This window comes from Serratia sp. Z4 (genome assembly GCF_009900725.1).
GTDB classification, from domain to species: Bacteria; Pseudomonadota; Gammaproteobacteria; order Enterobacterales; family Enterobacteriaceae; genus Serratia; species Serratia nematodiphila.
Genome location: NZ_JAAABD010000006.1, coordinates 114032 through 170894, shown reverse-complemented (window position 1 = coordinate 170894; position 56863 = coordinate 114032). Strand labels below are relative to the sequence as shown.

The following is a 56863-nucleotide window of genomic DNA, read 5'->3' as shown; positions in this document are numbered from 1 at the left end:
AAGTAACTTTGTGCAGTATACCAGAAGTTTACCTCGATAAGCCAGCGGCTTAACGATTGGCGTGCTTCATGATACGGGCTTTCGCCGTCTGCCATTCGCGATCTTTGATGTCATCGCGTTTGTCGTGCTCTTTCTTGCCTTTGGCTACGCCGATCTTGATCTTGCTCCAGGCATTTTTCCAATACAGGGACAAGGCCACCACGGTGTAACCCTCGCGGTTGACGCGGCCGAGCAGGGTGTCCAGCTCGCGTCGGTTCAGCAGCAGTTTACGGGTACGCGTCGGATCGCACACCACATGCGACGAAGCCACGTTGAGCGGGGTGATGGTGGCGCCAAACAGGTAGGCTTCACCGTCACGGAACGTCACGTAGCTGTCGCTGAGGTTGGCTTTGCCTGCACGCAGCGATTTAACTTCCCACCCTTGCAGCGACAGGCCCGCCTCGAACTCTTCTTCAATGAAGTATTCGAAACGTGCGCGCTTGTTTTGGGCAATGGTGGCGGAACCGGGTTTGTGTGCTTTTTTCTTTGTCATAGTGCGTTCATTATACTGGATGCTTCAGCGAAAGAAATCCTTTCCCGTTCAGCACCTGCGCAATTTTTCGCATTTTTGGTTCCCTCATCCCTTAGCAGATTTTTTGTTTGCCGCCAGATAAATGGTATTATCTGTACGTTTTATGTCTTACAGGAAATGATATGCCCCAGATCAGTCGGTCTGCATTAGTGCCGTTCAGCGCCGAGCAGATGTATCAGTTGGTTAACGATGTTCATTCTTATCCCGATTTTCTGCCAGGCTGCACCGGCAGCCGGGTGCTTAACGCTACCTCCAACGAGATGACCGCCGCGGTGGACGTCGCCAAGGCCGGTATCAGCAAGACCTTCACCACGCGCAATACGCTGCTGGATAACCAGAGCATCAATATGCAGCTGGTTGATGGCCCGTTCCGCAAGCTGATGGGCGGCTGGCAGTTCACGCCGCTGAGCGAAGAGGCCTGCAAGGTGGAGCTGCACCTGGACTTCGAGTTCACCAACAAACTGATTGAGCTGGCGTTCGGCAAGGTGTTCAAAGAGCTGGCGGGCAGCATGGTGCAGGCATTCACCCAGCGGGCGAAAGAGGTCTACAGTGTCTGACATCCAGGTCGAGGTGGTGTACGCCTTGCCGGAGCGGCAGTACCTGCGCAAGGTGAAGCTGGCCGAGGGCAGCAGCGTCGAGCAGGCGATCCAGGCTTCGGGCCTGCTGGAGCTGCGCCAGGATATCGATCTCAAGAGCAACAAAATCGGCATCTACAGCCGCCCGGCCAAGCTGGGCGATACGCTGAACGACGGCGACCGGGTGGAGATCTACCGGCCCTTGATAGCCGATCCGAAAGAGCTGCGCCGGCAACGGGCAGAAAAGGCAAAAAAATAAGGCGCTTATAGCGCCTTATTTTTTTATCTGAAGCTGACTTTTTCTTCCGCGTTGCAGCCTGCGACTGTCATGAGGAACATCATGCCCCCTCATGGGCCGGAAGAGCGGGCGGCACCGATTACTTGGTCAGCGCCGGTTTGTTCTGGATGTCGGTCAACACGCCTGCGCTGTCGAAGGTCAGCGTCAGCGTCTGCTGGGTGATGTCTTCATGGCCAGGCTGCTGGCGGAACACATAGAACCACGTTTGCGTTCCGAACGGGTCTTGCAGCATTGGGGTACCCAATGTGTAAGCGACCTGTTGTTGGGTCATCCCTTTCTGGATTTTCGCCACGTCGGTCGACGTCAGGTAGTTCCCCTGGTTGATGTCAGGACGATAAACCACCTTTTCAAAAGTAGAACAGCCTGCAGTCAGCATCACAAGAACTACAGCGGCGGCAGTCAGCGTTTTACAGCGCATAGTAATCACATTCCTTTAGGGCATAGGATGCCGATGATAATAGACCTTGCGGCAGTTGGAAACCTTTATACCCTTCATCTTTCACGTTGCGACGCATTGGCTTTCCTTTAGCACCTCAAGCGCTTGGCCTTTTTCAGGCCGTTGAGATGGCTTTGGATCACCGCCGCGCCGCACTTTAGATATTTCTCGGGCCAACAGCGTCACTGTCAGACCGCAGGAAAGTGAAAAAGTTGAGCTTTTTTATGCGGCCAGCAGTTCTTTGGCGTTGGCCAGCGTATTGCGGGTGACTTCGCTGCCGCCGAGCAGGCGCGCCAGCTCCTGCAGCCGGGCGCGTTTATCCAGCGGCGCCATCTGGGTTTCGGTAACCGTGCCGTCGGTCTGCTTGCTGACGAACAGGTGCTGATGCCCGCATCCGGCCACCTGCGGCAGGTGGGTGACGCACATCACCTGGGTGGATTCGCCGAGCTGGCGCAGCAGGCGGCCGACGATGGCGGCGGTCGGGCCGCTGATACCCACGTCCACCTCATCGAAGATCAGCGCCGGGGTTTCCATCTTGCGGGCGGTGATCACCTGAATGGCCAGCGCGATGCGCGACAGCTCGCCGCCGGAGGCGACCTTCGCCAGCGGTTGCAGCGGTTGCCCCGGGTTGGTGGAGACGCAGAACTCGGTACGGCTGGCCCCTTCGGCGCTCAGATGCTGCGGTTCGAAGCGCACATCGATGTTGAACTTGCCGTGCGGCATGGAGAGCGCCTGCATGCTGTCGGTAATGAGCGTGGTCAGCTCGGCGGCGTAGTGCAGGCGTTTCTGGTGCAGCTCTTCCGCCAGCGCCAGCGCCTGCTGGTGATGCAGGGTGACCGCCTCGTTCAGGTGTTCATGATCGCTTTCCTGTTGAGACAGCAACTGCTGTTCATCCAGCAACTGCTGATGCAGCTGCGGCAGCTCCTCCGGCGCGACCTGATGTTTGCGCGCCAGGCTGATTTGGCGCGACAGGCGTTGTTCCAGCTCGTGCAGGCGGTTGGGATCGAGATCCATGCGATCGGCGTAATGGCGCAGCTCGTCGCTGGCTTCGCTGATCTGGATAGAGGCCTCTTCCAGCATGTCCAGCAGGCCGCTGAGCTTATCGTCCAACCCGGCCAGCTCAAGCAGCAGGTGTTTGGCGCTGTAAAGCTGGCTGAGCATGTTGTTCTCGTCGCTGTCGGCCAGCAGCTGCAGCGTCTGCTGGCTGAGGGTCAGCAGCTGGCCGCTGTTGGCCAGGCGCTTGTACTCGGCGTCGGTCTGCTCGAATTCGCCGGCCTGCGGCGCGAATTCGTTCAGCTCTTTCAATTGGTATTGCAGCAGCTGCTTGCGCGCTTCGCGCTCGATGGACTGCTGCTGATGGTGCGCCAGCTCGCGGCAGCTCTGGTGCCAGCGTTGGTAGGCCTGGCTCATCGCCGCCAGCAGGGCGGGTTCGTCGGCGTAGGCGTCGAGCAGCGCTTTTTGGTGCTCCGGCTTGAGCAGCAACTGATGGGCGTGTTGACCGTGGATTTGAATCAGGCGTTGCCCCAGCTCGCGCAGCTGCGACAGCGGCACGGCGGTGCCGTTGATAAAGCCGCGCGAACGGCCGTCGGCGTTGATCACCCGCCGCAGCAGGCATTCGTTGCTGTCGTCCAGCTGGTTCTGCTCCAGCCATTCGCGCGCGGACGGGGTGTCCGCCAGCGAGAAGCGGGCGCAGATATCGGCGCGGGCGGCTCCCAGGCGCACCACGTTGCCGTCGGCGCGGTTGCCGAGGCACAGCCCCAGCGCATCGATAGCGATGGATTTGCCGGCGCCGGTTTCACCGGTGATCGCCGTCATGCCCGGTTGAAAATCGATTTCCAACTCACGAACGATAGCAAAGTTGCTGATGGTTAATTGCGCCAGCATGGGAACCTTCCTGTGTATAAACACATAACTGTAGTTTCATACAGTATAAACTGGTTTTATATACAGTAAAGTGGCCGGCGCAGATTTTAGAACAATTTTTTCGACCAGCCCAACTTGGTGCTTAACGTGTTGAAATAGCTGTAGTCCTTCGGATGGATCAGATTCAGGTGGAAATCGCTGCGGCGGATCAGCACTTCTTCGCCTTCCTGGATCGGCAGCGCGATCTGGCTGTCGCAGCTGATCTCCAGATCGCTGCCGATCTGCGAGAATTTCAGGCGGATGGTGCTGTCGCCGTTGATCACCAGCGGCCGGGCGGAAAGGGTGTGCGGGAACATCGGCACCAGCGCGATCGCCTCCAGCGACGGGGTGAGGATCGGCCCGCCGGCGGAGAGCGAGTAGGCGGTGGAGCCGGTCGGGGTGGCGATGATCAGGCCGTCGGAGCGCTGCGAGAAGGCGAAGCGATCGTCGATGTACACCTCGAATTCGATCATGTGCGCCACTTTGCCGGGGTGCAGCACCACTTCGTTGATGGCGGTGCTGATGCGGCACTGCTGGTGCTCTTTATGCACGATGGTTTCCAACAGGAAACGCTGTTCGTCAATGTACTCGCCTTCCAGCACGTCCGCCAGCTGCTGCAGGGCGTTGTCGGGATCGAGATCGGTGAGGAAGCCGAGGTTGCCGCGGTTGACTCCGATCACCTTGATGTCGTAGCGCGCCAGCACGCGCGCGGCGCCGAGCATGTTACCGTCGCCGCCGACCACCACCGCCAGGTCGGCCCGCTGGCCGATATCCGCCAGGCTGCCGGTCACGGCGTCTTTCAGCCCCAAATCATGGGCGATTTGGCGTTCGACCATCACCGAATAGCCGCGGGCGACCAGCCAGTGGAACAGCATCTCGTGGGTTGCCAGCGCTGAAGGGTGACGCGGGTGGCCAACAATGCCAATACAGGTGAATTTTTTATTCATTTGCTGTGATTTTCCTCACCGGGATTCGTTTATGCCCCACATTGTGACCGGTTGACTTGAAACCCCGGTTTTGATCCCCATAATAAGCCAAGTTGCGAGATTAATGCTAAAACGCGGAGATATTCATGAGTAGTAAAGAACAGAAGACGCCAAACGAGCAAGTCTCGGAAGAAATGGAACAACACGCTCATCACGAGGATACGCTGCCGGAAGCGGCGGAAGGCGTCGATCTGCGCGATGCGCGTATCGCCGAACTGGAAGCCCAACTGGCGGAAGCTCAGCAGCACGAGCGCGACAGCCTGCTGCGCGCCAAAGCGGAAGCGGAAAACATCCGTCGCCGCGCCGAACTGGACGTTGAGAAAGCGCACAAGTTCGCCCTGGAGAAATTCTCCGGCGATCTGCTGCCGGTGATCGACAACCTGGAGCGCGCGCTGGATCTGGCGGATAAAAACAATCCGGAACTGGCCGCGATGATTGAAGGCATCGAGCTGACGCTGAAATCGCTGCTGGACGTGGTGCGCAAGTATGGCATCGAAATCGTCGGTGACGTCAACGTGCCGTTCAACCCGGAAGTGCATCAGGCGATGAGCATGATGGAATCCGCCGATCACCAGCCGAACCACGTGATGATGGTGATGCAAAAAGGCTACACGCTGAATGGCCGCCTGTTGCGTCCGGCGATGGTCGCGGTCTCCAAGGCCAAGGCGTAATCGCCCCGGCAACGATGTAAAGAAAGGCACCCAAGGGTGCCTTTTTTGTCTCTGGGCTACGCCTGCGGCAGACGCGGCATCCAGTCGATCGGCGTGAGCCCTTGCTGCTCCAGCAGCTGATTGGCCTGCGAGAAGTGGCGGCAGCCGAGGAAACCGCGGTGGGCGGAAAGCGGCGACGGGTGTGGCGCTTTCAGCACATGGTGGCGGTTGCGGTCGATAAAGTTGCCTTTCTTCTGCGCGTGCGAGCCCCACAGCAGGAACACCACGCCTTCGCGGTTCTCGTTCAGGGCGGCGATCACTTTATCGGTAAAGGTTTCCCAGCCCAGGTTGGCGTGCGAGTGCGCGCGGCCGCCTTCCACCGTCAGCACGGTGTTGAGCAGCAGCACCCCCTGTTCAGCCCAGCTTTGCAGGTAGCCGTGATCCGGGCGTTCGAAACCGGGAATGTCTGTTGCCAGCTCTTTATACATGTTCACCAGCGACGGCGGCGCCGGCACGCCGGGGCGCACCGAGAAAGAGAGACCGTGCGCCTGATTGGGGCCGTGGTAGGGATCCTGGCCGAGGATGACGACTTTGACGTCCGCCAGCTCGGTAAAGCGGAACGCGTTAAACACGTCTTTCTGCGGTGGATAAATGGTCTTACCGGCCTGGCGCTCAGCGGCAACAAAGGCGAGCGTTTCAACAAAATAGGGCTGCTCTTTCTCTTTGCCGATCACGTCATGCCAGGTGAGGGAGGTGGCCATAAACGCTCTCCTTTGTTTTCTTTAGCAATTCATGGGCTATAGCTTACCGTGTCGGCCCGCGCAGCGAAACCCGCTTTTCATTTCTCGCCGCCGTTTGTAATGCAATTATTTTTGAAAATTTACAAAAATAATTGTTTTTTAGCGCGACGGGAAAATTGATATAAAACATAAATTTGCCCCTTCACGCCCTGTGCCTACCCGGCAAAAATTGACTTTAATCAAAGAACTGGCCCGGTCAGGCTGGTATACAGAACAACAAGACAACAATGGTTTTACCAAATGGCCGAAACCAGGATTGGGTTTTCTCACGATGTGAATTTTTACGCCCTTGTACGGAGGCAACATAATGATTACCGGTATTCAAATTACCAAAGCGAACGACCAGGCGCTGGTGAATTCTTTCTGGCTGCTGGACGATGAAAAAGCGGAAGCTCGCTGCGTGTGCGCCAAGGCCAACTACGCGGAAGATCAGGTTGTCGCGGTCAGCGACCTGGGCCAGATCGAATACCGTGAAGTGCCGCTGGAAATGCAGCCGACCGTGCGTGTGGAAGGCGGCCAGCACCTGAACGTCAACGTGCTGCGCCGTGAAACCCTGGAAGACGCGGTCAAGCATCCGGAAAAATACCCGCAGCTGACCATCCGCGTGTCCGGCTATGCGGTGCGTTTCAATTCTCTGACGCCGGAACAGCAGCGCGACGTTATCGCTCGCACCTTTACCGAAAGCCTGTAATTTGCGGCGCAGTCAATCAGGGAGCTTCGGCTCCCTTTATGCGTTTGGCGGCCGAAAACCAAACGTGGATCACAATTTGCACAAAGTTAAGCATTCCTGATACAGAACTCATCCGACCTGCCGATAGCTAAGTCAGTACCTATTCAGGTGCTCAATAAAAAGTCTATCGACAAGGAGTCGGCATGAGTATGCCTTTAAGTTTTACCTCTGCAGTATCCCCGGTGGCCGCGATCCCTACACCTCGCGCCATCGCCGAGACGGCACCGGCGGCGCAGCCCGCAGCCGCGCCGGCAAGTCCCGCGCCGGTGGCCACCCCCTCTCAGAACACGCTCAATGCGCAGAATCTGTTGAATACGTTGGTCGGCGATCTCTCCGCAGCGGCGCCGACGGCGGCGGCGGCAGTGCCGGGCGTGACCCGGGGGCAGCAATCGCAAGAGGGCGATTATGCGTTGGCGCTGTTGGCCAAGGACGTTTACTCGCTGAACGGCCAGGGCGCCGCCGGGTTCAACCGTCTGAGCGACAGCGCGCTGCTCGGTTTCGGCATCGATCCCGCCAGCCTGCACGACGCGGGCAGCGGTTTCCAGGCCGGGGTTTACAGCAACGACAAGCAGTATGTGTTGGCGTTCGCCGGCACCAACGACTGGCGCGACTGGCTGAGCAACGTGCGGCAGGCGACGGGTTATGATGATGTGCAGTACAATCAGGCAGTTGCCGCCGCCAAAAGCGCCAAGGCGGCCTTCGGCGATGCGCTGGTGATCGCCGGCCATTCGCTCGGCGGCGGTCTGGCGGCTACGGCGGCGCTGGCGACCGGCACCGTCGCGGTCACCTTCAATGCGGCCGGGGTGTCGGATTACACCCTGAATCGCCTGGGTATCGATCCGACGGCGGCGAAGAAAGATGCCGAAGCCGGCGGCATCCGTCGTTACAGCGAGCAATATGACATGCTGACCAGCACCCAGGAGTCGACTTCGCTGATCCCGGACGCCATTGGCCACAACATCACCCTGGCCAACAGCGATACCCTGACCGGTATCGATGACTGGCGGCCAAGCAAACATCTCGATCGCAGCCTGACGGCGCACGGCATCGACAAGGTGATAAGCTCGATGGCGGAACAAAAGCCGTGGGAGGCGAAGGCCAATGCCTGAAGGGCGTCGCTTGCGGCGGGCGCTGGCGATAGCCTTACTGGCGCTGGTCGCGGTGACCGGTTTACTGATGATGGCTAAGGAGCAACAGATGGGGCAGGAGATTTCACCGTTTGACGGCCGCAGCAACCAGGCGCTGGCTCAGGCGGTGGCGCGCGGCGATACGCAGGGCATCGGTGCGCAGGCCACACAGGAGCGCTTGCGCGAACGGGGCGATCGGCAGGTCACGCTGTTGCAGTGGGCGGTGCTTTCGCAACAGCCGGCCAGCGTGCAGACGTTGCTGGATCTCGGCGCCGATGCGGCGGCGGCGGGGCTGGACGGCAACAGTGCGCTGCACACCGCAGCGATATTGCACGATGCGCAGTACTTGCGGTTGCTGCTGGCCAAGGTTAAGCAGGTGAACGTGCGCAATGCCGTTACCGGCGCCACACCGCTTGCGGCGGCGGTGCTGGCCGGGCGTGAGGAGCAACTGCGGCTGCTGCTGGCGGCCGGGGCGGACACCACCCTGAGCGATCGGCTGGGGGATACCCCGCTGCATCTGGCGGCGAAGATCAACGCGCCGCATCTGGCGCTGTTGCTGTTGCAGGCCGGGGCCGATGCCCGGGCGCGCAATCAGCAGGGTTTTGCGTTCCAGTTTTATTTCTCGCAAACGCCGGCGCATTTGCAGAATGACGAGCTGAAGGCGCAGTTCCGCGAGCTGGATAAATGGCTGCAGGGGCACCGCCTGGCCACGCATTACGCGCAGCAGTAAACGCCCATAAAAAAACCGCCTGTAAAGGCGGTTTTTTCTTGAACAGTGGCGGTTATTGCGCGTCGCCGGCCGGTTTGGCCTTCGCCTGACGGCGTTTGCCGACGTTTTTGGCGTCGCGATGGCGCACTTTCACCTTGTTGGCTTTTTCTTTGCTTTTCGCTTTTTCTTCCGCGCGTTTGGCCAGCACTTTCTTCGACGGTTTACCGTTGCTCTTCTCGTTTGGCACCTTGGTTTTCGGCCGCAGTTCGTCGATCACGCGCGCTTTCAGCGGCTCGTTCAGGTAACGGCCCACTTTGCCCAGCAGCAGATGGTCGTGCGCTTCCACCAGTGAAATGGCGGTGCCTTTGCGCCCGGCGCGGCCGGTACGGCCGATGCGGTGCAGGTAGGTATCCGCCGTGCGCGGCATGTCGAAGTTGAATACGTGGGTGATATCGAGGATATCCAGGCCGCGCGCGGCAACGTCGGTGGCCACCAGCACGTTAACCCGGCCATCCATCATGCGTTTGACCGCTTCGTTGCGTTTGGCCTGCACCATTTCGCCTTCGAGATAGCAGGTATTGATGCCCGCTTCGCGCAGCCAGGTGGCCAGCTCGTGCACGCGCTCGCGCTTGCGCACGAAGATCACCGATTTTTGCACGTCCGGCTGTTTCAGCAGGTGGATCAGCAGCGCGGTTTTGTGCTGCACGTCATCGGCGCGGTAGTACCACTGCAGGATTTTTTTGCGTTCGCGGCGCGACGGGTCGGCTTCCACTTCCACCGGCTCTTTCAGGATGCGCTCGGCGAATTCGCGGATCGCTTCGCCTTCCAGCGTGGCGGAGAACAGCAGCGTCTGGTTGCGCCAGCGGGTTTCGGCGGAGATGGTTTCGATGTCCTGCGCGAAGCCCATGTCGAGCATGCGGTCGGCTTCGTCGAGGATCAGGGTTTCCACCGCGCGGCAGTCGAAGTTCTCTTCTTTAATGTATTGCAGCAAGCGGCCGGTGGTGGCGACCACCACGTCCTGGTTTTCGCTGAACACTTCCGCGTGGTTCATGTAAGCGACGCCGCCGGTGATGGTGGCGATATCCAGCGAGGTATGAGCAGCCAATTCACGCGCCTGGTCGGCGACCTGCATCGCCAGTTCACGCGTTGGCGTCAGGATCAGCACGCGCGGCGGGCCGGATTTCTTGCGTGGAAAGTCCAGCAGGTGCTGCAACACGGGCAGCAGGAAGGCGGCGGTTTTGCCGGTGCCGGTCGGAGCCGAACCTAAGACGTCGCGCCCGTCCATCGCCGGCGGGATCGCAGCGGCCTGAATGGCAGTGGGGCGATCGTAGCCTTTGTCGCGCAGCGCGTCGATCAGGCGATCATCGAGTTCGAGTTCGGAAAAAGTGGTTGCTGTCATGGTCTACCTCTACTTGGGGCGCCGATTATAGACGGGTTGGCCGCGATCTTCACCTATTTAAGCGGAAAGCCGCTCTTTTCCCGCCGATCAGATTGCCTTATGCTACGCCAGTTTTATAGCCAGGTGGTGAGTGTGAGCAAGCGATCGAAAGCCGATTTTACCCCGCGCCGCGGGGGGTTTACCTTTAAACAATTCTTTGTCGCCCACGATCGTTGCGCCATGAAAGTGGGCACCGACGGGGTGTTGCTCGGCGCTTGGGCGCCGCTGGGGCAGGCGCGCCGGGTGCTGGACATCGGCAGCGGCAGCGGGCTGATCGCGCTGATGCTGGCGCAGCGCAGCGACGACAAAGTGACCATCGACGCGGTGGAGCTGGATGAAGCCGCCGCCGGCCAGGCGCGCGAAAACGCGGCGGAATCGCCGTGGCCGCAGCGCATCCGCGTGCATGCGCAGGATATTCACCATTATGCGCAGCAGCATGCCGCTGAGTATGATCTGATCGTCAGCAATCCGCCTTATTTTGAGCCGGCGGTGGCCTGCCGCGATCGGGCGCGCCACAACGCGCGCTACACCGAAACCCTGACGCACGAGGCGCTGTTAGCCTGTGCAGTACAGCTGCTGGCGGAACAGGGTACGTTCTGCGTGGTGCTGCCGCACGACATCGGCACCGAATTCGAACGCCTGGCGCAGCAAAGCGGTTGGCACACGGCGGCGAAAGTGAACGTCAGCGATCGGGCCGATACGCCGCGGCACCGGGTGTTGCTGGCGCTGACGCGTAAGGAAACGCCGCTGCGGGAGCAGGCGCTGGCGATCAAACAGGCCGACGGCAGCTATACCGACGATTTCCGCCGGTTGATCACCGACTTCTACCTGTTCTACTAAAAAGAAAAGGGCGCCGATAAGGCGCCCTGTCGCAGAGTTTAAGGCTGCAAAATGGTCGGCAGCGCTTCCGGCAGCAAATCCGGGTAGTCCAGCGTGTAGTGCAGGCCGCGGCTCTCTTTGCGCGCCATGGCGCTGCGCACGATAAGCTCGGCCACCTGCACCAGATTGCGCAGCTCCAGCAGGTTGTTGGAGATGCGGAAGTGAGCGTAGTACTCGTCGATTTCCGCCTGCAGCGTATTGATGCGGCGCAGGGCGCGCTCAAGGCGCTTGGTGGTGCGCACGATGCCGACGTAATCCCACATGAACAGCCGCAGCTCGTGCCAGTTGTGCTGGATCACCACCCGTTCGTCCGCATCGTCCACCCGGCTTTCATCCCAGTGCGGCACCTGTTTGGCCTGCTGGATGAACGGCAGGCGCTGCAGAATGTCTTCCGCCGCCGACCAACCGTAAACCAGGCACTCCAGCAGCGAATTCGACGCCATGCGATTGGCGCCGTGCAGGCCGGTGTAGCTGACCTCGCCGATGGCGTACAGCCCGTCGAGATCGGTGCGGCCGTGCTGATCGACCATCACGCCGCCGCAGGTGTAGTGCGCCGCCGGGACGATAGGGATCGGTTGCCGAGTCAGATCGAAGCCCAGCGTCAGCAGCTTTTCGTAGATCATCGGGAAGTGCTGGGTGATGAATTCCGCTGGCTTGTGGCTGATGTCCAGGTACATGCAGTCGGCGCCCAGGCGCTTCATTTCATGGTCGATGGCGCGGGCGACGATATCGCGCGGGGCCAGTTCGCCGCGCGGGTCGAAATCCGGCATAAAGCGGCTGCCGTCCGGGCGTTTCAGGTAGGCGCCTTCGCCGCGCAGCGCTTCGGTCAGCAGGAAGTTGCGCGCCTGCGGGTGGAACAGGCAGGTCGGGTGGAACTGGTTGAACTCCAGGTTGGCGACCCGGCAGCCGGCGCGCCAGGCCATGGCGATGCCGTCGCCGGAGGAGATGTCCGGGTTGGTGGTGTATTGGTACACCTTGGCCGCGCCGCCGGTGGCCAGCACCACCGTTTTGGCGCGATAGGTTTCCACTCGCTCCAGCTCGCGGTTCCAGACGTAAGCGCCCACCACTCGGCGGGTGCCCGGCAGGCCGATTTTGTTCGAGGTGATAAGGTCGACCGCGTTGCGGCGTTCCATCACGTAAATATTGGGGTGAGCGCTTGCTTTCCCTACCAGCGTGGTCTCTACTTCCTTACCGGTAGCGTCTGCGGCGTGCAGGATGCGGCGATGGCTGTGGCCGCCTTCGCGCGTGAGGTGATAATGCTCCTCGCCCTGCGCGTTGACCTCGGTGTCGAACAGCACGCCCTGATCGATCAGCCATTGCACGCAGTGGCGCGCGTTGCCGGCGATGAATTCGACGGCCTCTTTGTCGCACAGGCCGGCGCCGGCAATCAAAGTGTCATCAACGTGTGAGGCAATGCTGTCCGTCTCATCGAACACCGCGGCGATCCCGCCCTGGGCGTAAAAGGTGGCTCCCTCGCTGAGCGGCCCCTTGCTGAGAACGGTAACCTTGCAATGCTGCGCCAGGCGCAGCGCCAGTGACAGGCCCGCAGCGCCGCTGCCGACGATCAGTACATCGCTAACATGTTCAGATGATGGTTGCATAACGTATGATGTGTGCAGAAGAAGAGTGAATTTCATGTTAGCCTAACTGTCCGGGCAAAAGCCACGGATAGGGTGACATCAACAGAAAAAACAATGGCGATATGGAACTTCGTGTTCTATATGAACTCCAAGCGAGTGCTTGCTCAGGAAAATAATGTATGGCTGGCAGTACAATTTTACGCGTGGAGACGGATTTGGGGAGAGTTTACCTCGGATGAGCGAGCAGTTAACGGATCAAGTTCTGGTCGAGCGGGTCCAAAAGGGCGACCAGAAGTCGTTTAACCTACTGGTAGTGCGCTATCAGCATAAGGTGGCGAGTCTCGTTTCCCGCTATGTGCCGCAGGGCGATGTGCCCGATGTGGTGCAGGAGTCGTTTATCAAGGCCTATCGCGCACTGGAATCGTTCCGTGGCGACAGCGCTTTTTATACCTGGTTGTATCGAATCGCCGTGAACACGGCAAAGAATTATCTGGTTGCTCAGGGGCGCCGTCCGCCATCCAGTGATGTGGACGCCAACGATGCGGAAAATTACGAAAGTGCGGGCGCACTGAAAGAAATTTCGAACCCTGAGAACTTAATGTTGTCAGAAGAGCTGAGACAGATAGTTTTCCGTACCATTGAGTCTCTCCCTGAGGATCTTCGCATGGCGATTACCCTGCGGGAGTTGGATGGTCTAAGCTACGAAGAAATAGCCGCCATCATGGATTGCCCGGTCGGAACCGTACGTTCGCGTATTTTCCGCGCCCGGGAAGCTATCGATAATAAAGTTCAACCGCTGATCCAGCGTTAGCAATGGCGGGCACAGGAAGGGTACTTAGGCATGCAGAAAGAAAAGCTTTCCGCTCTGATGGATGGTGAATCGTTCGACAGCGAGCTGTTGAGTTCTCTGTCGCAAGATCGAACGCTTCAACAAAGCTGGCAGAGCTATCACCTGATACGTGACACACTGCGAGGTGATGTCGGACAAGTGATGCATCTCGACATCGCCGATCGCGTCGCCGCTGCACTTGAGAAAGAACCCGCCCGGCTGGTGCCTTCCGCCGTTCAGGAATCTCAGCCGCAGCCTCACACCTGGCAGAAAATGCCGTTCTGGGACAAAGTGCGTCCTTGGGCGAGCCAGATTACGCAAATCGGCATGGCGGCCTGCGTGTCGCTGGCGGTGATCGTCGGCGTGCAGCACTACAACCAGCCTTCTGCGACATCGAACGCGTCCGAATCGCCGGCCTTCACCACGCTGCCGATCATGGGGCAGGCCTCGCCGGTCAGCCTGGGCGTTCCTGCCGACAGTTTCTCCACCGGCAGCGGCCAACAGCAGCAGGTGCAGGAACAGCGCAAGCGTATCAACGCCATGCTGCAGGACTATGAACTGCAACGTCGCCTGCATTCGGATCAGCTGCAGCTTGAGCAAGGCAACCCGCAACAGGCTGCCATTCAGGTTCCCGGAACTCAGTCTTTAGGAATGCAACAGCAGTAATGAAGCAAATCTGGTTCTCCGTTTGTTTATTGACGGGCAGCCTGCTCTATTCCAGCATCGCCCCGGCGCAGCCAACTGCGTCCGGGGCGTTATTGCAACAGATGAGCAGCGCCAGCCGTTCTCTCAATTACGAGCTCGCCTACATCAGCGTCAGCAAGCAGGGAATCGAGTCGTTGCGCTATCGCCATGCGGTGATCGGCAACGTGCCGCTCGGCCAGCTGCTGCATATGGATGGCCCGCGCCGCGAAGTGTTGCAGCGCGGCGGCGGGATCAGCTACTTCGAACCCGGTCTGGAGCCGTTCACGCTCACTGGCGATCACATCGTCGACGCGCTGCCGGCGATCGTTTATGCCGATTTCACCCGTCTGGCGAAGTATTACGACTTCATCTCCGTGGGCAGCACCCGCATCGCCGATCGGCCGTGTGAAGTGCTGCGCGTGGTGGCGCGCGACGGTTCCCGCTACAGCTACATCGTCTGGATGGACGAAGACACCAAGCTGCCGCTGCGGGTGGATTTGCTCGATCGCGACGGCGAAACGCTGGAGCAATATCGGGTGATCTCCTTCGCGGTCGGCGCCGAGGTGCAGGGCGCGATGCAAGGACTGCTCAAGGCCAACCTGCCGCCGCTGCTGTCGCTGCCGGCGGTGGAAAATGTCCAGCTCAGCTGGAGCACCGGCTGGCTGCCGGCCGGCGTGGACGAGGTGGCGCGCAATCGCCGCAAATTGCCGAACGTCGCCGTGCCGGTGGAATCCCGGCTCTACAGCGACGGCCTGTTCAGCTTCTCGGTCAACGTCAGCCCGGCGGGCAGCGGAGCCGGGCAGCAGTACTACCGTCAGGGGCGCCGCACCATTCAGACCGAAGTGCGCGCGGGCAACGAAATCACGATTGTGGGCGAATTGCCGCCGGCGACGGCCAAGCGCATCGCCGACAGCATTTCTTTCAAGGTATCGCCGTAATGATGAAAGAGTGGGCCACGGTGGTTTCGTGGCAACAGGGCGTAGCGCTGCTGCGTTGTGAACCCAAGGCCGGCTGCGGCAGTTGCACCGCGCGCTCCGGCTGTGGCGCGCGTGCGCTGAACGAGCTGGTGCCGGAAACCGAGCATCAGCTGCAGGTACATATCGATCAGCCGCTCGAACCTGGGCAGCGCGTCGAGGTCGGCATCGCGGAAGGCAGCCTGCTGCGCTCCGCCATGCTGGTTTACCTGACGCCGCTGCTGGGTATGATGCTGGGCGGCACGCTGCTGCAATATTGTTTCGGCAGCGACGCCTCGGCGGCAGTCGGCGCCGTGTTGGGCGGCGGTGCGGCCTTTATGCTGGCTCGCCGCTTGGCCCGACGTCTGGGCGAACAGGCCGATTACCAGCCGGTGGTGCTGCAAATTGGGTTGCCGCCTACCGCGATGCGCATGCAGGCGGAAAACTCCCCGCTGATTTAAACCGATGGCCGCGTCATCGCCGGGTTGTGATAGGCGGGGATGCGGTTGTGGATCATATGCTCCAACAGCGCGATGAATAGATCGGCGCTGAGCAGCGAATCGTAGTTAATCGCGAACAGCACATTTCCCTGGCCGTCGAATAAGCGGATGCCGCGCTGCGGATGATTTTCCAACGCGCGGATCTGTTCGATAGGCACGTTTCCCCGTTCCGTCGTCAGCAGGGTGGCGCTCAGCCGCAGCGTTTCGGTCGGCGTGCCTTGCTGCTTGCCGAGCAGCAACTGCCACAGCCAGCGCGCGTCGCCCTCTATGGTGTGAAACGACACCGTTCCCCCCTGATAGAGCGCATTCAGCGCCAGCGGCCCGCGCTGCTGCAGCTGTTGGTCGACGATCACGTCCGCCAATCGCCACGAGTGGGCGACGTTGCTGAAAACCGTGCACCAGGGCTGATCTGCACCGGCGCGGAACGCCGTAACGTCAAACAGCCCGCCAAAAGCCTGGCCGCCGCGAAAGCGATAGATGTCGCCGATCTTCTCAAACGGGATGAAACGCTCTTTGTGATGGTGGCTGTCAAAGACCCGCACGCCGTGCTCGTACAGACGATAGGTCAGCGTCGGACGCAGATAATGCCGCAGCGCCAGCAGCGTACAGCCGAGTAAAATCGTGCCCGCGCCGGCTTGCAACAGCGTGATGACCTGGCTCTCGTCAATGTTGCTCAGCAGCGGCAGCACCAACAGCGCCGCCCCCACGCTAAACAGCAGCGCCGCCGCCGCCAGTATGCCCCAGTTGACCTTTGAAAAATCGTGCCGGCTCAGCATTTGCCCTTTATCGATCATAATGCACCTTCCAATCAACGTACGCAGATATGCTGGTGAACCCCGGTGGGCTGCCGATGTAGTGCCCTGAATAATGTTTTGTCGCGGAGCTCATGCCCTTTCTATCCGAGGGACGGTGGTGGCGTATATGGGGTTTTTCCTAAAGGAAGTGGGGCAAAATGGAATTCTAAGAGGTTGATCCAAATATTCTTTTTTTATAATTTCGGAGAGGGTTTATTGCGCTGTGGCCGGTTATGTATTAGCGCCGCAATTTGACGGCCACGAAGCACCGGCAAGCCTTGGGTTCAGGCCGCATCGTCCGCGTTAACATCTGTTTTCACCCGCCGGGGCGCCCTGTAACATTTAGCGGCGCATAATAGAATGCCTTCACTGCACCGATCGCTAGGTTTTCAGTGGTGTGGCATGTAGAATGCAGCGATTCAGGTGCAAGACGGCCTCACCCATTCACTGTCGCTTTAGGTCCATGCGGGTTTCTATAGGCGAGTAATTCAGAAATACCAAGGCAGAAAAACTTTTATAATGAAGCATATACGAAATTTCTCCATTATTGCCCATATTGACCACGGTAAGTCGACGCTGTCTGACCGCATTATCCAAATCTGCGGTGGCTTGACCGACCGTGAAATGGCTGCGCAGGTGCTCGATTCCATGGATCTGGAGCGCGAGCGCGGCATCACCATCAAGGCGCAGAGCGTGACGCTGGATTATAAAGCGCAGGATGGGCAGACCTATCAGCTTAACTTTATCGACACCCCTGGCCACGTGGACTTCTCCTATGAAGTGTCCCGCTCGCTGGCGGCCTGCGAAGGCGCGCTGCTGGTGGTGGACGCCGGCCAGGGCGTAGAAGCCCAGACGCTGGCCAACTGCTACACCGCGATCGAAATGGATCTGGAAGTGGTACCGGTGTTGAATAAAATCGACCTGCCGGCCGCCGATCCGGATCGCGCCGCGCAGGAAATCGAAGACATCGTCGGCATCGACGCCACCGATGCCGTGCGCTGCTCGGCCAAAACCGGCGTCGGCGTGCCCGACGTGCTGGAGCGCCTGGTGCGCGACATTCCGCCGCCGCAGGGCGATCCGGATGCGCCGCTGCAGGCGCTGATCATCGACTCCTGGTTCGATAATTACCTGGGCGTCGTGTCGCTGGTGCGCGTCAAGAACGGCACGCTGCGCAAGGGCGACAAGATCAAGGTCATGAGCACCGGCCAGGTGTATAACGCCGATCGCTTGGGCATCTTCACGCCGAAGCAGGTCGATCGCGACGTGCTGAACTGCGGCGAAGTGGGCTGGCTGGTCTGTGCGATCAAAGACATCCTCGGCGCGCCGGTGGGCGATACCCTGACGCAGGCGCGTCAGCCGGCGGATAAAGCGTTGCCGGGCTTCAAGAAAGTGAAGCCGCAGGTGTACGCCGGTCTGTTCCCGATCAGCTCCGACGACTATGAGTCTTTCCGCGATGCGCTGGGCAAGCTGAGCCTTAACGACGCCTCCCTGTTCTACGAACCGGAAAGCTCCACCGCGTTGGGCTTCGGCTTCCGCTGCGGCTTCCTCGGTCTGCTGCACATGGAGATCATTCAGGAGCGTCTGGAGCGTGAATACGATCTGGATCTGATCACCACCGCGCCGACGGTAGTCTATGAAGTGGAAACCACCGGCAAGGAAGTGATCTACGTCGACAGCCCATCCAAGCTGCCGCCGTTGAACAACATCCAGGAACTGCGCGAGCCGATCGCCGAATGTCACATGCTGATGCCGCAGGAATACCTGGGCAACGTCATCACCCTGTGCGTTGAGAAGCGCGGCGTGCAGACCAACATGGTCTACCACGGCAACCAGGTGGCGCTGACTTATGAAATCCCGATGGCGGAAGTGGTGCTCGACTTCTTCGACCGCCTGAAGTCCACGTCGCGCGGTTATGCGTCGCTGGATTACAACTTCAAGCGCTTCCAGGCCTCCGACATGGTGCGCGTGGACGTGCTGATCAACAACGAGCGCGTGGATGCGCTGGCGTTGATCACTCACCGCGACAACTCGCAGTACCGCGGCCGTGAATTGGTGGAGAAGATGAAAGATCTGATCCCGCGTCAGCAGTTCGACATCGCGATTCAGGCGGCGATCGGCACGCACATCATCGCGCGCTCCACCGTGAAGCAGCTGCGTAAAAACGTGCTGGCGAAATGCTACGGCGGTGACGTCAGCCGTAAGAAAAAGCTGCTGCAGAAGCAGAAAGACGGTAAGAAGCGCATGAAGCAGGTCGGCAACGTCGAGCTGCCGCAGGAAGCGTTCCTGGCCATTCTGCACGTCGGTAAAGACGGCAAGTAACCGCGACGAGTTCGCGAAACGAGGGAGTTTGCATGGCGAATATGTTTGCCCTGATCCTGGCGTTGGCCACCCTGGTCACCGGGATCATCTGGTGCTTCGAGCGCTTTAAATGGGCGCCGGCCCGCCGCGCGAAGATTGCGGCGGTCAACGAGCAGACCGCGGGCGCCGTAGACGATAAAACGCTGGCGAAAGTGGCGAAGCAGCCAGGCTGGGTGGAGACCGGCGCATCGGTCTTCCCGGTGTTGCTGCTGGTGTTTGTGGTGCGTTCGTTTATTTACGAACCGTTCCAGATCCCGTCCGGCTCAATGATGCCGACGCTGTTGATTGGCGATTTCATTCTGGTGGAGAAATATGCCTACGGCATTAAAGATCCGATTACCCAGACGACGCTCATTGAAACCGGCCATCCGAAGCGTGGTGATATTGCGGTATTTAAATATCCGCTGGATCCGAAACTGGATTATATCAAGCGCGTGATTGGCCTGCCGGGCGACCGTATTACTTACGATCCGGTGAATAAGCGCGTCACGGTGCAGCCGTCCTGCAACAGCGGGCAGTCCTGTGATACCGCGCTGGCCGTGACCTACGCCGATGCGCAGCCGAGCGACTTCGTGCAGCTGTTCAGCCGCAGCGGCATGGGCGAGGCCAGCAACGGCTTCTACCAGATCCCGCTGAACGATAGCGTGCCGTCGGGCGGCATTCGCATGCGTGAGCGCCAGGAAAGCCTCGGCAACGTCACGCACCGCATCCTGACCGTGCCGGACGCGCAGGATCGGGTGGGCGCTTACTACCAACAGCCGGGCAAACCGTTGGCGGAGTGGGTGGTGCCGGCCGGGCATTACTTCATGATGGGCGACAACCGTGACAACAGCGCGGACAGCCGTTACTGGGGCTTTGTGCCGGAGAAGAATCTGGTGGGCAAAGCCACGGCCATCTGGATGAGCTTTGAAAAACAGGAAGGCGAGTGGCCTACCGGCGTGCGTTTCAGCCGGATCGGCGGCATTCATTAATCGCTGATTTATTCCCTGTCAATTTCACGCCGCAGCCTACTGCGGCGTGAAAGATTAAGAGGATATAAACACAGCATTATGTTTCCACTCGTTGTAGAATACCTTCTCGAGCGATAAAAGTTGGCTCCTGCTGGGAGCCACTGCAAACGAAACAGCTTTGGATCGGCTTTCGGCGAAGCAGGCCTGTTCCGTGTGCTGCAAGTTTTTGACGCATTCTTGATCTATTGGTAACTCATGAACCCCATCGTAATAAACAGGCTGCAGCGGAAGCTGGGCTACACTTTTCAACAGCAGGAGCTTTTACTGCAGGCTTTGACTCACCGCAGCGCCAGCAGTAAACACAATGAACGTCTTGAGTTTCTGGGTGACTCGATTCTGAGCTTTGTCATCGCCAATGCGCTCTATCACCGTTTTCCTCGCGTAGACGAGGGCGACATGAGCCGCATGCGCGCCACGCTGGTGCGCGGCAACACGCTGGCGGAGATGGCGCGCGAGTTTGACCTGGGCGAATGTCTGCGGCTTGGGCCGGGCGAATTGAAAAGTGGTGGGTTCCGCCGCGAGTCAATCCTGGCGGATACGGTGGAGGCATTGATCGGCGGCGTGTTCCTGGACAGCGACATCCAGACCGTCGAGCGTCTGATTTTGGACTGGTATCGCAGCCGGTTGGACGAAATCAGCCCCGGTGATAAGCAGAAAGACCCGAAAACCCGCTTGCAGGAATTTTTGCAGGGGCGTCATCTGCCGTTGCCTTCTTATTTGGTGGTGCAGGTTCGCGGTGAAGCGCACGACCAGGAGTTTACCATCCACTGCCAGGTGAGTGGTTTGAGCGAGCCCGTGGTGGGCACCGGCTCGAGCCGCCGTAAAGCCGAGCAGGCGGCAGCGGAACAAGCGCTGAAAAAGCTGGAGCTTGAATGAGCGAAGTAAAACAACACTGCGGGTTTATCGCCATCGTCGGCCGCCCGAACGTGGGCAAATCGACGTTGCTGAACCAACTGCTGGGGCAGAAGGTTTCCATTACGTCGCGTAAGCCGCAGACGACCCGTCACCGCATCATGGGCATCGACACCGATGGCGCCTATCAGGCGATCTACGTCGATACCCCAGGGCTGCACATCGAAGAAAAACGCGCCATCAACCGTTTGATGAACCGCGCGGCCAGCAGCTCGATCGGTGACGTTGAGCTGGTGATCTTCGTGGTCGAAGGCACCAACTGGACCGCCGACGACGAAATGGTGGTCAACAAGCTGCGCAGCCTGCGCTGCCCGGTATTGCTGGCGATCAACAAGGTCGATAACGTTACCGACAAATCCAAGCTGTTGCCGCACATCGCGTTCCTCAGCCAGCAGATGAACTTCCTCGACGTGGTGCCTATCTCCGCCGAGAAAGGGATGAACGTCGACACCATCGCCGGCATCGTGCGCAAGCTGCTGCCGGAAGCGGAACACCACTTCCCGGAAGATTACATCACCGATCGCTCCCAGCGCTTTATGGCATCCGAGATCATCCGCGAGAAGCTGATGCGTTTCCTGGGCGAAGAGCTGCCGTACTCAGTGACGGTGGAAATCGAACAGTTCGTGGCTAACGATCGCGGCGGCTACGATGTGCACGGCCTGATCCTGGTTGAGCGCGAAGGCCAGAAGAAAATGGTCATCGGCAACAAGGGCGCCAAGATCAAAACCATCGGTATTGAAGCGCGCCAGGACATGGAACAGATGTTCGACGCCAAAGTGCATCTCGAGCTGTGGGTGAAAGTGAAATCCGGTTGGGCGGACGACGAACGTGCGCTGCGCAGCCTGGGCTATGTTGACGATCTGAAGTAACGATCCGTGGACGGCTGGGAGCGCGCTTTCGTCCTGCATGGGCGGCCGTACAGTGAAACCAGTCTGATGCTGGATCTGTTTACCGAAGGTCATGGGCGGGTGCGCTTGCTGGCGAAAGGCGCGCGCAGCCGCCGCTCCAATCTAAAGGGTTGCCTACAACCCTTTACCCCCCTGTTAGTGCGCTGGGGCGGCCGCGGCGAAGTGAAAACGCTGCGCAACGCCGAAGCGGTCTCTCTCGGTTTACCCCTCAGCGGCATGATGCTTTACAGCGGCCTGTACGTGAACGAACTGCTGGCGCGCGTGCTGGAGCAGGAAACCAACTACTCGGTGCTGTTCTTCGACTACCTGCAATGCCTGCAGGCGCTGGCGGCGGAAGACAGCTCGCCGGAACAGGCGCTGCGTCAGTTCGAGCTGGCCTTGTTGCAGCACCTGGGTTACGGCCTCGATTTCCTGCACTGCGCCGGCAGCGGCCTGCCGGTGGATGACGCTATGACCTACCGTTACCGCGAAGAGAAAGGCTTTATCGCCAGCCTGGTGGTGGATCACTACAGCTTCACCGGGCGCGAACTGCGCGCGCTGGCGGAGCGGCAGTTTCCCGATGCCGAGACGCTGCGCGCCGCCAAGCGTTTCACCCGCATGGCGCTGAAACCCTACCTCGGCGGCAAACCGTTGAAGAGCCGCGAACTGTTTCGTCAATTCGTGCGCAAGCAGCCGAATACGCCGGTCGACGACGCCTGACCTTTTCCCCTTTTGCCGTTCTGCACCCGAGTGTAAACTGCTGGCACTGAAAATCGTATTTAGAGGTTGTCATGGCTGATTTACTGCTGGGCGTCAATATTGATCACATCGCCACGTTACGTAACGCGCGCGGAACCCAATATCCGGATCCGGTTCAGGCGGCATTCATTGCCGAACAGGCGGGGGCCGACGGCATTACCGTGCATCTGCGCGAAGATCGCCGCCACATCACCGACCGCGACGTGCGCTTGCTGCGCCAGACCATCCAGACGCGCATGAACCTGGAGATGGCGGTGACCGACGAGATGCTGGACATCGCCATTGAGCTGCAGCCGCATTTCTGCTGCCTGGTGCCGGAAAAACGCGAGGAAGTGACCACCGAAGGCGGCCTGGACGTCGCCGGCCAGCTGGACAAAATGAGCGTGGCGGTCGAGCGTCTGGCGCAGGCGGGTATTTTGGTCTCGCTGTTCATCGATCCCGATCATCGCCAAATCGACGCGGCGGTGGCGGTGGGCGCCCCTTATATCGAAATCCACACCGGTGCCTACGCGGAAGCGCAGGGCGAGCTGGCGGTACAGGCCGAGCTGCACCGCATCGCGGTCGCCGCCGCCTACGCGGCCGAGAAGGGGCTGAAGGTCAACGCCGGCCACGGCCTGACCTACCATAACGTGCAGCCGATCGCCGCGCTGCCGGAAATGCACGAGCTGAACATCGGCCATGCGATTATCGGCCAGGCGGTGATGAGCGGGCTGCCGGCCGCGGTTGCCGACATGAAAGTGCTGATGCGGGAAGCGCGCCGGTAATGGCGGTGCTCGGGCTGGGTACCGACATCGTCGAGATGGCGCGTATCGAAGCGGTGGTGGAGCGCAGCGGCGATCGTCTGGCGCGCCGGGTGCTGAGCGACGCCGAATGGGCGCTGTATCAGCAGCACCAGCAGCCGATTCGCTTTCTGGCCAAACGTTTCGCGGTGAAAGAGGCCGCCGCCAAGGCGTTCGGCACCGGCATTCGCAACGGCCTGGCGTTCAACCAGTTTGAGGTGTTCAACGATGCATTGGGCAAGCCGAATATTCGTTTGCACGGCCGCGCCGCCGAGCTGGCGGGGGAGATGGGGGTCACCGCGATCCACGTTTCGCTGGCCGACGAACGGCGCTATGCCTGTGCGACGGTGATCGTCGAAAGCTGAAAATAGAAAGGGCGCCTATGGCGCCCTTGTCAGTCCTGCGGCGGATTAAATGCGATCGGCGTGGTGCAACACCACGAACTTGTCCCACAGCTGTTCGTTGGTCTCACGATGCTGCGGATCGGTGATGATAGTGTTGTCGATAGGGCAAACCTGCTGACAGGTCGGCGTATCGTAATGGCCAACGCACTCGGTGCAGCGCTCGGTATCGATCTGGTAGATCTCATCGCCCATCGAAATTGCCTGGTTCGGGCATTCCGGCTCGCACATGTCGCAGTTGATGCATTTGCGTGTGATTAGCAGGGCCATGACGTATCTCTCATTATTAACAGGGGTATTTTTCGCAGCGGCGATTATACCGGTTAAACCAACTTTTTCATCAATTGTTCGCTGTGTTTGATGCGATCGCGGGCATGATCAAGGTCGTGCTGGATCAGCGCCATAAACAGCAGGTCGGTAAGGGCGAACTGGGCCGTGCTGGAGGAGATGGCCGCGCTGCGGGTGTGGGGTTCTTCGGCGATGGTATAGAGGCAGTGGTCCGCGCGTTGCTGCAGGCCGTTGGGCGAGAAGCTGGTCAGCGCCAGCACCCTGGCGCCGGCCTGGCGCGCTTCTTCCGCCGCCAGATTGATTTCACGCCGCTCGCCGCTGAAGGAGATAGCCAGCAGCAGATCGCGTTTGTCCAGCGCCTGCACCGCCGCCAGCTGGACGTGCATATCCGCTTCGGCCACCGCCATCACGCCAATTTTCAGCAGCTTGAAGGAAAAATCCTTGGCCACCAGCCCGGAGGCGCCGATGCCGATCAGCATCACCCGGCGCGCCTGGCGCAGCATGTCCAGCGCCTGATGCAGCCGCTCTTCGCTGTTGATGTCGAGCGTCGCGCGCAGCGCCGCCTGCTTTTCCGCCAGCAGCTTTTCACCGACGGTTTTCAGCGTATCGCTGCTGAGGATGTGGTTGTGAACGGTCACCACCGGCTCGGCCTGCGGTTGGGCCAGCGTCTCGCTCAGCGCCAGCTTCAGCGCCGGGAAACCTTTATAGCCCAGCTTTTGGGCGAACTTCACCACGCTCGACTGGCTGATGCCGGCCAACTGAGCCAGCTTTTGCGAGCTGAGATGGCGCGCCTGCTCGGCGTTATTCAGCAGAAAGTCCGCCAGCTTGCGGTCGTTTTGCGCCAGTGTCGGATACATCTGGCGAATGCGCAGAAGGGTACTCATTGTTCTTTCCCTGGAAACCAGCGGCCATTTTGCCATGCAGAGGGCGAAAACGCGCGGTGAAAATTTTTGTGAGCTCACCGTTAAAATAGCAAATAGCGCTCGCTTTGTTGAATAAAATATTCAAATATTGATTTAATTTTGTGAATTAAAAATTCAAAGGTGAACAGATGAACTTAGGCGCACTGGTATCGGAAACCCGTAACCCGGCCACCATGGGGCTGGATGAAATGTCGACGCTGGACATGGTCCGTTGCTTTAACCAGGAAGACCGCAAGGTGCCGGAGGCGATTGAACAGGTGTTGCCGGCGATCGCGCAGGCGGTCGATTTGGCCGCGGCGGCGCTGAAGGCCGGTGGGCGGTTGATTTATTTGGGCGCCGGCACCAGCGGCCGCCTGGGCGTATTGGACGCCTCCGAGTGTCCGCCGACCTTCGGCGTGCCGCACGGCGTGGTGGTGGGGCTAATCGCCGGCGGGCCGGGTGCGCTGCTCAAAGCGGTGGAGGGGGCGGAAGATGACGAGGCCCTGGGTGAAGCCGATCTCCGGGCGCTGAACCTCACCGCCGTTGATATGGTGGTAGGGCTGGCGGCCTCGGGGCGTACGCCCTACGTGATCGGCGCACTGCGCTATGCGCGCGGGATGGGCTGCCCGACGGCGGCCATCTCCTGTAACCCGGATTCGCCGATTGCGCACGAAGCACAGGTGGCGATTTCGCCGGTGGTGGGGCCGGAGGCGCTGACCGGCTCAACGCGCCTGAAATCCGGCACCGCGCAGAAACTGGTACTCAACATGCTGTCGACCGGTGCGATGGTCAAACTGGGCAAGGTCTACCAGAACCTGATGGTGGACGTGAAGGCCACCAACGTCAAACTGGTGGATCGCGCCTGCCGCATCGTGATGGAGGCCACCGGCGCCGAACGCGCTCAGGCGGAGGCGGCGTTGGCGCAGACCGGCTTTGAGGTCAAACCGGCGATCCTGATGTTTTTAGCCGGCGTCAGCGCCGAAGAGGCGCAGCAGCGGCTGCAGCGGCACGATGGCTACCTGCGCGCGGCGCTGGCGCGTTAATTTACGGTGGGGGCGGCGATGGACAAGACAACGGCATTGGCGACACAGATCCTGGCGGGCGTGGGGGGCGAGGGCAATATCCTCAAACTGGAAAACTGCATGACGCGGGTGCGCGTCGAGGTCAGCGATGAGCAGCGCCTGGATCTGGCCGCCCTCAAGCAGCTGCCGGGGGTGAAGGGCTATATCAAGCAGGGTGAACAGCATCAGTTTATCGTCGGCCCGGGCGCCGCCGCCAAGGTGGTGGACGCCATGCGCGGGCTGTTGAGCGGTGATGCGCAGCCCGTTGCCGCCGTCGGTGACGCCGCCCGCACCAAGGCGCAGGCCAAGCAAAAATACGCTGCGCCGATGAGCGGCGCGCTGAAAAAGCTGGCCGACGTTTTTATTCCGCTGATCCCGGCGTTTATCGCCTCGGGGCTGATCACCGGCATCATCAACCTGCTGAAGCGGCCCGACATCGCCGGACAGCTGGCGTTGGACTACCCGAACGCGCTGGGGCTGCTGGCGATCTTCGGCAGCGCGGTATTCGCCATTATGAACATTCTGGTCGGGGTGAACGCCGCGCGGGTATTCGGCGGCTCACAGGCGATGGGCGGCGTGATGGCCGGCATTCTTTCCAGTCCGGCGCTGGCGCAGATCACCCTGTTCGGCGAGGCGCTGCAGCCGGGGCGCGGCGGGGTGATCGCCGTGCTGCTGGTGGTGGCGTTGATGTGCTGGGTGGAGAAACGCCTGCGCACGCTGCTGCCGGAGTCGGTCGAACTGATCCTCAATCCGCTGCTGACCACGCTGGTCACCGCCTCGTTGGCGATCCTGATCCTGCAGCCGATCGGTGGCGCCATTTCCGATGCCATCGCCCACGGCGCCAATCTGGCGATCGACAAGGGCGGGCTGCTGGTGGGGGCGCTGCTCTCCGGGCTGTTCCTGCCGCTGGTGCTCTCCGGCTTGCACCAGGGGCTGGTGCCGATCCACGTCGAGCTGGTGCAGGCGCACGGTTCCAATCCGCTGTTGCCGATCCTGGCGATGGCCGGCGTCGGTCAGGTGGGGGCGGCGCTGGCGGTGCTGCTGAAAACCCGCAACGCGCGGCTGAAGAAGGTGATCAAAGGGGCGTTGCCGGTCGGCATTCTCGGCATCGGCGAGCCGCTGATCTTCGGGGTGACGCTGCCGCTGGGCCGGCCGTTTATCGGCGCCTGCCTCGGCGGCGCGGTAGGCGGCGCGCTGATCAGCTACTGGAAGGTGGCGACGGTCATCACCTTCGGCATTTCGGGGCTGCCTTTGGCGTTGACCATCGTCTCAGGTAAGGTGATGTTGTATCTGGCGGGGATGCTGATTACGATTATCGCCGGTTTTCTCTTCACCTGGATGATGGGGTTCGACGATCCCGAGGAGTAGCGTTTGAACGACAAGCAGCAACCGTCGGCCGCAGCAGGGCGCCGCGTGGTCTTTTTCGATCTGGACGGCACTCTGCATCAGGAGGATATGTTCGGCAGTTTCTTGCGCTTTCTGCTGCGCCGCCTACCGCTGAACCTGCTGCTGGTAATACCGCTGCTGCCGCCGATCGGGTTGGCGCTGCTGCTGCTGGGGCGCGCCGCGCGCTGGCCGATGAGCCAGCTGCTGTGGGCGATTACTTTCGGGCGTTCTGAAGCGACGCTGAAGGCGCTGGAGCGGCAGTTTATCGAGGCTTTCCGCCAGAAGGTGACCGCGTTTCCGGTGGTGCAAATGCGGCTGCGGCAGTATCTGGAGGAGCACGATGCCGAAGTGTGGCTGATTACCGGCTCGCCGGAGCAACTGGTGGAGCAGGTGTATCGGGATTCGGCGTTTCTGCCGCGGGTGCGGTTGATCGGCAGCCGCATCACGCGCCGCTGCGGCGGTTGGGTCTTGACCCTGCGCTGCCTGGGGGCGCAGAAAGTGGTGCAGCTGGAACAGCGGCTCGGCGCGCCGCTGAAGCTGTACAGCGGTTACAGCGATAGCAAGCAGGATAATCCGCTGCTGTTCTTTTGCGAGCACCGCTGGCGGGTGAGCAAGCAGGGCGAGCTGCAGCAGCTGGAATAAGCCAAGGGCGGAGAATTCCGCCCTTGGTTGCTTTTATCGGTACCGCGATCAGTCGTCGCTCACGTCGTGTGGTTTGCGCCCGAGCTGCCAAATCTTTTCCGCATAATGCCCCAACGCCCACAGGCTCAGGCCGAGCAGCGCGAAGAAAATCGTTTTCGGCATGCTGTCCCAGAAAAACTCGAACAGGCGGGTATAGAGGTTGATGCCGAGGAAGGTCAGCCCGAAACCGCGCAGCATGGCGTCGTCATGCTTCAACCCCAGCCAGATGGCGACGAGGGCGGCCAGCCCGAACAGCAGGCTCCAGTGGAACAGCTCAATCTGGCGCGCGCGGTACCAGCTGTCGAGATCGCCGTAGTTGCCGAAGATGGACAGCAGCCACAGCGCGATGAACAGGTACAGCAGGCCCATCGCCAGCGACACCCGCTGCAGGCCGCGCTGCGCCAAGAGCGGCCGCAGCAGCAATGCGGCGGCGATCAGCACCCCGCCGAAGGCGATAAAGCGAATCGGGTAGCTCATGCCGAGCCAGTAGGCGCCCCAGCCGGACAGGTAGCCGGTCTCGGCGCCGAAGGCATTGCCGAGCGACAGCAGGGCGAACCACCATACCAGCCCGGAGCGGCTGAACCAGCCGATCGCGCCGTACAGCAGCGCGGCGACCAGCAGCAGCACGGAAACCCGCCCGCTGCCGTTATCCAGCCAGACGCCCAGTTGCCATAAGGCGCAGGCGGTGAGCAACACGGCGACAAACAGCGCCGCCTCATTGCCGTAGCGTTTTTCCGGATGGCGTTGACGACGACGCAGCGCCCAAACGTAGGCCAGCGCCGCCAGTACGCCGGCGATCGCCATGCGCACCGGCGCGTCGAAGCGGAACAGTTCGCTCAGCCATGCAAGCAGTTCGCTGTCGGCGAACAGGCTGGTGACGGCGATCAGCAGCGAGGCCAGCGCGGCGAGAAACGCATAGCGCGCCAGTCGCCGCCAGTCGAAAGGTTGCACGTCCACATGCTGCAGCAGTTGCTGCCGTTGTTCGGGCGTCATGGCGCCTTCCCCAACCCAACCGTCCAGCGCCTTGCGCACCACGACGGCGTTCTTTTTACTGAGTTTCATGCTTCTTGTCCCTGAATCATCGGCCGATTCGGCCAGTATAGCCATTGGCGGGCGGCTACGACAAAGGGAGGCTAGTGTGTATAATGCCCGCCGCAAAAGCGCACGAGGAATTATGCGATGACTGAATATAACGATGAGTACTGGATGCGTCAGGCATTGCAGCTGGCCCTGCGCGCGCAGGAAGAGGGCGAGGTGCCGGTGGGTGCGCTGCTGGTGCTGGACAATCAGGTCATCGGCGAGGGCTGGAACCGGCCGATCGGCCGCCACGATCCTACCGCACACGCCGAGATCATGGCGCTGCGCCAGGGCGGCGCGGTGCTGCAAAACTATCGCCTGCTGAACGCCACGCTGTACGTCACGCTGGAGCCCTGCGTGATGTGCGCCGGCGCGATGGTGCACAGCCGCATCCGCCGGTTGGTGTACGGCGCCGCCGACGAGAAAACCGGCGCGGCCGGCTCGCTGGTGGACATTTTGCGCCATCCGGGCATGAACCATCAGGTGGAGATCGTCTCGGGCGTGCTGGCGGACGAATGCGCCGCCACCCTGAGCAATTTCTTCCGCCTGCGCCGCGAACAGAAAAAAGCGCTCAGGCTGGCGCAGCGGGCGGCGGATAAGCCGGAATAATCAGTAGTTGAGCGCCAGTTCCGGCATCACCGTCGGGTAGCCTTTCCCCAACGCTTCCTGCTCGGCGGCCGCTTGCGCCGCCTTTCTCTCTTTTTCCTGCAGATAGCCCACCAGGCTGACCTGATAGCGGCGGATGTTTTCTACATAGTTGTAGGCTTCACGCCCGCGCGCATAGCCGTAGGTCAGCTGCGGGTAGTAGCGCTTTTGGCTGAGCATCGGCAGGCGCTGTTTGACGTCGACCCAGCTGTCCGGGTTGCCTTTTTGCGTCTTGGTCAGCTTGCGCGCGTCCAGCATATGGCCCCACCCCATGTTGTAGGCCGCCAGCGAGAACCAGATGCGCTCGTCTTCCGGCACGCTGTCCGGCACCTTGGCCATCAGCCGCTGCAGGTACAGGGCGCCGCCCTGAATGCTCTCTTCCGGATCGAGGCGATCGTTGACCCCCAGGCCGTCGGCGGTGGCGCGGGTCAGCATCATCAGGCCGCGCACGCCGGTGGGGGAAGTGGCCTGCGGATTCCAGTGCGATTCCTGATAGGCGATGGCCGCCAGCAGCTTCCAGTCGATCTCGTTGGCGTGCTTCTCGAACAACGGGCGGAAGTTGGGCAGCACCGAATCGATGGCCGACAGGAAGGTTTTGGTGTCCACATAGTCGAAGCTGCCGACGTGGCCGAGGTATTTCTCTTCCAGCCGCGCCAGGGTGCCGTCGTCCACCATCTGACTGTAGAAATCCAGCATCGCCGCGTACAGGCTGTCGTCGCCGTCGCGTTTGAGGTACCAGGTGACCGGCTCTTCGTCGGTGACGTCGAACGCCACCGCCAGCTGCGGATGGATGCGCTGCAGCAGCGCGATGGTCACCGAATCGCCGAGGGTATAGTCCAGCTTGCCGTCGGCCACCCGCTCCAGCAGTTCTTTGGAGGTGAGATCGCTGGAGGACTCCCAGGCGAGATCCGGGTATTTATCCTGTTTGAGCTGCTTTAGCGTGCTGACGTGCGCGGAACCGGAGGCGACCGCCAGCTTGCCTTTGATGTCGGCGAAGCTTTTCGGCCGCGGGGTGCCCAGCCGGTACACCAGCTGTTGGGAAACGGAGTAGTAGGCCGGGCCGGTGCGCGCGCGGCTGAGGCGCTCCTGGTTGTAGATCAGGCCCGCCGCCAGCAGGTCGGCGTCGTCGTCGTCCAGATCGTCGAACAGGTCATTGATGTTCTGATGGGGGATCACCACCAGTTTTACCCCGAGGTAGTTGGCGAAGCGCTTGGCCAGTTCGTAGTCGAGCCCACCCGGCCCTTGCTTGGTGTTGAAATAGGTCAGCGGTGAATTCAGCGTGCTGATACGCAACTCGCCGCGGGAAATGATCTCCTGGAGTTGCCCGCCCTGGCCGCTGCGCCAGGTGATGTTGGGCCACAGCGCGAGAGCCAGAAGCAGAGTGACAACGCCGATGAGGATGTAGTTTATTTTAAGACGTTTCAAATAGTTATCCAGTGGTGGCACAGGTACGCCGGCGACGACAACCGCGACTTTTCTCATGGTTAAATCACCAGTGCGGGGGGCATTTTGCGCAACAAAACGCCAGTGTGCAACTTTATTGACACGTTATGACAATTCGACGGTGCGGCACGCTTTTATCAATAATCCCTACGCAAACGGTTTCGTCGGCGCCGAGGATTCTCTATAATGACGCGCGTTTTCCCCTGTTGCGCCCAATGAAGCGTCTTATCCTTCGCTTCGAAGACGAGAGAACTTTGATTATGGAAATTCTGCGTGGTTCGCCCGCTTTATCGGCTTTTCGCATTACCAAACTGCTGTCCCGCTGCCAGGACGCTCACCTGCCCGTCAGTGATATCTACGCCGAGTACGTCCACTTTGCCGATGTCAGCGCACCGCTAAGTGCCGAAGAACACGCCAAGCTTCAGCGTCTGCTCAAGTACGGTCCTTCTCTCGCCGAACACGCCCCTGAAGGCCGGCTGCTGCTGGTTACGCCGCGTCCGGGCACCATTTCTCCCTGGTCTTCCAAAGCCACCGACATCGCCCACAACTGCGGTCTGCAACAGGTGCTGCGGCTGGAGCGCGGTCTGGCGTTCTACGTCAAGGCGCCCGAGCTGACGGAAGCCCAGTGGCGGCAGCTCGCTGCGCTGCTGCACGACCGCATGATGGAAACCGTCTTCAGCGAGCTGCAACAGGCCGAACAGCTGTTCGCGCACCATCAGCCGGCGCCGTATCAGTCGGTCGACGTGCTGGGCGCAGGGCGCGCCGCGCTGGAGCAGGCCAACGTTCGGCTCGGCCTGGCGCTGGCGCAGGATGAGATCGACTACCTGCTGAATGCCTTTACCGGTTTGGGGCGCAACCCGACGGATATCGAACTTTATATGTTCGCGCAGGCTAACTCCGAGCACTGCCGCCACAAGATTTTCAACGCCGACTGGATCATCGACGGCGAGCAGCAGCCCAAGTCGCTGTTCAAAATGATCAAGAATACCTACGAGCAGACGCCGGACTACGTGCTGTCGGCGTATAAAGACAACGCCGCCGTGATGGAAGGTTCGCAGGTCGGCCGCTTCTTCGCCGCGCCGGAGAACGGCACGTACGATTACCATCAGGAAGACGCGCACATCCTGATGAAGGTGGAAACTCACAACCACCCGACGGCGATTTCGCCGTGGCCGGGCGCCGCGACCGGCTCCGGCGGCGAGATCCGCGACGAGGGCGCCACCGGCCGCGGCGCCAAGCCGAAGGCCGGCCTGGTGGGCTTCTCGGTGTCCAACCTGCGCATTCCCGGCTTTGAACAGCCGTGGGAGCAGGACTTCGGCAAGCCGGAACGCATCGTCACCGCACTGGACATCATGACCGAAGGCCCGCTGGGCGGCGCGGCGTTCAACAACGAATTCGGTCGCCCGGCGCTGCTGGGCTACTTCCGCACCTATGAAGAGCGCGTCAACAGCCATAACGGCGTCGAGCTGCGCGGCTACCACAAACCGATCATGCTGGCGGGCGGCATCGGCAACATCCGCGCCGATCACGTGCAGAAAGGGGAAATCACCGTCGGCGCCAAGCTGGTGGTGCTGGGCGGCCCGGCGATGAATATCGGCCTGGGCGGCGGCGCGGCGTCCTCGATGGCGTCCGGCCAGTCCGATGCCGATCTGGACTTCGCTTCGGTGCAGCGCGACAACCCGGAAATGGAACGCCGCTGTCAGGAAGTGATCGACCGCTGCTGGCAGCTGGGCGACCAGAACCCGATCCTGTTTATCCATGACGTCGGCGCCGGCGGCCTGTCCAACGCCATGCCGGAGCTGGTGAGCGACGGCGGCCGCGGTGGGCGCTTCGAGCTGCGCGATATCCTCAACGACGAGCCGGGCATGAGCCCGCTGGAAGTGTGGTGCAACGAATCGCAGGAACGTTACGTGATGGCGATCGCCCCGGCGCAGATGGCGCAGTTCGACGAGATCTGCCGCCGCGAGCGCGCGCCTTATGCGGTGATCGGTGAAGCGACCGAAGAACAGCACCTGACGCTGAACGACCGCCACTTCGACAACCAACCGATCGACATGCCGCTGGACGTGCTGCTCGGCAAAACGCCGAAGATGACCCGCGATGTCACCCGTCTGCAGGCGCAGGGCCAGGCGGTGCAGCGTGGGGACATCACGCTGGCCGACGCGGTGAAGCGCGTGCTGCATCTGCCGGCCGTCGCGGAGAAAACCTTCCTGATCACCATCGGCGACCGCACCGTCACCGGCATGGTGGCGCGTGACCAAATGGTCGGCCCGTGGCAGATCCCGGTGGCCGACTGCGCGGTCACCACCGCCAGCCTGGACAGCTATTACGGCGAGGCGATGTCGATCGGCGAACGCGCGCCGGTGGCGCTGCTGGACTTCGCCGCTTCCGGCCGCCTGGCGGTCGGGGAAGCGCTGACCAACCTGGCTGCCACGGAAATCGGCAGCCTGAAGCGCGTGAAGCTGTCCGCCAACTGGATGGCCGCCGCCGGCCACCCGGGTGAAGACGCCGGCCTGTACGAAGCGGTGAAAGCGGTGGGCGAAGAGCTGTGCCCGGCGCTGGGCATCACCATCCCGGTGGGCAAAGACTCCATGTCGATGAAAACCCGCTGGCAGGAAGGCGACGAACAGCGCGAAATGACCTCGCCGCTGTCGCTGGTCATCACCGCCTTTGCCCGTGTGGAAGACGTGCGCGACACCGTGACGCCGCAATTGCGCACCGATAAGGGCGACAGCGCGCTGCTGTTGATCGATCTGGGCAACGGCCATAACGCGCTGGGCGCTACCGCGCTGGCGCAGGTTTATCGCCAACTGGGCGACAAACCGGCCGATGTGCGCGATGTCGCGCAACTGGCGGGCTTCTTCAACGCCATGCAGCAGTTGGTGGCCGATCGCGCGCTGCTGGCTTATCACGACCGCGCCGACGGCGGCCTGCTGGTGACGCTGGCGGAGATGGCCTTCGCCGGTCACTGCGGCGTAGAGGTTAACCTCGATGGCCTCGACGACGATGCGCTGGCGGTGCTGTTCAACGAAGAGCTGGGCGCGGTGATCCAGGTGAGCGCCGAACGTCTCGACGAAGTGAAGCAGGCGTTCGCGCAGCACGGTTTGACCGACAACGTGCATCAGATCGGCAGCGCGCAGGCCGGCGATCGTTTCGTCATCAACCAACATGGCAAGGCGTTGTACAGTGAAAGCCGCAATACGCTGCGCACCTGGTGGGCGGAAACCACCTGGCAGATGCAGCGCCTGCGCGACAACCCGGCGTGCGCCGATCAGGAACATCAGGCCAAGCAGGATGAACAAGATCCCGGCCTGAACGTGAAGCTGACCTTTGCACCCGAGGAAGACATCGCCGCGCCGTACATCGCCAAGGGCGCTCGCCCGAAAGTGGCGGTGTTGCGCGAGCAGGGGGTGAACTCCCACGTTGAAATGGCGGCGGCGTTCCACCGCGCCGGCTTTGACGCCGTGGACGTGCACATGAGCGATCTGCTGGCCGGGCGCCGCGATCTGCAGGACTTCCACACGCTGGTGGCCTGCGGCGGCTTCTCTTACGGCGACGTCCTGGGCGCCGGTGAAGGCTGGGCGAAGTCTATCCTGTTCAACGAGCGGGTGCGAGACGAGTTTGAAGCGTTCTTCCACCGTCCGCAGACGCTGGCGCTGGGCGTATGCAACGGCTGCCAGATGATGTCCAACCTGCGTGAGCTGATCCCGGGGGCCGAACACTGGCCGCGCTTCGTGCGCAACCTGTCGGATCGCTTCGAGGCGCGCTTCAGCCTGGTGGAAGTGGCGGCCAGCCCGTCGCTGTTCCTGCAGGGCATGACCGGTTCGCGCATGCCGATCGCTGTTTCCCACGGTGAAGGGCACGTCGAAGTGCGCGATGCGGCGCATCTGGCGGCGCTGGAAAGCCATGGTCTGGTGGCGCTGCGTTTCGTCAACAACGCCGGTCAGGTGACGGAAGCTTACCCGGCTAACCCGAACGGTTCGCCGAATGGCATCACCGCCGTGACCAGCGCCAACGGGCGCGCCACGGTGATGATGCCGCACCCGGAACGCGTGTTCCGCACCGTCAGTAACTCCTGGCACCCGGAAGAGTGGGGCGAGGACAGCCCGTGGATGCGTATGTTCCGCAACGCCCGTAAGCAGCTGGGCTAAAAACGGCCACCACCGTACAGAGGGCGCAAGCAATTGCGCCCTTTTTTATGGCCGGCGTTCGCCGTCTGGCGGCAGTGTCTGCATTTTGCGACAAGCGCTATTTTCCCTGTCGCCAAATGGAGACGTTTAACTTATTGATTTTATTGTAGGTAAGCAGGTTTGACTTTAGTTGTCTGCATTTGGCGACAGCGCGGCGTTTTTTTCATCGCTCATCAGTACGTAATGGGTGGGGGAATTTGCTGATGTAATTTTATTTTTAAATAAAATCATTGTGTTATGATTTTTATTGCAAAGCTGGCATGCAACGTGCATTATTCTCGGCGGCTGCTCATTCACCTTTTTATGACGGCGCCGTAATTAGACGGCAAATCGCCTCATAAGCCTCCGAATGATGCCAAAGAAATGGTGCCTATCGTCCAACCAAACCGATAACAGACCGCGCAAGCGGCTTTATCAAGCATCGGGCGACACGTGGAGTGAGGCACCGCCTGTATCCAACTGTGATGAAGGGTTCATCAATCCTGGATACTTACGGATGCTATTCGTCCTGTTCGATGCCAGCCGCTGCGCTACATCACCCTGGGGACGAGGTTTAAGGGCATCCACACTTTCCTTGCGTTGGGGCAAGTTTCTTGCCCCGATGTCAATTCTCAACGCTGCGCTATGCCCGTTTCGTTGCCTATGCCCTCGAACGCAGACGCTATCCCCACACTCTCGTTTTCGCGCCGGTTGATGTTACCGGGGCCGCATGCCGTCGGCAGGCCAGGCCCATGGGCGCGCTTCGCCGATCCCGCGGCTTTTTCCTTGCGCGTTCAGGATTCTCCCCTGCCGGGCTTTTCTCTTTCCGGCGAGTCAGTTAGCATCGTGACAGAGCTGAGAGAATGAGATGATTTCGTTGAAAAAATGGCGTTTATTCCCCCGTTCGCTGCGGCAATTGGTGCTGCTGGCCTTCCTGTTGGTGCTGCTGCCGCTGTTGGTGCTGGCCTATCAAGCCTACCAGAGCCTGGATCACCTCAGCGCGCAGGCGGCGGACATCAACCGCACCACGCTGGTGGACGCGCGGCGCAGCGAGGCGATGACCAGCGTGGCGCTGGAGATGGAGCGCAGCTATCGTCAGTACTGCGTGCTGGTCGATCCTACGCTGCAGAAGCTGTACCAGAACCAGCGCAAACAGTATTCGCAGATGCTGGACGCCCACGCGCCGATCCTGCCGGACGAGCGCTACTACCAAACGCTGCGTCAGTTGCTGACCCAGCTGGCGGCGATCAAATGCCATAACAGCGGGCCGGACCAAGAGGCTTCGGCCCTGCTCGAATCGTTCTCCCGTTCCAACGCCGAAATGGTGCAGGCCACGCGCGCGGTGGTGTTCTCGCGCGGCCAGCAGCTGCAGCAAGCCATCGCCGAGCGCGGCCAGTTCTTCGGCTGGCAGGCGCTGCTGTTGTTCCTGGTCAGCGTGCTGCTGGTGGTGCTGTTCACCCGCATGATCATCGGGCCGGTCAAGGCCGTGGAACGGATGATCAATCGCCTGGGGGAAGGGCGCGCGCTGGGCAGCACCGCGTCGTTCAAAGGGCCGCGCGAGCTGCGTTCGCTGGCGCAGCGCATCATTTGGCTGAGCGAGCGGCTGGCGTGGCTGGAATCGCAGCGCCACGAGTTCTTGCGCCATATCTCGCACGAGTTGAAAACGCCGCTGGCCAGCATGCGTGAAGGCACCGAACTGCTGGCCGACGAAGTGGCGGGGCCGCTGACCTCCGATCAAAAAGAGGTGGTGGCGATCCTCGACAACAGCAGTCGCCACCTGCAGCAGCTGATTGAACAACTGCTGGATTACAACCGCAAACTGGCCGACGGCCCGGCGGAACACGAGAACGTCGAGCTGCGCGAGATGGTCGATTTGGTGGTCGCCGCGCACAGTTTGCCGGCGCGGGCGAAGATGATTTCCACCGAAATCGCGCTGGAGGCGGAAATCTGCTGGGCAGAGCCTACGCTATTAATGCGCGTGCTGGATAATCTCTACTCCAATGCGGTGCACTACGGCAAGGAATCCGGTAACATTTGGATCCGCAGCCGTCAGGTTGGACAACGGGTGCAAATCGACGTCGCCAATACCGGCACGCCGATCCCCGAGGCTGAAAGAGCCATGATTTTCGAGCCTTTTTTCCAGGGTAGTCACCAGCGAAAAGGGGCGGTAAAAGGAAGCGGACTGGGGTTGAGCATCGCTCAGGACTGTATCCGTCGCATGCGCGGTGAGCTGCAACTGGCGACGGTCGCCGGTGCAGACGTCTGCTTCCGCATTGAACTGCCGTTAACCGCCGAGAATGAATAAATAATGTACACATGGTCTAAGCGCCTTCGTCTTTCGCAGACCGAACGTTCACCGCGTGCCACGCACAGAGCGCCGCTCGGCAAACGCCCGATCAGCTGGTTGGGCGCCGTTTTCTTTATGCCGCTGTTGCTGGCGGGCTGCGTCGATCGCGCGGTCAGCGGCGGCCTGAGCGCTCAGCAGCAAGAAGCGATCCCGGATACCAAGGTGATCGATTACCGCACAGCGGCTTGCGATACCCTGTGGCAGTTGGACGACAAGGACGCGCTGGATAACGCGCTCTACTGGCTGCGTGCGATGGACTGCGCCGATCGCATCGGCTCAACCCAGGCGCGCGCGCTGGCGAAAACGGTGCCTGGCGACAGCTGGTCCGGCGTTTTCAAACAGAGCATCCTGCTGGGGAGCGCACAGCCGACCTCCGGCGAACGCCGCCAGATGATCGACAGGATCAACAGCTACCGGATGGAGTTTCCCGGTTCGCTGCGTCCACTGACGCAGCTGTGGCGCCAGCAGCAGATGCTGCAGATCACGCTGTTCGATGAGAAAGCGCGTTATCAGCATCTGCAGGAAAGCAGCGACAGCCAGATCGATTCGCTGCGCCAGAGCCAGGCGCGCTTGCAATCGCAGCTGCAGGACACCTCGCGCAAGCTGGAAAACCTGACCGACATCGAGCGACAGCTCTCATCGCGCAAGCAGCTGCAAGGGGAAATACCGGACAACGGCACAGGCTCGCAAAAGGGCGAAGCCGCCGGTAAAAACGGCGCGGCCGCGAAAGGGGCTGAGCCGCAGGACGAACCGGAAAAGGGCACTGCGCTGCCGGTTGAACCGGAAGACACCTATACGCCGCACCCTGCCAATAAGGAGTCCCACGCGCAATGACCGCACGCAAACCGGCCAACCTGTTATTGGTTGACGACGATCCCAGCCTGCTGAAGCTGCTGGGCATGCGCCTGACCAGCGAAGGTTTTCACGTCACCACCGCCGAAAGCGGCCAGGAAGCGCTGCGCCTGCTGGCGCGCGAACAGATCGATCTGGTGATCAGCGATCTGCGCATGGATGAGATGGACGGCATGGCGCTGTTCGCCGAGATCCAAAAACATCAGCCGGGCATGCCGGTGATCATTCTCACCGCGCACGGTTCGATTCCCGATGCGGTGGCCGCCACCCAGCAGGGGGTGTTCAGCTTTCTCACCAAGCCGGTGGATCGCGATGCGCTGTACAAGGCCATCGACGAGGCGCTCGCGCTGTCGGCCAGCCCGGCCGGCGACGATGCCTGGCGGGAAGACATCGTCACCCGCAGCCCGTTGATGCTGCGCCTGCTGGAGCAGGTGAAAATGGTGGCGCAGTCGGACGTCAGCGTATTGATCAACGGCCAGAGCGGCACCGGTAAAGAGGTGGTGGCGCAGGCGATCCACGCGGCCAGCCCGCGCGCCAGCAAGGCGTTCATCGCCATCAACTGCGGCGCGCTGCCGGAGCAGCTGCTGGAGTCCGAACTGTTCGGCCACGCCAAGGGCGCCTTTACCGGTGCGGTCAGCAGCCGCGAAGGGCTGTTCCAGGCGGCGGCGGGCGGCACGCTGTTCCTCGACGAGATCGGCGATATGCCGCTGTCGCTGCAGGTGAAGCTGCTGCGCGTGCTGCAGGAGCGCAAGGTGCGGCCGCTCGGCAGCAATCGCGATCTGGACATTGACGTACGCATCATCTCCGCCACCCACCGCGATCTGCAAAAGGCGATGGCGAAGAACGAGTTCCGCGAGGATCTCTACTACCGCCTCAACGTGGTGAACCTCAAGATCCCGGCGCTCAACGAGCGCGCCGAAGATATCCCGCTGCTGGCCAATCACCTGTTGCGCGAAGCGGCTCAGCGGCACAAGCCGTTCGTGCGCAGCTTCTCGACCGACGCCATGAAGCGGCTGATGACCGCCAGCTGGCCGGGCAACGTGCGTCAGTTGGTCAACGTCATCGAGCAGTGCGTGGCGCTGACCTCTGCGCCGGTGATCAGCGAAGCGTTGGTGGAGCAGGCGCTGGAAGGGGAAAATACCGCGCTGCCGACCTTTGCCGAAGCGCGCAACCAGTTCGAGTTGCATTACCTGCGCAAGCTGCTGCAGATCACCAAGGGCAACGTGACCCAGGCCGCGCGCATGGCGGGCCGCAACCGCACCGAGTTTTACAAATTGCTGTCGCGCCACGAGCTGGACGCCAACGATTTTAAAGAATGACAGTTTCCCGCCGGCGCCTGCCACGCAGGTTCTCAACAAATCCGGCGGAATGATTTACACTCCGTTCTCTTTGCCGCGGCGCGCCCCGGCGTAGAGCACCATGGAACGTATTAAGCGGGATCGTACACAAATGAGCAGATCACTTTCCATCGCCCTGGCCCAGCTGAACCTGCTGGTCGGCGACATTGAAGGCAACACCGAACGCATGTTGCAAATCGTGCAGGAGCAGCAGAAGGCGGGAGCCGATCTGGTCATGTTCAGCGAACTGGCGCTGTCCGGCTACCCGCCGGAAGACCTGCTGTACCGCAATGATTTCTATCAGCGCTGCGATGCGCAGCTGCTGCGCCTGCAGCAGGCCTCCGCCGAGACGGCGATCCTGGTCGGCCACCCGTGGCGCGAAGGCGACAAGCTGTACAACGCGCTGTCGCTGTTCGCCGAAGGCCGCCTGCTGACCCGCTACTTCAAGCAGCAGCTGCCGAACTACGGCGTGTTCGATGAGAAGCGCTATTTCCACGCCGGCAACGACACCTGCGTGGTGGAGCTGAAAGGCTACCGTCTGGGGCTGCTGATCTGCGAAGATCTGTGGTTCCCTGAGCCGATCGACGCCGCCAAGGCGGCCGGCGCGGAGATTATCCTGTCGATCAACGCCTCACCGTATAATCGCGAAAAACCGTATATCCGCAAAACGCTGATGGCCGGCCACTGCCAGCGCACTCAGCTGCCGCTGGTGTACCTCAACCAGGTCGGCGGCCAGGATGAGCTGATCTTCGACGGCTGCTCCAAGGTCTTCGACGCCGCCGGCACCATGACTCACCGTCTGGCGGCCTTCGACGAGCAAGTGACCCGCCTGGAATTCAACGAGCTGGATGTGGTGCCGATGGCCGATCCGGCCGCTGAGCTGCCGCAGCTGGCGCAGGTGTACCAAGCGCTGGTGCTGGCGGTGCGCGACTATGTGACCAAAAATGGCTTTAAAGGCGCGGTGCTGGGGCTGTCCGGCGGCATCGACTCGGCGCTGACGCTGGCGATCGCCGTGGATGCGTTGGGCAAAGACAAGGTGCAGGCGCTGATGATGCCATTCCGCTACACCGCGGATATCAGCATCGCCGACGCCAAGGAAGAGGCGGAAATCCTCGGCGTGGAGTTCGATATCGTCTCCATCGAACCGATGTTCGACGCCTTTATGGGCCAGCTGTCGCCGATGTTCGCCGGCACCGAGCGCGACACCACCGAAGAGAACCTGCAGGCGCGTTGCCGCGGGGTGGTGCTGATGGCGCTGTCCAACAAGCGCCGCAGCATCGTGCTGACCACCGGCAACAAGAGCGAAATGGCGGTCGGTTACGCCACGCTGTACGGCGATATGGCCGGCGGTTTCGACGTGCTGAAGGACGTGCCGAAAACGCTGGTGTTCAAGCTGTCTGAATACCGTAACACCGTCTCCTACGTGATCCCGCAGCGGGTGATCGATCGCCCGCCGTCCGCCGAGCTGGCGCCGGATCAGGTCGATCAGGACAGCCTGCCGCCGTACGATATCCTGGATGCGATCCTGGAAGGCTACGTCGAGCGCGACAAGTCGGTCGCCGATCTGGTGGCCGAAGGGTTCGACGAAGCGATCGTGCGCAAGGTGATCCGCCTGGTGGACATCAACGAATACAAGCGGCGTCAGGCCGCCGTCGGGCCGCGTATCACCGCCCGTAACTTCGGCAAAGACCGCCGCTACCCCATCACATCCGGTTTTGGCCGCAAAAATTGGTAAAAGGAAAGAAGATGAAAAAGATCGACGCGATTATCAAGCCGTTCAAACTGGATGACGTCCGCGAAGCGCTGGCCGAAGTGGGCATCACCGGCATGACGGTCACCGAAGTCAAAGGCTTCGGCCGCCAGAAGGGCCACACCGAGCTGTACCGCGGCGCCGAATACATGGTCGATTTTCTGCCTAAGGTGAAGATCGAGATCGTGGTTGCCGACGACATCGTCGACACCTGCGTGGAAACCATTATGCAAACCGCGCAGACCGGCAAGATCGGCGACGGCAAAATCTTCGTCTTCGACGTGGCGCGCGTGGTGCGTATCCGTACCGGCGAGCAGGACGAAGAAGCGATCTGATCCTCCGCAGGATCATCGGCCATCAGGGCGCAGCATGCTGCGCCCTTGTCATTTCTGCTCCCCTTACATCACACCTCTTCGCCTCGCCGTTTCCCCCATTTTTGCCTGCGGGCATTCTAAAAAAGCGAACGCTATCGCGTTTTTGACACTTTTCCCGATCGCTTCACGGCTGGCGTCTACACTCAACGCAATGTTTTTGCTTGAGGAATCACCCCCATGATGACGTTACGCCAAATCCGCCACTTCATCGCCGTGGCGGAAACCGGGTCGATCTCCGCCGGCGCCCAGGCGGTGTTTGTCTCCCAGTCTTCGCTGACGCTGGCGATCCAGCAGCTGGAAACCGAGATCGGCGTGCGGCTGTTCGATCGCCACGCCAAGGGCATGACGCTGACCCATCAGGGGCACCAATTCTTGCGCCAGTCGTATCTGATCCTGGCGACGGTGGACAACGCCAAGCGCAGCCTGCAGATCGGCACCGAAAGCCTGACCGGCAAGCTGACTATCGGCGTCACCAGCCTGGTGGCCGGTTACTTCCTGGTGGAACTGCTCACGCGCTTTAAATCGGCTTATCCCAATGTCACCGTGCAGGTGGTTGAAGACGAACGCCCGTACATCGAGCATCTGCTGGTCAGCGGCGAGATCGACATCGGCGTGCTGATCTTGTCGAACATCGAGGACCGCGACGCGCTGCAGACCGAGGTGCTGATGCACTCGCCGTATCGCCTGTGGCTGCCGCCGCTGCACCCGCTGCTGGAGCACGAGAGCATCAGCCTGGCGGACGTGGCCAAACAGCCGCTGATCCAGCTCAACGCCGATGAAATGGACGTGCACGCGCGGCGCATCTGGGCGCGCGCCGGGCTGAAGCCGGAGATCGCCATGAAGACCGCCTCGACCGAGGCGGTGCGCAGCCTGGTGGCGGCGGGGATGGGAGTCTCCATCCAGCCGGATATGGCGTACCGCGCCTGGTCGCTGGAGGGCAACATGATCGAGGCGCGCAAGCTGGACGATCTGCTGGAGCCGCTGGATATCGGGTTGGCATGGCGGCGCGGCAGCGCGCGGCCGGAGCTGGTGACGCCGTTCCTCACCATCGCGCGCGAGAACGGCAGCAAACATGCCGCCGGGCTTAAGCATTCGATTTAATCGAACGCGTCGTTCAGTATTTAGAATTTGTTGCCCGCCAGAGGCTCGCTTAGGCTGATTAAAACTAACTTATTCACATTTGGTTAACGTTTTTGTCACTTAGGGGCGTCAGGCGATGGCGGATGTGCAGGTTCTCTCAGGTTTGTCCTGTCAGCAGTTCATTAACGGTCAGCTTATCGACGGCGAAGGCCAGCAGGAGTGCATCGTCAATCCGGCCAACGGCGAGACGCTGATCGCCCTGACCGAAGCCTCTGCGGCGCAGGTCGGCAGCGCGGTGAAAGCCGCGCAGCAGGCGTTTGGCCATTGGTCGCGCACTACGCCGGCCCAGCGCGCCACGCTGTTGCTGCGCATCGCCGACGCCATTGAGCGGCAGGCGCCGCAGCTGGCGCAGCTGGAGGCCCTCAACTGCGGCAAACCGCTGCATCAGGCGCTTAATGACGATCTGCCGGCGGCGGTCGACGTGTTCCGCTTCTTTGCCGGCGCGGTGCGTACGCAGCAAGGGCAACTGGCCGGTGAGTATGTGCCGGGCCACACCTCGATGATCCGCCGCGATCCCATTGGCGTGGTGGCCTCGATCGCCCCCTGGAACTATCCGCTGATGATGGCGGCGTGGAAGATCGCGCCGGCGTTGGCGGCGGGCAATACCGTGGTGTTTAAACCCTCCGAACATACGCCGCTGACCATTCTGGCGTTGGTGCCTGCGCTGCAGGAGATCCTGCCGCCGGGCGTGCTGAACATCGTCTATGGCGGCGGTGAAGGGGTCGGCAGCCAACTGGTGGGGCACCCGCAGGTGCGGCTGGTGTCGGTCACCGGCGATATCGTCACCGGGCAAAAAATCCTCCAGGCGGCGGCCAAAAGCGTCAAGCGCACCCATCTGGAGCTGGGGGGCAAGGCGCCGGTGATCGTTTGCGACGACGCCGATCTCGACGAGGTGGTCAACGGCATTCGCACCTATGGCTATTACAACGCCGGCCAGGACTGCACCGCCGCCTGCCGCATCTACGCGCAGGCCGGCATCTATCCCAAACTGGTGGACGCGCTGGGCGAAGCGGTCGCCAGCCTGCGCTTCGCCCGCAAGCGCGATCAGGACAACGAGATCGGCCCGTTGATAAGTGCCCGCCAGCGCGATCGCGTCGCCAGCTTTGTCGAGCGGGCGCTCAGCCAACCGCATATCGAATTGATCACCGGCGCTGCGGCGCACTCCGGGCCGGGGTTCTACTACCAGCCGACCCTGCTGGCGGGTTGCCTGCAAAGCGACGAGATCGTGCAGCGTGAGGTGTTTGGCCCGGTGGTCAGCGTCACGCGCTTCGAACACCTGGAGCAGGCGGTCGCGTGGGCCAACGACTCGGAATACGGGCTGGCCTCGTCGGTGTGGACGCAAAATATCGATCGGGCGCTGCACATTGCCGCCCATCTGCAGTACGGCAGCACCTGGATCAACACTCATTTCACCTTGGCGAGCGAAATGCCGCACGGCGGCCTGAAACGCTCCGGCTACGGCAAGGATCTGTCCAGCGATTCGCTGCAGGATTACAGCGTTGTCAGGCACGTAATGGCGAAGTTCAAAGCCGGCTTCTAACGGTTATATCAAGAAAAATCAGGCGGCAGCCGTTCCCTGCCGCATACCGATAAGCAACACAGGGGTAATTACGATGGGAAAAACTACCGCAGTCACCACCACCGTCTCCGCGCTCTGTCTCACCGTGCTGTGCGGCCTGGCCCAGGCGGCCGATCTGCCGCAGGCGCTGGGCAAAGGCGAAGGCCGACTGGACATCATCGCCTGGCCCGGCTACATCGAACGCGGCCAGTCCGACAAAAACTACGACTGGGTCACCCAGTTTGAAAAGCAAACCGGCTGTGCGGTGAACGTGAAGACCGCCGCCACCTCCGATGAAATGGTCAGCCTGATGGCCAAAGGCGGCTACGATCTGGTGACCGCCTCCGGCGACGCCTCGCTGCGCCTGATCTTCGGCAAGCGGGTGCAGCCGATCAACACCGCGCTGATCCCGAACTGGAAGAACATCGATTCGCGCCTGCTGAACGGCGCCTGGTACACCGTGGACGGCAAAACCTACGGCACGCCGTACCAGTGGGGGCCGAACCTGCTGATGTACAACACCAAAACCTTCCCGACGCCGCCGGACAGCTGGGCGGTGATCTTCCAGCAGCAGAACCTGCCGGACGGTAAGAGCAACCAGGGGCGGGTGCAGGCTTACGACGGCCCGATCTACATCGCCGACGCGGCGCTGTTCCTGAAGGCCACCCAGCCGCAGCTCGGCATCAGCGATCCTTACCAGCTCAACGAAGAGCAGTATCAGGCGGCGCTGAAGCTGCTGCGCAGCCAGCACGCGCTGATCCACCGCTACTGGCACGATACCTCGGTGCAGATGAGCGACTTTAAAAACGAAGGCGTGGTGGCCTCCAGCGCCTGGCCGTATCAGGCCAACGCCCTGAAGGGCGAAGGGCAGCCGATCGCCACCGTGTTCCCGAAAGAGGGCGTGACCGGCTGGGCGGACACCACCATGCTGCATGCCGACGCCAAACACCCGAGCTGCGCCTACCAGTGGATGAACTGGTCGCTGGAGCCGAAGGTGCAGGGCGATGTGGCGGCCTGGTTCGGGTCGGTGCCGGCTTCACCGGCGGGCTGCAAGGCCAGCGCGCTGCTGGGTGAGAAGGGTTGCGAAACCAACGGTTTCAACCAGTTCGACAAAATCGCCTTCTGGAAAACGCCGCAGGCGCAGGGCGGCAAGTTCGTGCCGTACAGCCGCTGGACCCAGGATTACATCGCCATCATGGGCGGCCGCTAAGCCGCGGGGCGCAGCCCGCTGCGCCCGAATCACATCAGAATGGAGCACAGAAAATGACCATTGCCGTGCAATTCATCGATGTTTCGCGGACTTTCGGCGATGTTCGCGCCGTGGATCGGGTATCCATCGACATTCAGGACGGGGAATTCTTCTCCATGCTCGGGCCGTCCGGCTCGGGCAAAACCACCTGCCTGCGCCTGATCGCCGGCTTTGAACAGCTCACTTCCGGCTCGATTCGCATTCACGGCCAGGAAGCCGCCAACCTGCCGCCGTATCAGCGCGACGTGAATACCGTGTTTCAGGATTACGCGCTGTTTCCGCACATGTCGGTGCTGGAAAACGTCGCCTACGGCCTGATGGTGAAGGGCGTCGCCAAACGCGAGCGGCTGGCGCGGGCGCAAGAGGCGCTGGAGAGCGTGGCGCTCGGTTTCGTCGCCGAACGCAAGCCGGCGCACCTGTCGGGCGGCCAGCGGCAGCGCGTGGCGCTGGCGCGCGCGCTGGTCAACCGGCCACGGGTGCTGCTGCTGGACGAACCGCTCGGCGCGCTGGATCTCAAGCTGCGCGAGCAGATGCAGGGCGAACTGAAGAAGCTGCAGCGCCAGCTGGGCATCACCTTTATCTTCGTCACCCACGATCAAAGCGAAGCGCTGTCGATGTCCGATCGGGTGGCGGTATTCAATAACGGCCACATCGAGCAGGTGGATACGCCGCGCGAGCTTTACATGCGGCCGAAGACGCCGTTCGTCGCCGAGTTCGTCGGCACCTCCAACGTGGTGCGCAGCGAGCTGGCGCAGCGCCTGCTCGGCGAAAGCCGAACCTTCTCGATCCGGCCGGAGCATATTCGCCTGCTGGAGCAAGGCGGCGCGGCGCAGGACGAAATCCAGGTGCAGGGCACGCTGCAGGAAATCCACTACCAGGGCGCGGCCACGCGCTATGAGATCGCGCTGAACGGCGGCGAAAAGCTGCTGGTCAGCCAGGCCAATCCACAGTGGATCGCCGCAGGGCAACAGCGGCAGATCGGCCAGCCGATCGTCGCCTGCTGGCCGCGCGCGGCGATGGTGCCGCTGCTGGAGGAGAGGTGAGATGGACATGAGCATCGATTCCCCCCCGGCGCGCGGCGGTAGCGTGCGCGCGCTGTCGACCTGGCTCTATCGCCGGCCGACGCTGTATCTGCTGTTACTGCTGGTGCCGCCGCTGCTGTGGTTCGGCGCGGTGTACCTCGGCTCGCTGCTGACGCTGCTGTGGCAGGGGTTCTACACCTTCGACGATTTCACCATGGCGGTGACGCCGGATCTGACCTTCGCCAACCTGGCGGCGCTGTTCAACCCGGCCAACTACGACATCATCCTGCGCACGCTGACCATGGCGGTGCTGGTGTCGCTGGCCAGCGCGGTACTGGCGTTCCCGATCGCCTATTACATGGCGCGTTATACCAGCGGCCGCGTCAAGGCGTTCTTTTACATCGCGGTGATGATGCCGATGTGGGCCAGCTATATCGTCAAAGCCTATGCCTGGACCCTGCTGCTGGCGAAAGACGGCGTGGCGCAGTGGTTTCTGCAGCACCTGGGGCTGGAGCCGCTGTTGGCTTCGCTGCTGACGGTGCCCGGCATCGGCGGCAACACGCTGTCGACCTCGGGGCTGGGGCGTTTTCTGGTGTTCGTTTATATCTGGCTGCCGTTCATGATCCTGCCGATCCAGGCGGCGCTGGAGCGCCTGCCGCCCTCGCTGCTGCACGCTTCGGCGGATCTGGGCGCCCGGCCGGCGCAGACCTTCCGCCACGTCATTTTGCCGCTGGCGGTGCCGGGCATCGCCGCCGGATCGATCTTCACCTTTTCGCTGACGCTGGGCGACTTTATCGTGCCGCAGCTGGTGGGGCCGCCGGGCTATTTCATCGGCAGCATGGTCTACGCCCAGCAGGGCGCGATCGGCAATATGCCGATGGCCGCGGCCTTTACGCTGGTGCCGATCGTCCTGATCGCCATCTACCTTTCCATCGTCAAACGTCTGGGGGCTTTCGATGCACTCTGAACGCGCGCCCTTAGGGCTGAAGCTGGCCGCCTGGGGCGGACTTGTCTTCCTGCATTTCCCGTTGGCGATCATCGCCATCTATGCCTTCAACACCGAGGACGCGGCCTTCAGCTTCCCGCCGAAGGGCTTTACGCTGCACTGGTTCAACGTTGCCGCCGGGCGGCAGGACATCCTCGATGCGGTGCTGCTGTCGGCGCAGATCGCCTGCCTGGCGACCGCCATCGCGCTGGTGCTCGGCACCCTGGCGGCGGCGGCGCTGTATCGGCGCGATTTCTTCGGCAAAGACAGCATTTCGCTGTTGCTGCTGCTGCCGATCGCGCTGCCGGGGATCGTCACCGGCCTGGCGCTGCTGGCGGCGTTCAAGGCGCTGAACATCGAGCCGGGCATCCTGACCATCGTCGTCGGCCATGCGACGTTCTGCGTGGTGATCGTGTTCAACAACGTCATCGCCCGATTCCGCCGCACCTCGTACAGCCTGATCGAGGCTTCGATGGATCTCGGCGCCGACGGCTGGCAAACCTTCCGTTACGTGATCTTGCCGAACCTCGGCTCGGCGCTGCTGGCCGGCGGCATGCTGGCGTTCGCACTGTCGTTCGATGAAATCATCGTGACCACCTTTACCGCCGGCCACGAGCGCACGCTGCCGCTGTGGCTGCTGAACCAGCTCGGTCGCCCGCGCGACGTGCCGATCACCAACGTGGTGGCGCTGTCGGTGATGCTGTTGACCATGCTGCCGATCCTCGGCGCTTACTACCTGACCAAAGGTGGGGAAAGCGTCGCCGGCAGCGGCAAATAATTTCCTTACCCGACCTCTGACAAAAGGATAACCCTATGCAAAGCCAACTGTTGATTGACGGCCAACTGGTGAATGGCCAGGGCGCGACCCAGCCGGTGTATAACCCGGCGACCGGCGAAGTGATCGCGCAGGTGGCGGAGGCCAGCCCGGAGCAGGTCGATCGTGCGGTGCTGGCGGCGGACGCCGCGTTCGCCGCCTGGGGGCAAACCACGCCGAAGGAGCGCGCCGAGCATCTGCTCAAGCTGGCGGATCTGATCGACGAGCATGCCGAGACCTTCGCCAGGCTGGAGTCGCTCAACTGCGGCAAGCCTTATCACTGCGTGCTGAACGACGAGCTGCCGGCGGTGGCCGACGTGTTTCGCTTCTTCGCCGGCGCCAGCCGCTGCCTGACCGGCATGGCGGCCGGTGAGTATCTGGCCGGGCACACCTCGATGATCCGCCGCGATCCGCTCGGCGTGGTGGCCTCGATCGCGCCGTGGAACTACCCGCTGATGATGGCGGCCTGGAAACTGGCGCCGGCCTTGGCGGCGGGCAACTGCGTGGTGATCAAGCCTTCGGAGCAGACGCCGCTGACCACCTTCAAATTGGCCGAACTGGCCGCCGGGCTGTTCCCGCCGGGCGTGCTCAATGTGCTGTTCGGGCGCGGCGCCAGCGTCGGCGATCGGCTGACCGGGCATGACAAGGTGCGCATGGTGTCGCTGACCGGGTCGATCGCCACCGGCGAGCACATCATCGCCCACACCGCCACCGGCATTAAGCGCACCCATATGGAGCTGGGCGGTAAGGCGCCGGTGCTGGTGTTCGACGACGCCGATCTGCAGCAGGTGGTGGACGGCATTCGCGGCTTCGGGTTCTACAACGCCGGCCAGGATTGCACCGCCGCCTGCCGCATCTACGCGCAGAAAAGCATTTATCCCGAGCTGGTGAAGCGGCTGGGCGAGGCGGTGGCCAGCCTGAAGATCGGCGTGCCGGACGACGAGAGCACTGAGCTGGGGCCCTTGATTACCGCCCAGCATCTGGAGCGGGTGGCCGGTTTCGTCGAGCGAGCCAAAGCGTTGCCGCATGTGCAGGTGGTCACCGGCGGCGAGAAGGTGAAGGGGCCGGGATACTATTTCCAGCCGACGCTGCTGGCCGGCGCACGCCAGGACGATGAGATCGTGCAGCGCGAAGTGTTCGGCCCGGTGGTGACGGTGACGCCGTTTGACGACGAAGAGCAGGTACTGGCCTGGGCGAACGAATCCAACTACGGATTGGCCTCGTCCGTGTGGACCCGCGACGTGGGCCGCGCGCATCGCTTAAGCGCCCGCCTGCAATACGGCTGCACCTGGGTGAACACCCACTTCATGCTGGTAAGCGAGATGCCGCACGGCGGCCAGAAACTGTCCGGCTACGGCAAGGATATGTCGATGTACGGGCTGGAGGATTACACGGCCATTCGTCATGTGATGTTCAAACATTGATTTTACAATAATTATCCGCACAATAGCGCGGCCTTTGGGCCGGCCCCGGCCGGCCGATGATAATAAAAATTGAAAGGAAGCCTATATGGGTATCACCAGACGCGATTTTCTAAACGGGGTGGCGATCACCATCGCCGCCGGGTTGACGCCGCTGCAAATCCTGCGCGCGTCACCGCAAACCGCCAATCAAACCCTGTACTACCCGCCGGCGCTGACCGGGCTGCGGGGTAACCATCCGGGCTCGTTCGAGCATGCGCACCAGCTGGGGCGCGACGGCAAAACCTTTGATTTCGGCAGCGTGCCCGCCGTTGAAGAGTTCGATCTGGTGGTGGTGGGCGCCGGCATCAGCGGGCTGGCGGCCGCCTGTTTCTGGCAGCAGCTGAAGGGCGAGCAGCAGCGCATTCTTTTGATCGACAACCACGACGACTTCGGCGGCCACGCCAAGCGCAACGAGTTCAACAGCGACGACGGCATGCTGCTCGGCTACGGCGGCAGCGAATCGCTGCAGTCGCCGCGCTCCAACTTCAGCCCGGTGGCGATGGGGCTGCTGCGCAAGCTCGGCGTCGATATCGACCAACTGGAACAGGCTTTCGACACCACCTTCTACCCGGATTTGAATTTGAGCCGCGGCGTTTACTTCGATCGCAAGAACTTCGGCGTAGACAAGGTGGTGAGCGGCGATCCGGGCCGCACGGTGGCGGACGACATCCCGCGCGATCGCCTCAACGGCCGCTCTTATGAAGCGTTCATCGGCGATTTCCCGCTGCCGGAAAGCGATCGCCAGGCGCTGATCGCGCTGCACACGGTGGAGAAGGATTATCTGCCGGAGATGACGCTGGAGCAGAAGGTCGAATGGCTCGACACCCACAGCTACACCCAGTTCCTGCGCGAGAAGGTTGGGCTGAGCGAGCTGGCGATCCGTTATTTCCAGCAGACCACCAACGATTTCCAGGCGGTGGGCATCGATGGCACCTCGTGCAGCGATGCGCGCATTTGCGATCTGCCGGGCCTGAACGGCATGAATCTGCCGCCGTTGGACGAAGAGTCGCAGGCGGATCTCGACGATCCTTACGTGTTCCACTTCCCGGACGGCAACGCCACGCTGGCGCGCCTGATGGTGCGCCAGCTGATCCCGGCGGTGGCGCCGGCCGGCAAGGACATGAACGACGTGGTGCTGGCTAAATTCGACTACAGCCAGCTCGATCGGCCGGAGTCGCCGGTGAAGCTGCGCTTGAATAGCACCGGGCTGCACGCGGCCAACGTCGGCGACAAGGTGGAAGTCACCTACATGACCGGCGAGAAGATGACCAAAGTGCGCGCCGGGCAGGTGGTGATGGCCGGCTACAACATGATGATCCCGTATCTGGTGCCGGAGATGGCGCACGAGCAGCAGGAGGCGCTGAAGCAGAACGTCAAGGCGCCGCTGGTGTACAGCAAGGTGGTGATCCGCAACTGGCAGCCGTTCATCAAGCTGGGCGTGCACGAGGTTTATTCGCCGGCCGCGCCGTACAGCCGCGTGAAGCTGGACTATCCGGTGAGCATGGGCGGCTATCAGCACCCGCGCGATCCGGATCGGCCGATCGGCCTGCATATGGTGTATGTGCCGACGCTGCCGGGCAGCGGCCTCAGCACGCGCGAACAGTCGCGTAAAGGGCGCGCGCTGCTGCTGGGCACGCCGTTCGAAGTGCACGAACAGATGATCCGCGAACAGCTGCAGGGCATGCTGGGCGAGGCCGGTTTCGATCATCAGCGCGACATTCAGGCGATCACCGTCAACCGCTGGTCGCACGGTTACTCCTACTTCCTCAACGGGCTGTTTGACGACGAAGACGAAGCCAAGAAAATCATCGAAACGGCGCGGCAGCCGATCGGCAAGATCGTTATCGCCAACTCCGATGCCGACTGGAGCCCGTACGCCAACTCGGCGATCGATCAGGCGTGGCGCGCGGTTAACGAACTGGCCTACGGCAAGGTTGCCGCCAAGGAGGGAGCATGAGTCTGCGTTCGCTGTACCTGTTGAGCCTGTTGGCCGCCGGCGGCTCGGCCCAGGCGATGTCGACCGGGGAATACGTCGCCAAAGCCGGTGACTGCACCGCCTGCCATACCGCGCCGGGCGGCGCCGAATTGGCGGGCGGCATGAAGTTCCCGACGCCGCTCGGGGCTATCTACGCCACCAACATCACGCCGGACAAGTTGCACGGCATCGGCGCTTACTCATTCGAAGAGTTCGATCGCGCCATGCGTCAGGGGATCGCCAAAGACGGTCACCGGCTTTATCCGGCGATGCCGTACACCTCGTACGCCAAAATGAGCACGGAAGACATGCGCGCGCTGTATGACTATCTGATGAACGAGGTGCCGGCGCAGAACGTCGCCAACCGCGACAGCGACATCACTTGGCCGCTGTCGATGCGCTGGCCGCTGGCGGTGTGGAATCAGCTGTTCCACGACGACCAGCCGTATCAGGCGGATCCGCAGCAAAGCGCCGAGTGGAACCGCGGCGCCTATCTGGTGCAAGGCGCAGGCCACTGCGGCAGCTGCCACACGCCGCGCGGCTGGGCGATGCAGGAGAAGGGCCTGGACGGTAAGGAGCCGGTGTTCCTGAGCGGCGCCGAGCTGGACGGCTGGTACGCCTCCAATCTGCGCGGCCTGCCGCCGGAAGAGGTGACGGCGCTGCTGAAAACCGGCCGCAGCCGCCATGCGGCGGTCGCCGGGCCAATGAGCGAGGTGGTGACCCACAGCACGCAGTACCTCAGCGACGGCGATCTGAACGCCATCGCGGTGTACCTGCGCAGCCTGGCGCCGGACACCGCCGCCAAACCTGCCTCATCTGCTGCGCAGGCGGATAATTCGGGCGGCAAGGCGACCTATGCGATGTACTGCTCGACCTGTCACGGCAATCAAGGTGAAGGCACCGACTTCGCCATTCCGGCGCTGGCGGGCAATGCCACGGTAACGGCGGATAATCCGCTGACCGCGCTGCGGGTGGTGCTGGAAGGGGCGCATACGCCGATCACGCAGCAGGCGATGGCGTTCGACATGCCGGCTTATGGCTGGGCGTTGAACGATCGTCAAGCGGCCGATCTGATGAGCTATCTGCGGGGAAGCTGGGGCAACCAGGCGGCGCCGGTGACGGTGCAGCAGGTGCAGGACGCGCGCCAACTGCAGGAGAAATGAAGGGGGAGCGCGGTCTGACGGCCGCGCTCCGCACGCATTACAGCACCTTATGCGGGCCGAAGCATTCGTAGTGGATGCGTTCGGCCTCTACGCCCATCTCCAACAGCTGTTTGCCCACGAACTGCATGAAGGCCACCGGGCCGCAGAAGTAATAGTGCATTTGCGGATCGGCCAGGCTGCCTTGCAGCGCGCTCAAATCCATCAATCCGCGGCTGTGGTAGTCGCGGCCTTCCACGTCATCGGCGCCCGGCTCGCGGTACCACACATGGCGGCTCAGATTCGGCATGCGCCCGGCAATATCCGCCACTTCCTCGGCAAAGGCGTGCACGCTGCCGTTTTCCGCCGCGTGCAGCCAGTGGACCTGTGCCTGATGTTGGCTGTCGTGCAGGCTGTTGAGCATACCGAGCATTGGGGTTTGGCCGACGCCGGCAGAGATCAGCGCCACCGGCGTGGTCGGCGTCACGTCGAGGAAGAAGTCGCCGTGCGGCGGGGCGATGTCGATCACGTCGCCTTCCTGCGCCTGCTGGTGCAGGTAGTTGGACACTTTACCCTGATCTTCACGCTTCACCGCGATGCGGTAGAACTCGCCGTTCGGCGAGGTGGTCAGCGAGTACTGGCGAATTTCCTGATGCTCCAGGCTGTCGTGCTTGATGTAGACCGCCAGGTATTGCCCCGGTTTGAAGTCCGCCACCCGGCCGCCGTCCACCGGCGCCAGCACGAAGCTGCAGATCACGTCGCTCTGCGGCTGTTTCTTCAGGATGCGGAACGCGCGCAGATCGCGCCAGCCGCCGTTGTCGGTTTCGCTCTGCTGATAAATCTGCTCTTCACGCTGAATAAACACGTTGGCCAGCACGCCGTAGGCTTTGCCCCAGGCGTCCAACACTTCCTGACCCGGGCTAAACATTTCGTCCAGCGTCGCCAGCAGGTGGCCGCCGACGATTTGGTATTGCTCCGGCTGGATATTGAAGCTGGTGTGCTTCTGCGCAATGCGTTCCACCGCCGGCAGCAGCGCCGCCAGGTTCTCGATGTTGGCGGCATAGGCGCAGATGGCGTCGAACAGCGCCTGACGCTGATCGCCGTTGCGCTGATTGCTCATATTGAAAATGTCTTTCAATTCCGGGTTGTGGGCGAACATGCGATCGTAAAAGTGGGCGGTCAGCTTCGGCCCGGTTGCTGCCAGCAGGGGGATGGTGGATTTCACGGTGGCGATGGTTTGGCTATCCAGCATGGGAGCGCTCCTTGGGTTGGGATCTTGACGAGAATTCTAATGATGCATTTTAAATGCATCTTATTGGGTTCCGCGCCGCTTGTAAATACCCTTGTTTTCGTTGCGGTGTTCTTCGGGCGTCGATCGCGCTCACAGAACATGAAAAAAGCGCATTGTTCGCATGAGGAAATGTCCGTTGATAAACGGCAGCGTTTCGCGGATCAAAGCCTTGCGCCGCCTTATGCCAATCGTTTGCGTAAAAACCTCTGTCAAGACCTATCTTCGGTAGGGCGAAACGGTTTACACTGTGGCCCAGACCCCAAACGGGTAGTTATTTGGTGATTTTTTAGTTAGCTGATTTAAGTCAGGAGATGCCGGATGTTAAAGCGTGAAATGAACATTGCCGATTACGATGCGGAACTGTGGCGTGCCATGGAGCAGGAAGTGGTGCGTCAGGAAGAGCACATCGAGCTGATCGCGTCTGAGAACTACACCAGCCCGCGCGTAATGCAGGCTCAGGGTTCCCAGCTGACCAACAAATACGCTGAAGGCTATCCGGGCAAGCGTTACTACGGCGGCTGCGAATACGTGGATATCGTTGAGCAGCTGGCTATCGACCGCGCCAAAGAATTGTTCGGCGCCGATTACGCCAACGTGCAGCCGCACTCCGGCTCCCAGGCTAACTTCGCCGTGTACACCGCGCTGCTGCAGCCGGGCGACACCATTCTGGGCATGAACCTGGCGCACGGCGGCCACCTGACCCACGGTTCCCCTGTTAACCTGTCCGGCAAACTGTATAACGTGGTGCCTTACGGCATCGACGACAAAGGTCAAATCGACTATGACGATCTGGCCAAACAGGCGCAAACCCACAAGCCGAAAATGATCATCGGCGGCTTCTCCGCCTACTCCGGCGTGGTTGACTGGGCCAAAATGCGCGAAATCGCCGACAGCATCGGCGCTTATCTGTTCGTCGACATGGCGCACGTGGCCGGCCTGATCGCCGCCGGCGTGTACCCGAACCCGGTGCCGCACGCGCACATCGTCACCACTACCACCCACAAAACCCTGGCGGGCCCGCGCGGCGGCCTGATCCTGGCGAAGGGCGGCGACGAAGAACTGTACAAGAAGCTGAACTCCGCCGTGTTCCCTGGCGGCCAGGGCGGCCCGCTGATGCACGTGATCGCCGGCAAGGCGGTGGCGCTGAAAGAAGCGATGGAGCCTGAGTTCAAGGTTTACCAGCAGCAAGTGGCGGTCAACGCCAAGGCGATGGTGGAAGTGTTCCTGCAGCGCGGCTATAAAGTGGTCTCCGGCGGCACCCATAACCACCTGTTCCTGCTGGATCTGGTCGACAAGAACCTGACCGGTAAAGAAGCTGACGCCGCCCTGGGCCGCGCCAACATCACCGTCAACAAAAACAGCGTGCCGAACGATCCGAAGAGCCCGTTCGTTACCTCCGGCGTGCGTATCGGCACCCCGGCCGTGACCCGTCGCGGCTTCAAAGAAGCCGACGTGCGCGAACTGGCCGGTTGGATCTGTGATGTGCTGGACAACATCAACGATGAAGCCACCATCGAACGCACCAAGAAGAAAGTGCTGGATATCTGCGCCCGCCTGCCGGTTTACGCCTAATCCCGCTTTCGCCTGACAAAACCCGCTGCGGCGGGTTTTTTTATGGCCGCTTGCGGCAAACTGTGAGCTGTCTGGCACTCTAACGCATTGAAGTGGAATGAAGATTGCGGGCCGGTGTGAGCTCTGTCAAAGTATTGCCCTCACACCGGAGGGATCATGGTTCTGCAATCCACGCGTTGGCTCGCGCTCAGTTATTTCACCTACTTCTTTTCCTACGGCATCTTCTTACCGTTCTGGGGCGTGTGGCTGAAAGGCGAGGGCATCGCGCCCGAAACCATCGGCATGTTGCTAGGCGCCGGTTTGGTGGCCCGCTTCCTCGGCAGTTTACTGATTGCTCCGCGCGTTAAAGATCCCTCTCATCTGGTCTCCGCCTTGCGCTTGCTGGCGCTGCTGACCCTGGCTTTCGCGGTTGGCTTCTGCTTCGGCAACGGCTGGGGCTGGCTGATGCTGGTGATAGCGGGGTTCAACCTGTTCTTCTCGCCGCTGGTGCCATTGACCGACGCGCTGGCCGCCACCTGGCAAAAGCAAATCCGCATGGACTACGGCCGGGTGCGGCTGTGGGGCTCGCTGGCGTTCGTCATCGGCTCGGCGCTGACCGGGCAGCTGGTGGCGGTGTGGGGCCATAACGCCATTCTCTACAGCCTGATCTTCAGCGTGCTGGCGATGCTGCTGGGCATGTTGCTGAAGCCGAGCGTCATGCCGCAGGGCGAAGCGCGCACGCACGGCGGAGCCGAGCGTTCGCTGTGGGCGCTGTTGAAAGAGGGGCCGGTGTGGCGCTTCCTGCTGTGCGTCACGC

Annotated in this window: 52 protein-coding genes (1 of these 52 only partly in view); 39 read left to right on the top strand and 13 right to left on the bottom strand. The window is 61.5% G+C overall.

Annotated elements, in window-relative coordinates; translation table 11 throughout:
- Positions 1-49 precede the first annotated feature (49 nt).
- Complete coding sequence (smpB, locus tag GT753_RS19930) at positions 50-532, bottom strand: SsrA-binding protein SmpB (protein ID WP_004929094.1); 483 nt, start codon at positions 530-532, stop codon at positions 50-52.
- Positions 533-693: 161 nt separating this feature from the next.
- On the opposite strand from smpB, the gene GT753_RS19925 reads away from it, so the two are divergent.
- Together GT753_RS19925 and GT753_RS19920 are read left to right on the top strand one after the other, a co-directional pair.
- Complete coding sequence (locus tag GT753_RS19925; RefSeq protein ID WP_004929096.1) at positions 694-1128, top strand: type II toxin-antitoxin system RatA family toxin; 435 nt, start codon at positions 694-696, stop codon at positions 1126-1128.
- Positions 1121-1405 carry an RnfH family protein gene (locus GT753_RS19920; RefSeq protein ID WP_004929098.1) on the top strand — a complete coding sequence of 95 codons (285 nt, stop codon included), beginning with the start codon at positions 1121-1123 and terminating at the stop codon, positions 1403-1405. Before GT753_RS19925 ends, GT753_RS19920 begins: the two co-directional genes overlap by 8 nt.
- A gap of 118 nt (positions 1406-1523) precedes the next feature.
- On the opposite strand, the gene bamE is transcribed toward GT753_RS19920, so the two are convergent.
- From bamE to nadK, 3 genes are all read right to left on the bottom strand, one after another.
- Positions 1524-1862 carry an outer membrane protein assembly factor BamE gene (gene bamE / locus GT753_RS19915; RefSeq protein ID WP_004929101.1) on the bottom strand — a complete coding sequence of 113 codons (339 nt, stop codon included), beginning with the start codon at positions 1860-1862 and terminating at the stop codon, positions 1524-1526.
- Positions 1863-2102: 240 nt separating this feature from the next.
- Positions 2103-3764: a DNA repair protein RecN gene (gene recN / locus GT753_RS19910; RefSeq protein WP_004929104.1), complete on the bottom strand. Its 1662-nt coding sequence runs from the start codon at positions 3762-3764 to the stop codon at positions 2103-2105.
- Between the two features lie 86 nt (positions 3765-3850).
- Positions 3851-4729: an NAD(+) kinase gene (gene nadK, locus GT753_RS19905; RefSeq protein ID WP_015378817.1), complete on the bottom strand. Its 879-nt coding sequence runs from the start codon at positions 4727-4729 to the stop codon at positions 3851-3853.
- A 125-nt stretch (positions 4730-4854) separates the two neighbouring features.
- On the opposite strand from nadK, the gene grpE reads away from it, so the two are divergent.
- Positions 4855-5439, top strand: coding sequence for a nucleotide exchange factor GrpE (gene grpE / locus GT753_RS19900; protein ID WP_025159545.1), 585 nt, complete (start codon positions 4855-4857; stop codon positions 5437-5439).
- 56 nt (positions 5440-5495) lie between these two features.
- On the opposite strand, the gene ung is transcribed toward grpE, so the two are convergent.
- Complete coding sequence (ung, locus tag GT753_RS19895; RefSeq protein ID WP_004929112.1) at positions 5496-6179, bottom strand: uracil-DNA glycosylase; 684 nt, start codon at positions 6177-6179, stop codon at positions 5496-5498.
- A gap of 346 nt (positions 6180-6525) precedes the next feature.
- Between ung and grcA the strand changes: the two genes are divergently transcribed.
- The 3 genes from grcA (at position 6526) to GT753_RS19880 (ending at position 8805) form a co-directional block, all read left to right on the top strand.
- A complete protein-coding gene (gene grcA, locus GT753_RS19890) occupies positions 6526-6909 on the top strand; it encodes an autonomous glycyl radical cofactor GrcA (protein ID WP_004929114.1) in 384 nt (127 codons plus the stop codon).
- Positions 6910-7091: 182 nt separating this feature from the next.
- Positions 7092-8057, top strand: coding sequence for a DUF2974 domain-containing protein (locus GT753_RS19885; RefSeq protein ID WP_031300157.1), 966 nt, complete (start codon positions 7092-7094; stop codon positions 8055-8057).
- Positions 8050-8805, top strand: a complete 756-nt coding sequence (locus GT753_RS19880; RefSeq protein ID WP_160125876.1) for an ankyrin repeat domain-containing protein — start codon at positions 8050-8052, stop codon at positions 8803-8805. The genes GT753_RS19885 and GT753_RS19880 overlap by 8 nt, the downstream gene beginning before the upstream one ends.
- 52 nt (positions 8806-8857) lie before the next feature.
- Here GT753_RS19880 and srmB read toward each other — a convergent pair whose 3' ends face one another.
- Positions 8858-10183 (bottom strand): ATP-dependent RNA helicase SrmB, encoded by a 1326-nt coding sequence (srmB, locus tag GT753_RS19875; protein WP_015378813.1) that lies wholly within the window; start codon positions 10181-10183, stop codon positions 8858-8860.
- A 99-nt stretch (positions 10184-10282) separates the two neighbouring features.
- Here srmB and GT753_RS19870 point away from each other — a divergent pair, with 99 nt between their 5' ends.
- Positions 10283-11062 carry a tRNA1(Val) (adenine(37)-N6)-methyltransferase gene (locus tag GT753_RS19870; protein WP_160125875.1) on the top strand — a complete coding sequence of 260 codons (780 nt, stop codon included), beginning with the start codon at positions 10283-10285 and terminating at the stop codon, positions 11060-11062.
- A 38-nt stretch (positions 11063-11100) separates the two neighbouring features.
- On the opposite strand, the gene nadB is transcribed toward GT753_RS19870, so the two are convergent.
- Entirely contained in the window at positions 11101-12702 is a 1602-nt protein-coding gene (gene nadB, locus GT753_RS19865; protein ID WP_174242157.1) for an L-aspartate oxidase, read from the bottom strand.
- 214 nt (positions 12703-12916) lie between these two features.
- Between nadB and rpoE the strand changes: the two genes are divergently transcribed.
- Genes rpoE through rseC form a run of 4 tightly spaced genes read left to right on the top strand, consistent with a single transcriptional unit; the run spans position 12917 to position 15608 of the window.
- Positions 12917-13492: an RNA polymerase sigma factor RpoE gene (gene rpoE, locus GT753_RS19860; protein ID WP_004929136.1), complete on the top strand. Its 576-nt coding sequence runs from the start codon at positions 12917-12919 to the stop codon at positions 13490-13492.
- Between the two features lie 30 nt (positions 13493-13522).
- A complete protein-coding gene (gene rseA, locus GT753_RS19855; RefSeq protein ID WP_015378809.1) occupies positions 13523-14176 on the top strand; it encodes an anti-sigma-E factor RseA in 654 nt (217 codons plus the stop codon).
- Positions 14176-15132, top strand: a complete 957-nt coding sequence (gene rseB / locus GT753_RS19850) for a sigma-E factor regulatory protein RseB (RefSeq protein WP_004929141.1) — start codon at positions 14176-14178, stop codon at positions 15130-15132. Before rseA ends, rseB begins: the two co-directional genes overlap by 1 nt.
- Positions 15132-15608: a SoxR-reducing system protein RseC gene (gene rseC / locus GT753_RS19845; RefSeq protein WP_004929144.1), complete on the top strand. Its 477-nt coding sequence runs from the start codon at positions 15132-15134 to the stop codon at positions 15606-15608. The genes rseB and rseC overlap by 1 nt, the downstream gene beginning before the upstream one ends.
- Here the strand turns inward: rseC and GT753_RS19840 are convergent.
- Positions 15605-16441 (bottom strand): hypothetical protein, encoded by an 837-nt coding sequence (locus GT753_RS19840; RefSeq protein WP_021504530.1) that lies wholly within the window; start codon positions 16439-16441, stop codon positions 15605-15607. The genes rseC and GT753_RS19840 overlap by 4 nt on opposite strands.
- 519 nt (positions 16442-16960) lie before the next feature.
- On the opposite strand from GT753_RS19840, the gene lepA reads away from it, so the two are divergent.
- The 7 genes from lepA to acpS all read left to right on the top strand — a co-directional run bounded on the left by lepA (position 16961) and on the right by acpS (position 23511).
- Positions 16961-18760, top strand: a complete 1800-nt coding sequence (gene lepA, locus GT753_RS19835; protein WP_004929150.1) for a translation elongation factor 4 — start codon at positions 16961-16963, stop codon at positions 18758-18760.
- Positions 18761-18792: 32 nt separating this feature from the next.
- Positions 18793-19770, top strand: a complete 978-nt coding sequence (gene lepB / locus GT753_RS19830) for a signal peptidase I (RefSeq protein WP_160125873.1) — start codon at positions 18793-18795, stop codon at positions 19768-19770.
- 234 nt (positions 19771-20004) lie between these two features.
- Positions 20005-20685, top strand: coding sequence for a ribonuclease III (rnc, locus tag GT753_RS19825; RefSeq protein ID WP_004929158.1), 681 nt, complete (start codon positions 20005-20007; stop codon positions 20683-20685).
- Positions 20682-21590 carry a GTPase Era gene (era, locus tag GT753_RS19820; RefSeq protein WP_004929162.1) on the top strand — a complete coding sequence of 303 codons (909 nt, stop codon included), beginning with the start codon at positions 20682-20684 and terminating at the stop codon, positions 21588-21590. The genes rnc and era overlap by 4 nt, the downstream gene beginning before the upstream one ends.
- A 6-nt stretch (positions 21591-21596) precedes the next feature.
- On the top strand, positions 21597-22328 hold the full coding sequence (recO, locus tag GT753_RS19815) for a DNA repair protein RecO (protein WP_015378804.1): 732 nt from the start codon (positions 21597-21599) through the stop codon (positions 22326-22328).
- Between the two features lie 71 nt (positions 22329-22399).
- Positions 22400-23131 carry a pyridoxine 5'-phosphate synthase gene (pdxJ, locus tag GT753_RS19810; RefSeq protein WP_004929166.1) on the top strand — a complete coding sequence of 244 codons (732 nt, stop codon included), beginning with the start codon at positions 22400-22402 and terminating at the stop codon, positions 23129-23131.
- On the top strand, positions 23131-23511 hold the full coding sequence (acpS, locus tag GT753_RS19805) for a holo-ACP synthase (protein WP_004929169.1): 381 nt from the start codon (positions 23131-23133) through the stop codon (positions 23509-23511). Before pdxJ ends, acpS begins: the two co-directional genes overlap by 1 nt.
- A 45-nt stretch (positions 23512-23556) precedes the next feature.
- Here acpS and GT753_RS19800 read toward each other — a convergent pair whose 3' ends face one another.
- Positions 23557-23817 carry a YfhL family 4Fe-4S dicluster ferredoxin gene (locus GT753_RS19800; RefSeq protein ID WP_021504526.1) on the bottom strand — a complete coding sequence of 87 codons (261 nt, stop codon included), beginning with the start codon at positions 23815-23817 and terminating at the stop codon, positions 23557-23559.
- Positions 23818-23870: 53 nt separating this feature from the next.
- The gene (locus GT753_RS19795; RefSeq protein ID WP_016929788.1) at positions 23871-24719 is read right to left on the bottom strand and encodes a MurR/RpiR family transcriptional regulator; all 849 of its coding nucleotides are present in this window, start codon (positions 24717-24719) and stop codon (positions 23871-23873) included.
- Positions 24720-24886: 167 nt separating this feature from the next.
- On the opposite strand from GT753_RS19795, the gene murQ reads away from it, so the two are divergent.
- From murQ to yfhb, 3 genes are read left to right on the top strand one after another with little or no spacing between them, the layout of a single operon-like run.
- Positions 24887-25780 carry an N-acetylmuramic acid 6-phosphate etherase gene (gene murQ / locus GT753_RS19790; protein ID WP_160125872.1) on the top strand — a complete coding sequence of 298 codons (894 nt, stop codon included), beginning with the start codon at positions 24887-24889 and terminating at the stop codon, positions 25778-25780.
- A gap of 18 nt (positions 25781-25798) precedes the next feature.
- Entirely contained in the window at positions 25799-27166 is a 1368-nt protein-coding gene (locus tag GT753_RS19785; RefSeq protein WP_021504523.1) for a PTS transporter subunit EIIC, read from the top strand.
- A 3-nt stretch (positions 27167-27169) separates the two neighbouring features.
- Positions 27170-27826: a phosphatidylglycerophosphatase C gene (yfhb, locus tag GT753_RS19780; protein WP_021504522.1), complete on the top strand. Its 657-nt coding sequence runs from the start codon at positions 27170-27172 to the stop codon at positions 27824-27826.
- Between the two features lie 48 nt (positions 27827-27874).
- Here yfhb and GT753_RS19775 read toward each other — a convergent pair whose 3' ends face one another.
- Positions 27875-28927 carry a DUF2157 domain-containing protein gene (locus GT753_RS19775; protein WP_160125871.1) on the bottom strand — a complete coding sequence of 351 codons (1053 nt, stop codon included), beginning with the start codon at positions 28925-28927 and terminating at the stop codon, positions 27875-27877.
- 117 nt (positions 28928-29044) lie between these two features.
- Between GT753_RS19775 and tadA the strand changes: the two genes are divergently transcribed.
- Positions 29045-29551: a tRNA adenosine(34) deaminase TadA gene (tadA, locus tag GT753_RS19770; protein ID WP_015378796.1), complete on the top strand. Its 507-nt coding sequence runs from the start codon at positions 29045-29047 to the stop codon at positions 29549-29551.
- On the opposite strand, the gene mltF is transcribed toward tadA, so the two are convergent.
- A complete protein-coding gene (gene mltF / locus GT753_RS19765) occupies positions 29552-31012 on the bottom strand; it encodes a membrane-bound lytic murein transglycosylase MltF (RefSeq protein ID WP_004941352.1) in 1461 nt (486 codons plus the stop codon).
- A gap of 278 nt (positions 31013-31290) precedes the next feature.
- Between mltF and purL the strand changes: the two genes are divergently transcribed.
- The 15 genes from purL to GT753_RS19690 all read left to right on the top strand — a co-directional run bounded on the left by purL (position 31291) and on the right by GT753_RS19690 (position 53228).
- Positions 31291-35181, top strand: a complete 3891-nt coding sequence (gene purL / locus GT753_RS19760) for a phosphoribosylformylglycinamidine synthase (RefSeq protein WP_160125870.1) — start codon at positions 31291-31293, stop codon at positions 35179-35181.
- Between the two features lie 886 nt (positions 35182-36067).
- The gene (locus GT753_RS19755; RefSeq protein ID WP_004941357.1) at positions 36068-37504 is read left to right on the top strand and encodes a HAMP domain-containing sensor histidine kinase; all 1437 of its coding nucleotides are present in this window, start codon (positions 36068-36070) and stop codon (positions 37502-37504) included.
- A 3-nt stretch (positions 37505-37507) separates the two neighbouring features.
- Positions 37508-38380: a two-component system QseEF-associated lipoprotein QseG gene (gene qseG / locus GT753_RS19750; RefSeq protein WP_004941359.1), complete on the top strand. Its 873-nt coding sequence runs from the start codon at positions 37508-37510 to the stop codon at positions 38378-38380.
- Positions 38377-39717 (top strand): two-component system response regulator GlrR, encoded by a 1341-nt coding sequence (gene glrR / locus GT753_RS19745; protein ID WP_004941361.1) that lies wholly within the window; start codon positions 38377-38379, stop codon positions 39715-39717. Before qseG ends, glrR begins: the two co-directional genes overlap by 4 nt.
- A 130-nt stretch (positions 39718-39847) precedes the next feature.
- Positions 39848-41470, top strand: coding sequence for an NAD+ synthase (locus GT753_RS19740; RefSeq protein ID WP_021504519.1), 1623 nt, complete (start codon positions 39848-39850; stop codon positions 41468-41470).
- An 11-nt stretch (positions 41471-41481) separates the two neighbouring features.
- The gene (gene glnB / locus GT753_RS19735) at positions 41482-41820 is read left to right on the top strand and encodes a nitrogen regulatory protein P-II (RefSeq protein WP_004847623.1); all 339 of its coding nucleotides are present in this window, start codon (positions 41482-41484) and stop codon (positions 41818-41820) included.
- A gap of 216 nt (positions 41821-42036) precedes the next feature.
- Entirely contained in the window at positions 42037-42960 is a 924-nt protein-coding gene (locus GT753_RS19730) for a LysR substrate-binding domain-containing protein (protein ID WP_015378793.1), read from the top strand.
- 115 nt (positions 42961-43075) lie between these two features.
- Positions 43076-44539, top strand: coding sequence for a gamma-aminobutyraldehyde dehydrogenase (locus GT753_RS19725; protein ID WP_033639607.1), 1464 nt, complete (start codon positions 43076-43078; stop codon positions 44537-44539).
- A 73-nt stretch (positions 44540-44612) separates the two neighbouring features.
- Complete coding sequence (gene ydcS, locus GT753_RS19720; protein ID WP_021504517.1) at positions 44613-45767, top strand: putative ABC transporter substrate-binding protein YdcS; 1155 nt, start codon at positions 44613-44615, stop codon at positions 45765-45767.
- A 53-nt stretch (positions 45768-45820) separates the two neighbouring features.
- Positions 45821-46849 (top strand): ABC transporter ATP-binding protein, encoded by a 1029-nt coding sequence (locus tag GT753_RS19715; protein WP_021504516.1) that lies wholly within the window; start codon positions 45821-45823, stop codon positions 46847-46849.
- 1 nt (position 46850) lies between these two features.
- Positions 46851-47795: an ABC transporter permease gene (locus GT753_RS19710; RefSeq protein ID WP_015378789.1), complete on the top strand. Its 945-nt coding sequence runs from the start codon at positions 46851-46853 to the stop codon at positions 47793-47795.
- The gene (locus GT753_RS19705) at positions 47785-48591 is read left to right on the top strand and encodes an ABC transporter permease (protein ID WP_004941378.1); all 807 of its coding nucleotides are present in this window, start codon (positions 47785-47787) and stop codon (positions 48589-48591) included. Before GT753_RS19710 ends, GT753_RS19705 begins: the two co-directional genes overlap by 11 nt.
- Positions 48592-48626: 35 nt before the next feature.
- Positions 48627-50051, top strand: a complete 1425-nt coding sequence (gene patD / locus GT753_RS19700; protein ID WP_076741091.1) for an aminobutyraldehyde dehydrogenase — start codon at positions 48627-48629, stop codon at positions 50049-50051.
- An 85-nt stretch (positions 50052-50136) separates the two neighbouring features.
- Complete coding sequence (locus GT753_RS19695) at positions 50137-52047, top strand: FAD/NAD(P)-binding protein (protein ID WP_160125869.1); 1911 nt, start codon at positions 50137-50139, stop codon at positions 52045-52047.
- Positions 52044-53228 carry a cytochrome c gene (locus tag GT753_RS19690; protein WP_075684918.1) on the top strand — a complete coding sequence of 395 codons (1185 nt, stop codon included), beginning with the start codon at positions 52044-52046 and terminating at the stop codon, positions 53226-53228. The genes GT753_RS19695 and GT753_RS19690 overlap by 4 nt, the downstream gene beginning before the upstream one ends.
- A gap of 37 nt (positions 53229-53265) precedes the next feature.
- On the opposite strand, the gene hmpA is transcribed toward GT753_RS19690, so the two are convergent.
- A complete protein-coding gene (gene hmpA, locus GT753_RS19685) occupies positions 53266-54456 on the bottom strand; it encodes an NO-inducible flavohemoprotein (protein ID WP_004941387.1) in 1191 nt (396 codons plus the stop codon).
- Positions 54457-54813: 357 nt separating this feature from the next.
- Here hmpA and glyA point away from each other — a divergent pair, with 357 nt between their 5' ends.
- Positions 54814-56067: a serine hydroxymethyltransferase gene (gene glyA / locus GT753_RS19680; RefSeq protein ID WP_004941389.1), complete on the top strand. Its 1254-nt coding sequence runs from the start codon at positions 54814-54816 to the stop codon at positions 56065-56067.
- Between the two features lie 156 nt (positions 56068-56223).
- On the top strand, positions 56224-56863 hold the 5' portion of the coding sequence (locus tag GT753_RS19675; RefSeq protein ID WP_021504511.1) for a 3-phenylpropionate MFS transporter. The gene runs 506 nt beyond the window's last position; the window shows 640 of its 1146 coding nt (coding positions 1-640); the start codon lies at positions 56224-56226; its stop codon lies beyond the right edge, outside the window.

What these genes read in the sequence shown, in the direction of transcription:
- nadK (WP_015378817.1), bottom strand. Translation starts at nt 4,729, where the DNA reads ATGAATAAAAAATTCACCTGTATTGGCATTGTTGGCCACCCGCGTCAC.
- GT753_RS19755 (WP_004941357.1), top strand. Translation starts at nt 36,068, where the DNA reads ATGATTTCGTTGAAAAAATGGCGTTTATTCCCCCGTTCGCTGCGGCAA.
- GT753_RS19885 (WP_031300157.1), top strand. Translation starts at nt 7,092, where the DNA reads ATGAGTATGCCTTTAAGTTTTACCTCTGCAGTATCCCCGGTGGCCGCG.
- GT753_RS19775 (WP_160125871.1), bottom strand. Translation starts at nt 28,927, where the DNA reads ATGAAACTCAGTAAAAAGAACGCCGTCGTGGTGCGCAAGGCGCTGGAC.
- era (WP_004929162.1), top strand. Translation starts at nt 20,682, where the DNA reads ATGAGCGAAGTAAAACAACACTGCGGGTTTATCGCCATCGTCGGCCGC.
- glrR (WP_004941361.1), top strand. Translation starts at nt 38,377, where the DNA reads ATGACCGCACGCAAACCGGCCAACCTGTTATTGGTTGACGACGATCCC.
- rnc (WP_004929158.1), top strand. Translation starts at nt 20,005, where the DNA reads ATGAACCCCATCGTAATAAACAGGCTGCAGCGGAAGCTGGGCTACACT.
- tadA (WP_015378796.1), top strand. Translation starts at nt 29,045, where the DNA reads ATGACTGAATATAACGATGAGTACTGGATGCGTCAGGCATTGCAGCTG.
- GT753_RS19730 (WP_015378793.1), top strand. Translation starts at nt 42,037, where the DNA reads ATGATGACGTTACGCCAAATCCGCCACTTCATCGCCGTGGCGGAAACC.
- nadB (WP_174242157.1), bottom strand. Translation starts at nt 12,702, where the DNA reads ATGCAACCATCATCTGAACATGTTAGCGATGTACTGATCGTCGGCAGC.
- GT753_RS19715 (WP_021504516.1), top strand. Translation starts at nt 45,821, where the DNA reads ATGACCATTGCCGTGCAATTCATCGATGTTTCGCGGACTTTCGGCGAT.
- patD (WP_076741091.1), top strand. Translation starts at nt 48,627, where the DNA reads ATGCAAAGCCAACTGTTGATTGACGGCCAACTGGTGAATGGCCAGGGC.
- rseA (WP_015378809.1), top strand. Translation starts at nt 13,523, where the DNA reads ATGCAGAAAGAAAAGCTTTCCGCTCTGATGGATGGTGAATCGTTCGAC.
- rseC (WP_004929144.1), top strand. Translation starts at nt 15,132, where the DNA reads ATGATGAAAGAGTGGGCCACGGTGGTTTCGTGGCAACAGGGCGTAGCG.
- grcA (WP_004929114.1), top strand. Translation starts at nt 6,526, where the DNA reads ATGATTACCGGTATTCAAATTACCAAAGCGAACGACCAGGCGCTGGTG.
- GT753_RS19705 (WP_004941378.1), top strand. Translation starts at nt 47,785, where the DNA reads ATGCACTCTGAACGCGCGCCCTTAGGGCTGAAGCTGGCCGCCTGGGGC.
- GT753_RS19880 (WP_160125876.1), top strand. Translation starts at nt 8,050, where the DNA reads ATGCCTGAAGGGCGTCGCTTGCGGCGGGCGCTGGCGATAGCCTTACTG.
- GT753_RS19925 (WP_004929096.1), top strand. Translation starts at nt 694, where the DNA reads ATGCCCCAGATCAGTCGGTCTGCATTAGTGCCGTTCAGCGCCGAGCAG.
- GT753_RS19840 (WP_021504530.1), bottom strand. Translation starts at nt 16,441, where the DNA reads ATGATCGATAAAGGGCAAATGCTGAGCCGGCACGATTTTTCAAAGGTC.
- GT753_RS19725 (WP_033639607.1), top strand. Translation starts at nt 43,076, where the DNA reads ATGGCGGATGTGCAGGTTCTCTCAGGTTTGTCCTGTCAGCAGTTCATT.
- ydcS (WP_021504517.1), top strand. Translation starts at nt 44,613, where the DNA reads ATGGGAAAAACTACCGCAGTCACCACCACCGTCTCCGCGCTCTGTCTC.
- GT753_RS19795 (WP_016929788.1), bottom strand. Translation starts at nt 24,719, where the DNA reads ATGAGTACCCTTCTGCGCATTCGCCAGATGTATCCGACACTGGCGCAA.
- lepA (WP_004929150.1), top strand. Translation starts at nt 16,961, where the DNA reads ATGAAGCATATACGAAATTTCTCCATTATTGCCCATATTGACCACGGT.
- GT753_RS19710 (WP_015378789.1), top strand. Translation starts at nt 46,851, where the DNA reads ATGGACATGAGCATCGATTCCCCCCCGGCGCGCGGCGGTAGCGTGCGC.
- glyA (WP_004941389.1), top strand. Translation starts at nt 54,814, where the DNA reads ATGTTAAAGCGTGAAATGAACATTGCCGATTACGATGCGGAACTGTGG.
- lepB (WP_160125873.1), top strand. Translation starts at nt 18,793, where the DNA reads ATGGCGAATATGTTTGCCCTGATCCTGGCGTTGGCCACCCTGGTCACC.
- qseG (WP_004941359.1), top strand. Translation starts at nt 37,508, where the DNA reads ATGTACACATGGTCTAAGCGCCTTCGTCTTTCGCAGACCGAACGTTCA.
- murQ (WP_160125872.1), top strand. Translation starts at nt 24,887, where the DNA reads ATGAACTTAGGCGCACTGGTATCGGAAACCCGTAACCCGGCCACCATG.
- GT753_RS19695 (WP_160125869.1), top strand. Translation starts at nt 50,137, where the DNA reads ATGGGTATCACCAGACGCGATTTTCTAAACGGGGTGGCGATCACCATC.
- GT753_RS19785 (WP_021504523.1), top strand. Translation starts at nt 25,799, where the DNA reads ATGGACAAGACAACGGCATTGGCGACACAGATCCTGGCGGGCGTGGGG.
- purL (WP_160125870.1), top strand. Translation starts at nt 31,291, where the DNA reads ATGGAAATTCTGCGTGGTTCGCCCGCTTTATCGGCTTTTCGCATTACC.
- hmpA (WP_004941387.1), bottom strand. Translation starts at nt 54,456, where the DNA reads ATGCTGGATAGCCAAACCATCGCCACCGTGAAATCCACCATCCCCCTG.
- grpE (WP_025159545.1), top strand. Translation starts at nt 4,855, where the DNA reads ATGAGTAGTAAAGAACAGAAGACGCCAAACGAGCAAGTCTCGGAAGAA.
- rseB (WP_004929141.1), top strand. Translation starts at nt 14,176, where the DNA reads ATGAAGCAAATCTGGTTCTCCGTTTGTTTATTGACGGGCAGCCTGCTC.
- smpB (WP_004929094.1), bottom strand. Translation starts at nt 532, where the DNA reads ATGACAAAGAAAAAAGCACACAAACCCGGTTCCGCCACCATTGCCCAA.
- pdxJ (WP_004929166.1), top strand. Translation starts at nt 22,400, where the DNA reads ATGGCTGATTTACTGCTGGGCGTCAATATTGATCACATCGCCACGTTA.
- recN (WP_004929104.1), bottom strand. Translation starts at nt 3,764, where the DNA reads ATGCTGGCGCAATTAACCATCAGCAACTTTGCTATCGTTCGTGAGTTG.
- GT753_RS19690 (WP_075684918.1), top strand. Translation starts at nt 52,044, where the DNA reads ATGAGTCTGCGTTCGCTGTACCTGTTGAGCCTGTTGGCCGCCGGCGGC.
- rpoE (WP_004929136.1), top strand. Translation starts at nt 12,917, where the DNA reads ATGAGCGAGCAGTTAACGGATCAAGTTCTGGTCGAGCGGGTCCAAAAG.
- GT753_RS19870 (WP_160125875.1), top strand. Translation starts at nt 10,283, where the DNA reads ATGCTACGCCAGTTTTATAGCCAGGTGGTGAGTGTGAGCAAGCGATCG.
- bamE (WP_004929101.1), bottom strand. Translation starts at nt 1,862, where the DNA reads ATGCGCTGTAAAACGCTGACTGCCGCCGCTGTAGTTCTTGTGATGCTG.
- GT753_RS19800 (WP_021504526.1), bottom strand. Translation starts at nt 23,817, where the DNA reads ATGGCCCTGCTAATCACACGCAAATGCATCAACTGCGACATGTGCGAG.
- acpS (WP_004929169.1), top strand. Translation starts at nt 23,131, where the DNA reads ATGGCGGTGCTCGGGCTGGGTACCGACATCGTCGAGATGGCGCGTATC.
- GT753_RS19740 (WP_021504519.1), top strand. Translation starts at nt 39,848, where the DNA reads ATGAGCAGATCACTTTCCATCGCCCTGGCCCAGCTGAACCTGCTGGTC.
- ung (WP_004929112.1), bottom strand. Translation starts at nt 6,179, where the DNA reads ATGGCCACCTCCCTCACCTGGCATGACGTGATCGGCAAAGAGAAAGAG.
- srmB (WP_015378813.1), bottom strand. Translation starts at nt 10,183, where the DNA reads ATGACAGCAACCACTTTTTCCGAACTCGAACTCGATGATCGCCTGATC.
- glnB (WP_004847623.1), top strand. Translation starts at nt 41,482, where the DNA reads ATGAAAAAGATCGACGCGATTATCAAGCCGTTCAAACTGGATGACGTC.